General features: G+C 57.0%; 57 protein-coding genes (1 of these 57 only partly in view). 24 read left to right on the top strand and 33 right to left on the bottom strand.

The window, feature by feature from the left end:
* The 7 genes from D5270_RS13095 to D5270_RS13065 all read right to left on the bottom strand — a co-directional run.
* Window positions 1–164: the beginning of an NAD(P)/FAD-dependent oxidoreductase gene (locus tag D5270_RS13095; protein ID WP_330587533.1), read on the bottom strand. 1,060 nt of this gene lie to the left of the window's left edge; only the first 164 of its 1,224 coding nucleotides appear in the window; its start codon is at window positions 162–164; the stop codon falls past the left edge of the window.
* Window positions 165–175: 11 nt separating this feature from the next.
* A complete protein-coding gene (locus D5270_RS13090; protein ID WP_166544525.1) occupies window positions 176–1,048 on the bottom strand; it encodes a MurR/RpiR family transcriptional regulator in 873 nt (290 codons plus the stop codon).
* Between the two features lie 301 nt (window positions 1,049–1,349).
* Window positions 1,350–1,892: a hypothetical protein gene (locus D5270_RS13085; RefSeq protein ID WP_166544524.1), complete on the bottom strand. Its 543-nt coding sequence runs from the start codon at window positions 1,890–1,892 to the stop codon at window positions 1,350–1,352.
* Window positions 1,893–1,907: 15 nt separating this feature from the next.
* On the bottom strand, window positions 1,908–2,540 hold the full coding sequence (locus D5270_RS13080) for a J domain-containing protein (RefSeq protein ID WP_166544523.1): 633 nt from the start codon (window positions 2,538–2,540) through the stop codon (window positions 1,908–1,910).
* Window positions 2,541–2,622: 82 nt separating this feature from the next.
* Window positions 2,623–3,525 (bottom strand): DUF5685 family protein, encoded by a 903-nt coding sequence (locus D5270_RS13075; protein WP_166544522.1) that lies wholly within the window; start codon window positions 3,523–3,525, stop codon window positions 2,623–2,625.
* A 103-nt stretch (window positions 3,526–3,628) separates the two neighbouring features.
* Window positions 3,629–4,519, bottom strand: a complete 891-nt coding sequence (locus D5270_RS13070) for a diacylglycerol/lipid kinase family protein (protein WP_166544521.1) — start codon at window positions 4,517–4,519, stop codon at window positions 3,629–3,631.
* Between the two features lie 24 nt (window positions 4,520–4,543).
* Window positions 4,544–4,981, bottom strand: a complete 438-nt coding sequence (locus tag D5270_RS13065; RefSeq protein ID WP_166544520.1) for an NUDIX hydrolase — start codon at window positions 4,979–4,981, stop codon at window positions 4,544–4,546.
* Between the two features lie 199 nt (window positions 4,982–5,180).
* Here D5270_RS13065 and D5270_RS13060 point away from each other — a divergent pair, with 199 nt between their 5' ends.
* The 3 genes from D5270_RS13060 (at window position 5,181) to D5270_RS13050 (ending at window position 7,504) form a co-directional block, all read left to right on the top strand.
* Window positions 5,181–5,528 carry a cupin domain-containing protein gene (locus D5270_RS13060; protein WP_243150364.1) on the top strand — a complete coding sequence of 116 codons (348 nt, stop codon included), beginning with the start codon at window positions 5,181–5,183 and terminating at the stop codon, window positions 5,526–5,528.
* Window positions 5,529–5,969: 441 nt separating this feature from the next.
* Window positions 5,970–6,677 (top strand): DUF6062 family protein, encoded by a 708-nt coding sequence (locus tag D5270_RS13055; RefSeq protein ID WP_166544519.1) that lies wholly within the window; start codon window positions 5,970–5,972, stop codon window positions 6,675–6,677.
* Window positions 6,674–7,504, top strand: coding sequence for a DNA-3-methyladenine glycosylase family protein (locus D5270_RS13050; protein ID WP_166544518.1), 831 nt, complete (start codon window positions 6,674–6,676; stop codon window positions 7,502–7,504). The genes D5270_RS13055 and D5270_RS13050 overlap by 4 nt, the downstream gene beginning before the upstream one ends.
* Before the next feature lie 79 nt (window positions 7,505–7,583).
* Here the strand turns inward: D5270_RS13050 and D5270_RS13045 are convergent, their stop codons facing one another.
* From D5270_RS13045 to D5270_RS13025, 5 genes are all read right to left on the bottom strand, one after another.
* On the bottom strand, window positions 7,584–9,770 hold the full coding sequence (locus D5270_RS13045; RefSeq protein ID WP_166544517.1) for a polyribonucleotide nucleotidyltransferase: 2,187 nt from the start codon (window positions 9,768–9,770) through the stop codon (window positions 7,584–7,586).
* A gap of 213 nt (window positions 9,771–9,983) precedes the next feature.
* A complete protein-coding gene (gene rpsO, locus D5270_RS13040; protein WP_161474451.1) occupies window positions 9,984–10,247 on the bottom strand; it encodes a 30S ribosomal protein S15 in 264 nt (87 codons plus the stop codon).
* A 95-nt stretch (window positions 10,248–10,342) separates the two neighbouring features.
* A complete protein-coding gene (locus D5270_RS13035) occupies window positions 10,343–11,638 on the bottom strand; it encodes an alanine/glycine:cation symporter family protein (RefSeq protein ID WP_166544516.1) in 1,296 nt (431 codons plus the stop codon).
* Window positions 11,635–12,132: an N-acetylmuramoyl-L-alanine amidase gene (locus D5270_RS13030; RefSeq protein WP_166544515.1), complete on the bottom strand. Its 498-nt coding sequence runs from the start codon at window positions 12,130–12,132 to the stop codon at window positions 11,635–11,637. Before D5270_RS13030 ends, D5270_RS13035 begins: the two co-directional genes overlap by 4 nt.
* 21 nt (window positions 12,133–12,153) lie before the next feature.
* Window positions 12,154–13,038 carry a polysaccharide deacetylase family protein gene (locus tag D5270_RS13025; protein ID WP_166544514.1) on the bottom strand — a complete coding sequence of 295 codons (885 nt, stop codon included), beginning with the start codon at window positions 13,036–13,038 and terminating at the stop codon, window positions 12,154–12,156.
* A 181-nt stretch (window positions 13,039–13,219) separates the two neighbouring features.
* On the opposite strand from D5270_RS13025, the gene D5270_RS13020 reads away from it, so the two are divergent.
* From D5270_RS13020 to D5270_RS12990, 7 genes are read left to right on the top strand one after another with little or no spacing between them, the layout of a single operon-like run.
* Window positions 13,220–14,059 (top strand): HAD hydrolase family protein, encoded by an 840-nt coding sequence (locus D5270_RS13020; protein ID WP_166544513.1) that lies wholly within the window; start codon window positions 13,220–13,222, stop codon window positions 14,057–14,059.
* Window positions 14,056–14,589, top strand: coding sequence for a hypothetical protein (locus D5270_RS13015; RefSeq protein ID WP_166544512.1), 534 nt, complete (start codon window positions 14,056–14,058; stop codon window positions 14,587–14,589). The genes D5270_RS13020 and D5270_RS13015 overlap by 4 nt, the downstream gene beginning before the upstream one ends.
* A 14-nt stretch (window positions 14,590–14,603) precedes the next feature.
* Window positions 14,604–15,335, top strand: a complete 732-nt coding sequence (locus tag D5270_RS13010) for a TrmH family RNA methyltransferase (RefSeq protein WP_166544511.1) — start codon at window positions 14,604–14,606, stop codon at window positions 15,333–15,335.
* The gene (locus D5270_RS13005; RefSeq protein WP_166544510.1) at window positions 15,332–16,252 is read left to right on the top strand and encodes a metallophosphoesterase family protein; all 921 of its coding nucleotides are present in this window, start codon (window positions 15,332–15,334) and stop codon (window positions 16,250–16,252) included. Before D5270_RS13010 ends, D5270_RS13005 begins: the two co-directional genes overlap by 4 nt.
* Window positions 16,253–16,279: 27 nt before the next feature.
* Window positions 16,280–17,635 carry an MATE family efflux transporter gene (locus D5270_RS13000; protein ID WP_161474459.1) on the top strand — a complete coding sequence of 452 codons (1,356 nt, stop codon included), beginning with the start codon at window positions 16,280–16,282 and terminating at the stop codon, window positions 17,633–17,635.
* Window positions 17,636–17,692: 57 nt separating this feature from the next.
* Entirely contained in the window at window positions 17,693–18,181 is a 489-nt protein-coding gene (locus D5270_RS12995; protein WP_166544509.1) for an MGMT family protein, read from the top strand.
* A gap of 57 nt (window positions 18,182–18,238) precedes the next feature.
* A complete protein-coding gene (locus D5270_RS12990; RefSeq protein WP_166544508.1) occupies window positions 18,239–19,204 on the top strand; it encodes a helix-turn-helix domain-containing protein in 966 nt (321 codons plus the stop codon).
* Window positions 19,205–19,345: 141 nt separating this feature from the next.
* On the opposite strand, the gene D5270_RS12985 is transcribed toward D5270_RS12990, so the two are convergent.
* Window positions 19,346–20,122, bottom strand: coding sequence for a CPBP family intramembrane glutamic endopeptidase (locus D5270_RS12985; RefSeq protein WP_166544507.1), 777 nt, complete (start codon window positions 20,120–20,122; stop codon window positions 19,346–19,348).
* Window positions 20,115–21,599, bottom strand: a complete 1,485-nt coding sequence (locus D5270_RS12980; protein WP_166544506.1) for an L-fucose/L-arabinose isomerase family protein — start codon at window positions 21,597–21,599, stop codon at window positions 20,115–20,117. The genes D5270_RS12985 and D5270_RS12980 overlap by 8 nt, the downstream gene beginning before the upstream one ends.
* 176 nt (window positions 21,600–21,775) lie before the next feature.
* On the opposite strand from D5270_RS12980, the gene recA reads away from it, so the two are divergent.
* A complete protein-coding gene (gene recA, locus D5270_RS12975; RefSeq protein WP_166544505.1) occupies window positions 21,776–22,972 on the top strand; it encodes a recombinase RecA in 1,197 nt (398 codons plus the stop codon).
* Window positions 22,972–23,583: a regulatory protein RecX gene (locus tag D5270_RS12970; protein WP_166544504.1), complete on the top strand. Its 612-nt coding sequence runs from the start codon at window positions 22,972–22,974 to the stop codon at window positions 23,581–23,583. The genes recA and D5270_RS12970 overlap by 1 nt, the downstream gene beginning before the upstream one ends.
* On the opposite strand, the gene prmC is transcribed toward D5270_RS12970, so the two are convergent.
* From prmC to D5270_RS12930, 8 genes are all read right to left on the bottom strand, one after another.
* Window positions 23,575–24,420, bottom strand: coding sequence for a peptide chain release factor N(5)-glutamine methyltransferase (prmC, locus tag D5270_RS12965; RefSeq protein WP_166544503.1), 846 nt, complete (start codon window positions 24,418–24,420; stop codon window positions 23,575–23,577). The genes D5270_RS12970 and prmC overlap by 9 nt on opposite strands.
* On the bottom strand, window positions 24,417–25,352 hold the full coding sequence (locus D5270_RS12960) for a DUF1385 domain-containing protein (protein WP_166544502.1): 936 nt from the start codon (window positions 25,350–25,352) through the stop codon (window positions 24,417–24,419). The genes prmC and D5270_RS12960 overlap by 4 nt, the downstream gene beginning before the upstream one ends.
* Window positions 25,353–25,372: 20 nt before the next feature.
* Window positions 25,373–26,779, bottom strand: a complete 1,407-nt coding sequence (locus D5270_RS12955) for a sensor histidine kinase (protein WP_166544501.1) — start codon at window positions 26,777–26,779, stop codon at window positions 25,373–25,375.
* Between the two features lie 16 nt (window positions 26,780–26,795).
* Window positions 26,796–27,500: a response regulator transcription factor gene (locus tag D5270_RS12950; RefSeq protein ID WP_166544500.1), complete on the bottom strand. Its 705-nt coding sequence runs from the start codon at window positions 27,498–27,500 to the stop codon at window positions 26,796–26,798.
* Window positions 27,501–27,546: 46 nt separating this feature from the next.
* A complete protein-coding gene (locus D5270_RS12945; protein ID WP_166544499.1) occupies window positions 27,547–28,905 on the bottom strand; it encodes a hypothetical protein in 1,359 nt (452 codons plus the stop codon).
* Window positions 28,906–28,922: 17 nt separating this feature from the next.
* Window positions 28,923–30,167, bottom strand: coding sequence for a 2-hydroxyacyl-CoA dehydratase (locus D5270_RS12940; RefSeq protein WP_166544498.1), 1,245 nt, complete (start codon window positions 30,165–30,167; stop codon window positions 28,923–28,925).
* Window position 30,168: 1 nt separating this feature from the next.
* Window positions 30,169–33,075, bottom strand: a complete 2,907-nt coding sequence (locus tag D5270_RS12935) for an acyl-CoA dehydratase activase-related protein (protein WP_166544497.1) — start codon at window positions 33,073–33,075, stop codon at window positions 30,169–30,171.
* A 212-nt stretch (window positions 33,076–33,287) separates the two neighbouring features.
* Window positions 33,288–33,833 carry an AAA family ATPase gene (locus D5270_RS12930; protein WP_166544496.1) on the bottom strand — a complete coding sequence of 182 codons (546 nt, stop codon included), beginning with the start codon at window positions 33,831–33,833 and terminating at the stop codon, window positions 33,288–33,290.
* A gap of 42 nt (window positions 33,834–33,875) precedes the next feature.
* Here D5270_RS12930 and D5270_RS12925 point away from each other — a divergent pair, with 42 nt between their 5' ends.
* The gene (locus D5270_RS12925) at window positions 33,876–34,301 is read left to right on the top strand and encodes an acyl-CoA thioesterase (RefSeq protein WP_166544495.1); all 426 of its coding nucleotides are present in this window, start codon (window positions 33,876–33,878) and stop codon (window positions 34,299–34,301) included.
* Window positions 34,301–34,780, top strand: a complete 480-nt coding sequence (locus tag D5270_RS12920) for an AAA family ATPase (protein WP_166544494.1) — start codon at window positions 34,301–34,303, stop codon at window positions 34,778–34,780. The genes D5270_RS12925 and D5270_RS12920 overlap by 1 nt, the downstream gene beginning before the upstream one ends.
* Here the strand turns inward: D5270_RS12920 and ribF are convergent.
* The 11 genes from ribF to D5270_RS12865 form a co-directional block, all read right to left on the bottom strand.
* Entirely contained in the window at window positions 34,777–35,661 is an 885-nt protein-coding gene (gene ribF, locus D5270_RS12915; protein WP_166544493.1) for a riboflavin biosynthesis protein RibF, read from the bottom strand. The two genes, D5270_RS12920 and ribF, sit on opposite strands and share 4 nt — an antisense overlap.
* A 24-nt stretch (window positions 35,662–35,685) precedes the next feature.
* Window positions 35,686–36,597 carry a tRNA pseudouridine(55) synthase TruB gene (gene truB, locus D5270_RS12910; RefSeq protein ID WP_166544492.1) on the bottom strand — a complete coding sequence of 304 codons (912 nt, stop codon included), beginning with the start codon at window positions 36,595–36,597 and terminating at the stop codon, window positions 35,686–35,688.
* Window positions 36,598–36,603: 6 nt separating this feature from the next.
* The gene (locus D5270_RS12905) at window positions 36,604–37,566 is read right to left on the bottom strand and encodes a DHH family phosphoesterase (RefSeq protein ID WP_166544491.1); all 963 of its coding nucleotides are present in this window, start codon (window positions 37,564–37,566) and stop codon (window positions 36,604–36,606) included.
* Window positions 37,553–37,936 carry a 30S ribosome-binding factor RbfA gene (rbfA, locus tag D5270_RS12900; protein WP_161474883.1) on the bottom strand — a complete coding sequence of 128 codons (384 nt, stop codon included), beginning with the start codon at window positions 37,934–37,936 and terminating at the stop codon, window positions 37,553–37,555. Before rbfA ends, D5270_RS12905 begins: the two co-directional genes overlap by 14 nt.
* 138 nt (window positions 37,937–38,074) lie before the next feature.
* On the bottom strand, window positions 38,075–40,483 hold the full coding sequence (infB, locus tag D5270_RS12895) for a translation initiation factor IF-2 (protein ID WP_166544490.1): 2,409 nt from the start codon (window positions 40,481–40,483) through the stop codon (window positions 38,075–38,077).
* 4 nt (window positions 40,484–40,487) lie between these two features.
* Entirely contained in the window at window positions 40,488–40,820 is a 333-nt protein-coding gene (locus tag D5270_RS12890) for a L7Ae/L30e/S12e/Gadd45 family ribosomal protein (protein WP_166544489.1), read from the bottom strand.
* The gene (rnpM, locus tag D5270_RS12885; protein ID WP_166544488.1) at window positions 40,813–41,112 is read right to left on the bottom strand and encodes an RNase P modulator RnpM; all 300 of its coding nucleotides are present in this window, start codon (window positions 41,110–41,112) and stop codon (window positions 40,813–40,815) included. The genes D5270_RS12890 and rnpM overlap by 8 nt, the downstream gene beginning before the upstream one ends.
* Window positions 41,113–41,136: 24 nt before the next feature.
* On the bottom strand, window positions 41,137–42,222 hold the full coding sequence (nusA, locus tag D5270_RS12880; protein ID WP_166544487.1) for a transcription termination factor NusA: 1,086 nt from the start codon (window positions 42,220–42,222) through the stop codon (window positions 41,137–41,139).
* Between the two features lie 63 nt (window positions 42,223–42,285).
* A complete protein-coding gene (gene rimP, locus D5270_RS12875; protein WP_166544486.1) occupies window positions 42,286–42,774 on the bottom strand; it encodes a ribosome maturation factor RimP in 489 nt (162 codons plus the stop codon).
* A gap of 133 nt (window positions 42,775–42,907) precedes the next feature.
* Window positions 42,908–43,447 carry a stage V sporulation T C-terminal domain-containing protein gene (locus tag D5270_RS12870; protein ID WP_166544485.1) on the bottom strand — a complete coding sequence of 180 codons (540 nt, stop codon included), beginning with the start codon at window positions 43,445–43,447 and terminating at the stop codon, window positions 42,908–42,910.
* 146 nt (window positions 43,448–43,593) lie between these two features.
* On the bottom strand, window positions 43,594–45,405 hold the full coding sequence (locus D5270_RS12865; protein WP_166544484.1) for an S-layer homology domain-containing protein: 1,812 nt from the start codon (window positions 45,403–45,405) through the stop codon (window positions 43,594–43,596).
* 221 nt (window positions 45,406–45,626) lie between these two features.
* Between D5270_RS12865 and D5270_RS12860 the strand changes: the two genes are divergently transcribed.
* From D5270_RS12860 to D5270_RS12815, 10 genes are all read left to right on the top strand, one after another.
* Window positions 45,627–46,370, top strand: coding sequence for a JAB domain-containing protein (locus tag D5270_RS12860; protein WP_166544483.1), 744 nt, complete (start codon window positions 45,627–45,629; stop codon window positions 46,368–46,370).
* Between the two features lie 16 nt (window positions 46,371–46,386).
* Window positions 46,387–48,381, top strand: coding sequence for an excinuclease ABC subunit UvrB (gene uvrB, locus D5270_RS12855; protein ID WP_166544482.1), 1,995 nt, complete (start codon window positions 46,387–46,389; stop codon window positions 48,379–48,381).
* An 81-nt stretch (window positions 48,382–48,462) separates the two neighbouring features.
* Window positions 48,463–49,017: a phosphohydrolase gene (locus tag D5270_RS12850; RefSeq protein ID WP_166544481.1), complete on the top strand. Its 555-nt coding sequence runs from the start codon at window positions 48,463–48,465 to the stop codon at window positions 49,015–49,017.
* Window positions 49,018–49,039: 22 nt separating this feature from the next.
* Window positions 49,040–49,804, top strand: coding sequence for a GNAT family N-acetyltransferase (locus D5270_RS12845; protein WP_166544480.1), 765 nt, complete (start codon window positions 49,040–49,042; stop codon window positions 49,802–49,804).
* Window positions 49,805–49,806: 2 nt separating this feature from the next.
* On the top strand, window positions 49,807–50,859 hold the full coding sequence (locus D5270_RS12840; RefSeq protein ID WP_166544479.1) for a GrpB family protein: 1,053 nt from the start codon (window positions 49,807–49,809) through the stop codon (window positions 50,857–50,859).
* Window positions 50,860–50,861: 2 nt separating this feature from the next.
* The gene (locus D5270_RS12835) at window positions 50,862–51,395 is read left to right on the top strand and encodes a nitroreductase family protein (RefSeq protein ID WP_166544478.1); all 534 of its coding nucleotides are present in this window, start codon (window positions 50,862–50,864) and stop codon (window positions 51,393–51,395) included.
* Between the two features lie 25 nt (window positions 51,396–51,420).
* Window positions 51,421–54,249 carry an excinuclease ABC subunit UvrA gene (gene uvrA / locus D5270_RS12830; RefSeq protein ID WP_166544477.1) on the top strand — a complete coding sequence of 943 codons (2,829 nt, stop codon included), beginning with the start codon at window positions 51,421–51,423 and terminating at the stop codon, window positions 54,247–54,249.
* Window position 54,250: 1 nt separating this feature from the next.
* Complete coding sequence (locus D5270_RS12825) at window positions 54,251–54,763, top strand: methyltransferase family protein (RefSeq protein WP_166544476.1); 513 nt, start codon at window positions 54,251–54,253, stop codon at window positions 54,761–54,763.
* Window positions 54,764–54,782: 19 nt separating this feature from the next.
* A complete protein-coding gene (locus D5270_RS12820; RefSeq protein ID WP_166544475.1) occupies window positions 54,783–55,421 on the top strand; it encodes a GyrI-like domain-containing protein in 639 nt (212 codons plus the stop codon).
* Between the two features lie 56 nt (window positions 55,422–55,477).
* Window positions 55,478–56,260, top strand: coding sequence for a hypothetical protein (locus tag D5270_RS12815; protein WP_166544474.1), 783 nt, complete (start codon window positions 55,478–55,480; stop codon window positions 56,258–56,260).
* The last annotated feature ends 140 nt before the right edge of the window (window positions 56,261–56,400 follow it).

Raw genomic sequence — 56,400 nt, 5'->3', positions numbered from 1 at the left:
ATGACCTCCTCCGGCGGGCAGTTGTTCGTCACATTGCAGCGCCCCTTGCCTGTAATCCTCAGCTTGCGCCCGGGCAGCTCATTTTTGTCAAGCACCAGGGTGTCAAGCCCCCGCCCGGCGCAGTGGCCCGCAGCCATAAGCCCCGCAGCCCCGGCCCCGACTATAATAACGTCTCTCAGCTGTTCCTCTCCTCCACCTTCTCATATACTCCGTACTCGTCCCAAATGCCCTCTATCCTCTCCAGCACATTTATGACCTCCTTCTTCCTCCGGATAGCCGCCGTGACAATCAGGGCGTTTATCACGCTGAGCGGCCCCACCAGGGAGTCCACAAAGGACACCATATCGCTCCTTGCCAGCAGCACATGTGAGGCGCTCTGTGCCAGGGGGGAGGCGGTGCTGTCGGTTATGGCTATAGCCGTCATGCCCTGCCTTGAGGCATACTGCAAAGCCCTTGCAGCCTTCTTGGAGTACCGGGGGAAGCTGATGGCGATTATCGCGTCCTCCCTGTCCACATGGACCATCTGCTGAAGTATCTGCGCCTCGCTTGTAGCCTCTATGAGCTGCACGCTGTCGAAAACCAGCTGCATATAGTGGGCCAGGAAGGTCGCCAGGGCCAGGGAGCTCCCCGCCCCCAAGACAAAGACCCTCCTGGCGTTCACCAGGGCGTCCACCGCCCTATAGAACTCCTCCCTGTCCACGCCCTCCCTTGTGCGGCGCAGTATGTCTATATCCTGCCCCAGCACGGCGTCCAGGAGCTTATCCGGCGGTATGTTCCTGGAGGTCATCTCCAGGCGCTGGAAGCTGGTCATTTTGTTGCGTATCATCTCCTGCACGGCCTGCTGCATCGCCGGATACCCGGAGTAGCCTATCTCCGTGGCGAAGCGCACCACCGTGGACTCGCTGACCCCCACCGTGGAGCCCAGGCGGGAGGCTGTCATAAAGGCAACTTCTTCGGGGTGCTCCTGCAAATATCTGGCGATGGCCCGCTGGCTCTTTGAGAAGCCCCGGCGGTTCTCCTGTATCTTTTCGGAAAGCTGATCGTTCATAGGTCGCTTTATTCCTCCAAAAAAACGTATTTAACATGATTTTACGTCCTTTTCAGGCAAAAATCAAGTCCTATTCAAATAAATTCTCTCCGGCTAAAGCACAAAAACCGGGCAGTCCCCTTTTTGGGATAACTGCCCGATAAACTGAAAGCTGCATTTTTCACCAGCGCAGCTCGCATTTTCCCCTTGCGCCCTTAAACTCCCAGCGTAAAAAGTACCGGTTTCCGGCCTCCAATTCTATCCTGCCCGCTGACGGCTGCCGGTCCGGCTTCATTATCCAACCCTCCACGGCATATAACCGTCAGTTTTTAAAATATCCCGCCAGCTTCCCGTGGAGCCTCCTGAAGTACTCCCTTATCAGCCCCTGCAGGGTTTTATCATAGAGCACGAACACCAGGTTTGCCAATACAGCCAGCGCTATAAGGCCCCAGGGCATTGGCAAAAACGGTATGTCCTCCCAGGGTATCCCCAGCACATAGACCGTGAGGGCCGCCTCAAGGGCTGCGGCTGTATTAAACACCCCCAGCTTTGCCAGCCAGCAGAGCACAGGGCTCTTTATCTTGCTCAGCCACGCGAACAGCACCGGGTAATACCCGAAGAACAGCAGGTATATCAGCACCGCCTCCCTGTCGGGGGCTATGAACATACATAATGTGGCCGTGGCCCCATAGGAGCCCAGGGCCCAGCCTGCGCCGGCCTCGGCTACAATGGGTATCAGCAGGCACCCGGCTATGGCCGGTATGGCGATGGAGGCCACCTGCACCAGCCCCTCAAACATCATCAGCACCACCGAGAGGGCCGATACCACCCCGCATACGGCGATTTTAGCTGTATTGCCTCTCATATCTCCCGGCCCCTCTTAGCAGCAGGGTATCAGGTCGCCGCCCATGCACTCACAGCAGCAGTCCGCCATCAGGAGCCCCGAGCACATGTCGCAGGTGTTGCACTCGCCGCCGGTGCTCCTGCCCGGGTTATAGCCGCCGTACATGCCGCCCCTTTGGTTCATGGCCTGGTTTAAAGCCGCGCTGTACTCCGGGTTCCCCGGGTCCATCTGGCAGGCCCTGGAGAAGTGGTCCTTCGCCTCCTCCAGCCAGCCCCGGCGGTACAGCACGGAGCCCTTGAGGAAATACCACTCGGCGTTCCGCCTGTCAGCCGGGACGCCGTTTAGTATCTGCTCGGCGTCCGCGAAGCGCCCGGACATAATAAGGCTGCGCACGTCGCCAAAGCCCGAGGGTCCGTAGGCTCCCGCGCCGGTGTTATAGCCTGAGCCGTAGCCCGCGCTGTATCCGCCCTTACTGCCGCTGCGCCGCTGGGCCGTTATAGTGTCATAGGCCTCGTTTATCTCCTTCATCTTCTCGTCGGCAAGCTCCTTCAAGGGGCTCTCGGCGTACTGGTCAGGATGGTATTTCTTGGCAAGCTTGCGGTATGCGTCCTTAATCTCCTCGTCTGTGGCGGTGCGGGATACCCCCAGCGCCTTGTACGGATCACTCATTGATTAAACCCTTCCCTTTATTGTTTTGAGTATGTTTATGGCCTTTTGTCCCTGCCGCCCTTTCTAAAGGCGGATAAAGCTTTTACTTTAGCTCGCGTTTGGGCTTCTCCCTTATGTGCAGGAACAGGATTTCCCGCTGGACCTCCGCCAGGCCCTTTTGGGCCACATTCTCGATAATGGGGCCGAACTGCCCCAGCTCGATTAGGTTTGCCGCCAGCACCAGCCTTGCCGCCGTTGCGTTCAGTGCTTCGTTGCAGGCCTCGTCCGCGGCCCTGCGCTCCTCCTGGGTGAGCTCCTTCTTTCCCTCAAGGCCCAGGCGCTTTATGAACGGGTTAAAGCTCCCCGAGCGCATATCCTCCGCCAGGTCGTCCGCCGCATCCATCAGGTACACCCACCTGCCAAGGAAGTACCCAAAGCTCTCCAGCGCCGGGCGCTGCTTGCTATCGCAGCCTGCCAGCTCCCCGAAAAGCTCCCCAAGAAGATTCGCCGTGGGCTCCGCACAGCGGTCTACCCCCGCGCCCTCCTCCTCGGCCTGCCGCTGGCTCTCCATGGCCTTCTCCACTATGCCTGCCATGCCGGGATACTGCCTTGCCGCCCTCCCGGCCTTTGGTGAGACTACCGGCAGCAGCAGCCTGCTTCCAAGGGAGGCGAAAAAGCCCTCGTCCTCACAGTCGTCCCGGAGCTTATGATACGTCAGCAGCACACAGAGGGCTGCCGCCTTTTTATATGCCTCCCCGGGGCTTGGGAGATATGTGCAGGCCTTTAAGGGATTGCACACACAGCGCCGCTTCTGCTCCTCCACCCGGCTGCCTGTCACCGACAGGGCCAGCATGGCGTAGAACGCGCAGTCATAGCTCAGGGCAAAGCGGGCCAGCACGCCGTATTCGTCCCCAAGCACCCGGCAGAGCTGGCAGTATATTGCCTTATACTGCCCGTACTCCTTTACCAGCAGCTCGGGCTTATATGGGCGCACATATCCGAACATGGCACACTCCCCTTATCTACCGCTTATTTTACCCGATTTTCCCTCTAAGGTGTTGAACATATTGTAAACAAAGCCATTCAAAATCTTTACATATTCCCGCCTATTATCTGAATAGCTTCAATGCCCCCGGTAAGACCTCGGCCCTGACGTCCGTGCCGCCGCTTACATACTCTCCGTCCAGGGACCAGGGCATGGGCTCCGCACAGGCGAAGGCGGCCCCGGCGGTGTGCACGAAGGTGATAAGCTCCTCGTCCACCTGCCCGCCCATCAGTGCCAGCAGTATGCGGTTGAGCTCGTACAGGCTCTTCGGCTTCTTTACCAGCGCCAGCTCAAAGAGGCCGTCGGCAGGGTCCACCTTTTCTGCGGACATCTTGATTATCCCCCCAAGGGAGGTGGAGTTGCTCAGGGCCCCGAAAAGGTACTCGCCCTCATACACGCCGCCCTCAGCGGTCTCAGCCCGCACCGCGTAGGATTTCAGCTGGGGCAGCTCCTTTATGCCCTCAATAATATAGGCCAAATGCCCCAATGAATTCTTCAGGTTCTGAGTGGTGGCATAGGAGGTCTGGGTGAAGGCCCCGAAGGAGGCCACATATATAAAGTGCCTCTCCCCAAAGCGCCCTGCGTCTATGGGCCTGGCCTCACCGTCCACAATAAGGTCCGCGGCCTCGGCGGGCTCCTTGGGCAGCCCCAGGAAATTTGCAAAGTCGTTTGTGCTTCCGGCGGGGATATATCCGAGCTTAATCTCCTCGCCGCTCTTCAGCAGCCTGTCCACCGTGGCACTTAAAGTGCCGTCGCCGCCGCAGCATACAAGGGTGTCGGGCCTTGACCCTATAGCCCTGTCCAGGGCTTCAGCCGCATGGGCGGAGTTGACTGTCAGCTCCATCACCACCTCGTTTTTGTTCTCCTCCCCGGCGAAGGCCCGGTAAATGCTGTGCAGCTCCCTGAGCACCACCTGCCTTCCGGCGTTGGGGTTTACCAGTATCCTGAATTTCATATACGTCCCCTTTCCCCAGTTATATCAAAACCTGTCCCTAACCCGTTCGTACAGATGGGGCGTGATATACGGATAGGTGACCTCCTCAGGAAGCGTGTCGAACTGCCTTGTCTCAGCCATCTCGCTCTCGGGCATGGGCCCCAGCTCCTCTATGTCCGCAAAGAATATAGCTCCCCACGCGCCGCTCTCAGTCTTGCCTCCTACCCTGTCCTCGGCCCAGTACATGCACATAGGCTCCAATGTGAATTTAAGGGCGCCGCTCTCCTCCCAGAGCTCCCGCTTTGCCGCGTCCTCCGGGGATTCCCCCTGCTCTATATGCCCGCCCTGGGTCTCCCAGGTGTCCCGGCCCTTATGCCTGCTCAAAAGCAGTTTGCCCTGATAGCGGGAAAAAATCACCACGTACTTATTTGATATAGACTCGTCCCAGTCAACTATTTTTGCGCAAATCGAGCCTCTCGGCATTCCGCATCGCCCCTTCTTGTATTATTATGTTAATTATAGCAGAAAGGCCGGAGATTGTAAAGCGCTGGAAATTAAGGCCCCTTTTGAAATAAGTGTTGTTGGAATATAACTTCGGCGATTTCTACAGAGGGACATTGATATGACAGATGCCTTGTGCTATAATCAGTTCGATAAATCGGGATTTGAACAGGAGAAGTATATGATACAAAAAGTAAATTTGAAAGAGAATGTAAATGCGATTGATGGTCTGTTCCTCTATAAAAGAGTAGGTACATTGAATAACCATATGTTAAATGTGTTGCAAGCGGAACATAGAACTTTAGATTTTCATATACACAAAAATTCTGATGAACTTTTCTACTGTATTGAGGGAGAATTTGATATTGAGTTTGAGGACGGATTAACACATTTATGTGAGGGAGATTTTATAATAATTCCTAAAGGAACAAAACATCGTCCAATATGTAACGAATTGGTCAAATGCCTGTTGATTGAAGTTGAGGGAACTCTCAATCAAGAAAATACGGGTGGAACATACACAGAGTAGGCAGATATAGTAGCGGCAACTTAAAATTGCAGTTTACTATAACTTCCAGTTTATCGGGTAGTCATCCATTAGTGGATGACTACCCACTTTGAATATCTTGACGAATGGTTTAGCAAATCCGCGTTCGGCAACACCAATCTGAAAAGGGAGAAATTAAGTCCGGAAGCCGGCCCCAAGCTGCCCCATAATGTTTTATGTCGGTAGCGGAATGTTGAAAACTCGGTGGAAAGTGTTGATAACCCCTTATTTTACTGGCCTTTCTCAAGTTGAAAAGTGTTTTGTGTCCAGAATATTATGTAAATATGATGAATATATTTCCGTGATATGAACGCTTCGCCTTCAATCTTCGACCCTTTCAGGCCCTTTGAAAGTTTCTCTTTATTTTTTCGTCCAGCTATGCTAAAATATATTTATTATGTGAATTGTCAGGAGGCTGGCCCCATGAGAGAGGACATCTGCTCAATACCCGTAAACGAAGTATTTGAACCCAAAGACGGCTGCCCCTTCTGCCGTATGCGCGATATGCTGGAGGACCGCATGGCGACCTATATCACAGGCGCCGCCATGATGGAGCCCGACGTGCGCATAGAGACGAACCGCCTTGGCTTCTGCTCTGAGCATTTCAACCAGATACTCGCCCGGGGCAGCAGGCTCTCGGTGGCCCTTATTCTGGAGAGCCTTTTAGCCGAGGTGAAGGACCAGGTCTTCCCTGAGGGCAAAGCCGCGCCCAAGAAGATAGCCGCGGCCGTACACAGCCGGGAGGACAACTGCTTTATCTGCACGAATATTAAAGACAGCATGAGGCACCTTTTGGAGAGCACTATAGCTCTCTGGCAGAACGAGCAGGAGTTCAGGGATTTGTACTCCGCCCAGCAGTTCATCTGCCTGCCCCACTACGGGATGGCTGTGGAGGCCGCGGCTAAAATGCCTAAGAAAAATTTCGCGCTCTTTGAAGCAGAGACCACCCGCCTTGCAAAGGCCTATCTTGAGGCGCTCAGCGGCGATGTGACCCACTTCTGCCGCATGTTCGACTACCGCAACGCCGGTGGGGACTGGGGCAGCTCCAAGGACTCCATCGAGCGCGCCATGACCTGGCTCACCTCCCGCGCGCCCACGGCCCGGCAGGACTCCGGGGAGAAAAACCGTTGAGCGGGCCGGTGTTTGCGGCAAAGCTGCCGCCCCTCTTTGACCTTTCCCAGACCCTCGACTGCGGCCAGGCCTTCCGGTGGAAGCAGTCGGAGGAGGACCCGGGCATATGGTACGGCGCGGCCTACGGCAGGGTATTATACCTTCGGGCCGCTGAAGACAGCCTTGAGCTAAGCTGCTCTCCCGAGGACTTGGCGTCCGTCTGGCAGGACTACTTTGATTTGGATGAAGATTACGCCCGTATCAGGCAGGAGCTCTCCGGCCTGAGCCCGGTGCTCAAGGAGGCCGCCGCCTTTGCCCCCGGAATACGTATTCTCCGCCAGGAGCCCTGGGAGGCCCTCTGCTCCTTTATTATGTCCCAGAACAATAATATCAGCCGCATTAAGGGGCTGGTCGGCAACTTCTGCCGTATGTTTGGGGAGCCCATCGCCGGCACCGGCATATACTCCTTCCCAACGCCCCAGGCGGTCGCCTCCCTTTCAGAAGAGGACCTGGCCCCCCTGCGCTCCGGCTACCGCGCACCCTACATACTGGACGCCGCCAGGAAGGTCGCTAGCGGTGAAATTGACCTTCGCCGCGTCATGGACGAGCCCCCGGGCTTCGGGCGGGAGGAGCTGCGTAAAATCAAAGGGGTCGGCCCCAAGGTAGCCGAGTGCGCCCTGCTCTACGGCTTTCACAAAACCGAGTGCTTCCCCCTCGACGTCTGGATGAAGCGGGCTATGGCCCGGCTGCTCCCCGGCATGACCCCTGAGGACTTTGGCCCTAACGCGGGCCTTGCCCAGCAGTATATCTTTCACTACAGCCGGATGCACCCGGAGCTTTTTGAGTAAAAGAAATAACCTCCAGGTTGCATTGGAGGTTATTTTTTGTTATATTACGGCCTTACGGCTATTGGGCCAGTCTTTCCCCTTACCGCCTGTCGTGGTCCCTGCGCGGGGGCCTGCGGTCATGGTCCCTTCTGGGGGGCCGGTCCGCGCTGATATCATTCTCCGGCACAGCGCCGTCCAGGTCAATAAGCGCGTCCCTCCTTGAGAGGTTCAGGCGGCCCTTATCGTCAATTTCCAGCACCTTCACCTTTACTACGTCACCCACGTTCACCACGTCCGTGACCTTCTCCGTGCGCCGGATATCCAGCCTTGATATATGCACCAGGCCTTCCTTGCCCGGGGCAATCTCCACAAAGGCGCCGAAGTCCATCAGCCTTGTCACCCTGCCGTTATAATAGCTGCCCGGCTCCGGGTCGTTGACGATGGTATCCACAATGTCCATAGCCCTGCGGCACTTCTCAATGTCAATGCCGGTAATGAACACGTGGCCGTCCTCCTCCACGTCCATGGTAATCTCGCACTCGGCGCAGATTTTCTGTATGACCTTGCCGCCCGTGCCGATAACCTCGCGTATCTTGTCCACAGGTATCTGCATAGAGAGCATCTTCGGCGCATAGGGCGACAGCTCGGGCCGCACCTCGGGTATGGCCTTGAGCATGATTTCGTCTATAATATAGTTGCGGGCCTTATGGGTCTTCTCCAGGGCCTCCTTCACCATCTCGGGCAGCAGGCCGGATATCTTCAGGTCCATCTGTATGGCGGTGATACCCTTCTTGGTGCCGCCCACCTTAAAGTCCATATCCCCGAAGAAGTCCTCAACGCCCTGGATATCCACCATGGTCATCCAGCGCTCTCCCTCGGTAATAAGCCCGCAGGAGATTCCCGCCACAGGGGCCTTGATGGGCACGCCGGCGTCCATCAGCGCCAGGGTTGAGCCGCAGATAGAGGCCTGTGAGGTCGAGCCGTTGGAGCTCAGCACCTCGGATACCAGGCGTATGGTGTAGGGGAACTCCTCCATTCCCGGCACCACCGGCACCAGTGCCCGCTCCGCCAGAGCCCCGTGGCCTATCTCACGCCTGCCCGGGCCGCGGCTGGGCCGGGTCTCTCCCACAGAATATGAGGGGAAATTGTAGTGGTGGATATACCTCTTGCTCTCCTCCTCGTCAATGCCGTCCAGCAGCTGGTTGTCCCTTATAGAGCCAAGGGTCGCCACAGTGAGCACCTGGGTCTGCCCGCGGGTGAACATGCCGGAGCCATGGGTCCTTGGAAGCAGCCCCACCTCGGCGGCCAGGGGGCGCATTTCATCCATGCCGCGCCCGTCCACACGCTTCTGCTCGTCCAGAAGCCAACGGCGCACCACATACTTCTGGGTCTTATACATACACTCGTCTATCTTCGCTTCCTGCTCCGGGTACTCCGGGTCGAAGCGCTCGTGGACCTTTTCATAGACCGGGCGCAGCCTGGCGTCCCTTACGGTCTTATCGTCAGTGTCCATGGCCTCCCGCACGTCGTCCTCGGCAAATGCCTTTATAGCCTCGAACATCTCCGGCTCCGGCTCGTTGCTGGGGTACTCGAACTTTTCCTTGCCAATCTCGGCCTGTATGCCCTTGATAAACTCGATAATATGCTGGTTTGCCTCATGCCCGGCCATAATGCCGTTATACATATCCTCGTCGGAGACCTCGTTTGCCCCTGCCTCTATCATGGCTATACGCTGGGATGTGGAGGCAACCGTCACCGCCATCTCGCTCACCTTGCGCTGCTCGGCATTGGGGTTTATAACAAACTCACCGTCTATAAGCCCCACGGACACGCCGGAAATAGGCCCGCTCCAGGGGATATCGGAAATAGTCAGGGCAATGGAGGTGCCCACCATTGCGGCAATCTCGGGGGAGCAGTCCTGGTCCACGGACATAACCGTGCACACAATAGCCACATCGTTCCTCATGTCCTTGGGGAACAGCGGGCGGATGGGCCTGTCTATCATGCGGCAGACCAGGGTGGCCTTCTCGCTGGGCCGGCCCTCCCTCTTTAAAAAGGAGCCGGGGATTTTGCCCACGGAATACAGCTTCTCCTCAAAGTCCACGGAGAGCGGGAAGAAGTCTATGCCGTCCCGGGGCTTCGCCGAGGCTGTGGCAGCCACGTGCACAACGGTGTCTCCGTAGCGCACCAGGCACTCGCCGTTTGCCAGCTGAGCCATCTTGCCGGTCTCTATCACTAAGGGGCGCCCGGCAAAGTCGGTCTCATAGCGTTTAAAATTCTCAAACATAATTTACCCTTTCCCCCTCCCGAAAGCGGGAGGGCATTTTTTCACGCCGCCGCCCTGTTTGACAAACAGGCCCTCCGGCAGTCCGGGGAGTCTGTTTGTAAAACAGGTGCTTGGCGGCACTTTTCCATCCTGAAATATGAACGAACAGCGGCGGCAAGCCCGAGAGCCTGCCGCCGCCCCCGCTCAAGTTACTATAGGACAGATGTTAGGTTCTTATTTACGGATGCCCAGCTCAGCGATAATGCTGCGGTAGCGCTCGATGTCTATCTTAATGAGATAGTTCAGAAGGCTCCTGCGCTGGCCGACCATCTTCAGCAGGCCCCTGCGGGAGTGGTGGTCCTTCTTGTTTGTGCGCAGGTGCTCGGTAAGGTCGTTAATGCGCTTTGTGAGAACGGCAATCTGCACCTCGGGGGAGCCGGTGTCGCCCTCATGGCGGGCATACTTCTGGATAATTTCGGTCTTCTCAACTTTTGTCATTTCTATCACCTTTTCTATTATATTCGCCCGTCCCGCAGCCTATGGCCGGTGGAGCCGGTATCCGGGGGATGGGTACTTTAGCTATTTTAACATACTCAGCCCGGTTTGTAAAGCCCGACTTTTTCCATATTACCCGCCCTCATAAGCCAAAACAGCGCCAGCACATTCGGCAGGGCCATCAGGCCGTTCATGGCGTCCCCGATAATAAATACCTGGGACAGGGGCATTAGGCACCCGAAAAACGCCGCAATACCCGCCGCCACAGGGTACACGGCCCCTCCCCTGCCCCGGGTCAGATACAAAAGCCCCTCCCTGCCGTAGCAGCACCAGGCGATAACCGTCGCCAGGGCAAAGAGCGCCGTACACAAGGACACCGCAGTACCGCCCAGCTCTCCTAAGGCCGAGCGGTAGGCATAGAAGGTGAGCTCCGCCCCGTCAAGGGACTCCGGCGGGCAGCTGCATAAAATACAGAGGCCTGTGACCGTGCACATAATAATGGTGTCCGCGAACACCTGGAATATCCCCATGCACCCTATCTCCTCAGGGGTATGGCCCTTCACATCCGTGTATGCAAAGGCCGAGCTGCCAAGGCCGGCCTCGTTTGTAAATACCCCTCTTGAGACCCCGGCCTTCATAGCTATAAGCATACCGGCAGTCCCGCCGGCCCCGGCCCGAAGGGTAAACGCGCCGTCAAAAATACTGGATACCGCACCGGGCAGGTTCTCCCTGTGCACCCAGAGCACAGCTATTGACGCCGCGAAAAACAGCAGGGTCATTATGGGCACGAGCTTTTCCGTAAGCCTCCCCGCCGCTTTCAGCCCGCCCCTTGCCACAAAGAACACCAGAACGCCCACGGCTGCCGCCACCCACTTTACCGGCAGGCCCAAATCCCCGCAGGCCGAGGCCAGGGCGTTTACCTGAACCATATTGCCCATGGCAAGGGAGGAGAGCGCGCAGCCCAGGGCGTATACTCCCCCCAGGGCGCCGCCTATTTTGCCCGCCCGCTCTATGTACGAAAGGGGACCGGAGGCTCTGCTGCCACCCTCCCTAAGCTTTGCCGCAAAGTAATTCTCGGCAAAGACAGTCATCATGCCCAGCACCGCCGAGGCGCACATCCAGAATACGGCCCCCGGCCCGCCCACTGTTATTGCCGCCGCCACCCCCACTATGTTCCCTGTGCCGATGGACCCGGCCAGAGCCGTGGTGATGGCCCTCAGCCTACCGCTCCCCCGCTCCTTCCCGGAGCCAAGGGCGGCTCTCAGCCAGCGGATTGGGTGGAAAAGCTGGAAGAAACAGCTCTCATATGAAAAATACATCCCGGCGGCCAAAATGAGCAGCAGTACAGGCCAGCCCCATAATATATCCCGCAGGGCCTCAAGCACACCCGTCATGGCTCTGCCTCCAGGAAATCCGCCGCCGCTGCCGCCAGCCCCGCCGATATCTGCTCCGCGCTGTTCACAAGCCAGGCCTCATCCTGGGGGTTATCGTGATAGCCAAGGTGTATCAGCAGGGCCGGGACCTTGGATTCGCTCAGCTCAGCCCTTGCCACGGCGGGCACCGCCTCCACCAGGTCCGGCTGGGGATAGACCTCCCTGATGTATTTTGTGAATATCTCCGCCGCCCTCCTGCCCGCCGGGCTGTACTCATAGTAGGACACCTGCGCGCCCTTTATCCTGGCCTCGACCTCCCGGGGGGCCGCGTGGCTGCAAATATACAGCAGCAGCCCCCAGCCTGCCTCGTCCCCCTCCTCCCGGCACTTAATGCCCCTGGCCCCCAAATCCGCCCTGAGCATATGGGCTATCCGGGCCGTCCAGTAGGCCTCGTCCCCGCCGTTGGGGTATTTATCCGGCCTCTGTGAGGAAATGATACAGACGCTCTCCCTCATACTCCTGCCTCCTATATAGATTTACGGTGAAAGCTTCATCCGCTTTTCAAAAAACTCCTTTGAGCTCATCCCCGACTCCCTTAAAAACCTGCCCAGGCCGTAAAGTGACTCCGGGTCCCTTGTGACCGCGCTTATCTTCTCTCGGCAGATAAGGCTTGCCGAGAAGCCGAGCTCCTTTATTATCCCCGGCGTAGACTTGCTCATGGCCCCAAAGGGGTAGGTGAATGTACTGGGCGCCTTGCCCAGGTTTTCCCTGAACGCCTCCTGTGCCTTGCTAATATCCGACGTCAGCCGCTCCCTATAGTCCTTATCTGGCTCCCCGGGCCGCTGCTTCGCCCCCTGAGCTCCCTCCTGCTGCCGGTGCATATCATAGCTATGGTTCTGCACCTCCACAAGGCCCGAGCCGGTCATTTCCCGCAGCTGTTCCCAGGTGGCGTGGGTGTAGTAGGCGTTGGTCTCGCCGCTCTCACTGTACTGGTCGGCATAGCGCCCAATGGGGGATATCACAAACTTGACCTTATATCTCTTGGCAAGCTCAAAGGCGTAGAGATAGTTATTATAATAGCCGTCGTCGAAGGTCAGCAGTATGGGCTTCTCCGGTAGCTCCCCGCCATTGGTATAATTTATAAGGTCTTCCATTAGAATGGTGGTATAGCCGTGCTCTTTAAGGTACAGAATGTCGTTCTCAAACTCCGCAGGGGATATCACATACTTTCCGTGGTAGGCCCTGTCCTTGAGGACAGAGTGGTACATCACTATAGGTATGTCCACGCTCCCGGCCCCTGCCATGGCCCTTGCCGTTATCACCGCCGCCGTCCCCAGCAGTACGGTGAGCAGCCCCATGAGCAGCAGCCTTAGGTCCAGCCTGACAAGGGCATAGAGCCGCCCCTTTTGTCCTGATTTCATTCGCCCCTCCCCTTCCCTTTTTCTATTTATAAGCCTGCCCGGGGGAAATTATTCAAATAAATCTGGAAATATGCCCCAAGGCGTGATAGAATAGGCATTATAGTAAGCACACTTGAAAATCGGTATCCTACCTATTTTGAACTGTGCTAACTATAGCAGCTATACTGGGAGGTATCGTAAAATGCCCAAGACCCTCTATGTCAGCGACCTGGACGGCACGCTTTTAGACCGGCGCGACCGCCTGCCCGGCTACACCGTAAGGACCCTCAACGCCTTTCTCCAGAAGGGTATGCTCTTCACCTTCGCCACTGCCCGCTCCTGGCACTCGGCCCATGTCGTCACCGAGGGGCTCTCGCCGGAGCTCCCCTGGATAGTCCATAACGGCTCCATGCTCTGCGACGGCAGGACCGGCTCGTGCACGGACCAGGTATCCTTCACCGATGCCGAGCGCCGGGAGATACTGTCCCACTGTGAGGAGCTCGGCCTCTGGCCCCTGTGCTACGGCATGTTGAACGGTGAGGAGAAGGTGTTCTACCGGGCCGGCCTTCCCCGCCACCATGGAATGGAGCGCTATATAAACAACCGCAGAGGGGACCCCCGCCTCACACCCGTAAACTCCAGGGAGGAGCTCCTGCAGGGCGGGACATACTACTTCACCTTTATACATGACAGGGAATCCCTTGCGCCCCTCTGGGAGCGGGTGAGGGGCCTGCCCTATGTGAACCTCACCTTCCAGCAGGAGCTCTACAGGGAGGAATACTGGCTGGAGATAACCTCCCGGGAGGCTACCAAGGCCAAAGCCGCCCTGCGGCTCAAGGAGCGGCTGGGCTGTGATAAACTCATAGCCTTCGGGGACGCCATGAACGACCTGCCGCTTTTTCACGTTGCCGACGAGAGCTACGCCGTGGAGAATGCCATGCCGGAGGTTATAGCCGCTGCCACAGGCATAATCGGAAGCAATGAAGACGGCGGCGTGGCCCGGTTTCTGCTGGAGAAATTTCACAGGGAGGGTGCAATATGAAAGCGCTTATAAGAATTATACAGGTACTGCTGACAATAGTATGGCTCGGCCTTTTGACCCTATGCCTGCTGCTGTTCCGAAGCACCCACAGCAATGGCCTGACTGGGATAGGCGACTGGCGCGGTTATATAGTCGCGGACAATAATATGTCCCCGGAGCTCTCCCCCGGGGACCTGGCGGTGATACATATGGGCGAGGCCCCGAAGGCCGGTGACGCGGTGCTCTGTGCCTCCAGCGCCAGCACCAGTATGCCGGAGCTTACCCGGATAATCGGCACCAGCGAGGGACAGCTTATACTAAAGCCCGACGGCGCAGATGAGAGCAGGCTCGCCTCTATGGAGGAAATAGAGGGCGTCTTCTCCGGGTATATTCCGGGCTTCGGGGAGCCGTTCAGGTTTCTCTCCAGCATTACCGGCGCTATAGTTATATTCATCGCAGGGCTTATACTCATAGTCCTGCCTGGATTTTTACTCCGCGCGCCAAAAGCCCCCAGGCCTGAGAGACAAAGCGCCTATACCCCCCGCCACTGAGAAAGGAGCGCTTTATGGAACTGCCAAAGAGATACAAGCACGAGTTCCCGTACTCCTACGCCCTCGGGCCGTTCCCCGCCTTCGAGCTGCTGAACTGCCGCCCCGAGAGTGCAAGGGCCGTATACTACCGGGAGGACTTCACCCAGCAGGACAAGCTCACAGCTCTATGCAAAAAACTGGGCGTACCCTGCTACTGCTCCCAAAAGGCTCTTGAGCGCATATCCCAAAAGGAGGCCTGCTACGCTGCCGGGGAGTTTGCAAAGTACGGCGAAAAGCTCTGCCCTGGCCTGCCCCATGTCGCCCTGGTGCACCCCGGGGACATGGGCAACCTGGGGACCATTGAGCGCACTGTTTTAGGCTTCGGCATAAGGGACCTTGCCCTAATCGGAGGCGGGGCCGACCGCTGGCACCCCAAGGCCGTGCGGGCCTCTATGGGGGCCCTGTTCCGGCTGAGGGTGCAGGAATTTGAGAGCTTTGACGAGTACCTTAGGGAGTTTGGGGATAATAGGGACGTCTTCCCCTTTATGCTGGACGGGGGCAGGGTGCTGACGCCTGATACCTGCCCAAAAAGCCCCCTCTATACCCTGGTATTCGGCAACGAGTCCACCGGGCTCCCGCCGGAGTTTCAGCACTATGGGCAGAGCCTGTTCATTGCCCAGACAGCCGAGGTGGACTCCCTAAACCTGGCAGTAGCCGTGAGCATAGGCACATACCTATTTGCCAATCAAAACGGAGGTGCACAATGAGAGAGCTTACAGTGGCTGTGCTGGCGGATGTGCACGGCAATTACCCGGCCCTGAAGGCCTGCCTTGACTGGGCCCGGAAAAAGAAAATAGAGAAGTACATCTTCCTTGGCGACTATATAACCGACCACGCCTACCCCCAGCGGGTGATGGAGCTGCTGTATGGGGCGGCGGGCCGGTACGACTGCCGGTTTATCCGGGGCAACCGCGAGGAGTACATGATAAGCTACAGGGCAAACGGCGGCAGAAACGCCGACGGCTCAGTATGGAGGGACAGCTCCTGCCAGGGGGCGCTCCTCTACTGCTACGAGAACCTGACGGACAGGGACATCGACTGGTTTGAGAGCCTGCCCGTCTCCTGCTCCTGGCAGATAGGGGACGCCCCGCCCATAGCCTGCTGCCACGGCTCGCCGGAGCGCACCAAGGCCCAGATTTTCAGTCCCGGCACCCTCGAGTCCCTTGAGAGCGTCCCCGAACGCATACTCTTAAAGGGCCATAACCACCGAAACTTCAGCTTCTGGCACAGGGGGCTGCGGGTGATATGCGCGGGCTCCGTGGGCAACCCCATCTACTGCCGCACCCGGCCCGGAGCCATAGAGGTAACAGAGCTTGCCGAGGTCTCGCAAATGCTCCTCATGCACTATAGGAAAGGCCGCTGGGTCCCTGAGTATGTGTCCGTGCCCTACGACTGGGAGCAGGCAGTCAAAAACCTGGAGACCTCCGGGCTCGCTGAGCGCGCGCCGGTATGGTCCGCAATGCTCAGGCACAATGTGCTCACCGGCACCGACCCCTTCGGCAGGGTGCCCGCCCGGGCGGTGGAGCTCTATAAGAATGACTCCGGCATAGAGGCCAGCTGGGCGGATGTGCCGGAAAAATACTGGCGGGACGCCGCCATGGAGTACAATATAGAACTGTTTTAGTTTAGCTTGTTTTGGGAAGGAGAACATATGTCAAACCGTATCAGAAGCATGACCGAGGGCAGCCCCACCAGGCTGCTCATAACCTTTGCCCTGCCCCTTATGCTGGGCAACGTCTTCCAGCAGCTCTACACCGTGGTGGACACCGCCGTGGTGGGCCAGGGGGTGGGGGTTACGGCCCTTGCCGCCATAGGCGCGGCGGACTGGCTCAACTGGCTGGTGCTCAGCGTAGTGCAGGGCTTTGCCCAGGGCTTTTCCATACTTATGGCCCAGCACTTCGGGGCAAAGGACTATAGGGAGCTCTCAAGGACCATTGGTGCCTCCGCCACCCTCTGCGGTATCGCCGCCGTGGGAATGCTTGTCCTCAGCCAGGTGTTTGCCCAGCCGGTGCTAAGGCTGCTGAACACCCCCGACGACATTATCGGCAGCTCCCTCTTATACCTGCGCATAGTCTTTGCGGGCATACCTATAATTACCGCCTATAACCTTTTGGCGTCTATTCTTCGGGCCCTGGGGGACAGCAAGACGCCCCTCTATGCGGTGGTGGTAGCCACTATAGTAAATATATGCCTGGACCTACTGTTCGTGCTGGTGTTCCACTGGGGGATAGCCGGGGCGGCGGGCGCAACCATCATTGCCCAGGCCGTGTCAACAGTGTACTGCTATATAAACGTGCGCCGTGTGAGCATAATCCAGCTTCATCCCGGCGACTTTAAGCTCACCCGCGCCCTCTCTGGGGCGCTCCTGAAGCTGGGCTCTCCAGTGGCCCTGCAGAACGCCATAATCTCCGCCGGGGGCATGGCGGTCCAGTCCGTTGTGAACCGGTACGGCATGCTCTTTATCGCCGGGTTTACCGCCACAAACAAGCTCTACGGCCTTTTGGAGATAGCCGCCACCTCATATGGCTACGCCGTCACCTCCTTCGTGGGCCAGAACCTTGGGGGCGGGCTGTTCAGCCGTATCAGAAAGGGCATGCGCTCGGCGGCAGTAATCGCCCTTATCACCTCCGCTGTGATAACCGTGTCCATGCTGCTTTTGGGCAAGCTCTTCCTGGGGCTGTTTATCTCCGGCACGCCCGAGGAGGTCTCGGCTTCAATGGACATTGCCTATAAATACCTCGCCATAATGAGCCTCTGCCTGCCGGTGCTGTATATGCTGCATATCTACCGCTCGGCGCTGATGGGCCTTGGGGACACTGTTGTGCCCATGATATCCGGCTTTGTTGAGATGGTCATGAGAGTAGGGATAGCCATGCTGCTGCCCCTTGTGCTTGCGGACGGCATATACTACGCCGAGGTAGGTGCCTGGACCGGCGCCGCCCTGCTGCTCACGCTGGCATATTTTGTGCGCATGAGAAAATACCCTTCGGGGGACAGAAAAGTTTAAACCGTCTCATTGCACGGGAAAATAAACTGTGCTATGCTCTTGTCAGGAGGCGATACCATGGCTAATGAGGACAAGAAGGATTTCAACGCTATGCTAAACGACAGTAAGGATATGCCCAAAATACAGATAGTTGCGGACCCGGGCACCATCAAAAAGTACGGCGGGGACAGGATGTACTTTGCCCCGCCCATTGACTACGACAGGGCCATGAGGCTGGTGCCAAAGGGTAAGCTCACCACCGTAACGGACATCCGCTCCTATTTTGCAAGGGAAAACGGCGCGGACTTCACCGAGCCTATCACAGCGGGGATATTCGTGTCCATCGCCGCCTGGGCCAGCTTTCAGCGGGGCGAAGACGAGACCCCCTACTGGCGCACGCTGAAGGCTGGGGGAGAGCTAAACCCAAAGTACCCTGGGGGAATAAAGGCCCAGAGGGAGAGGCTTGAGACAGAGGGGCATGTAGTGGTGCAAAGGGGCAGGAGGAATATCAGGTACTATGTGAAGGATTATGATGGGGCGCTGTACTCCTTTGAAGACCGCAACTGATATCAAGCAATCTGCCCACGCCTTTTGCTATACTAATCTCAGCTAAGAGGTGATAACATGTACCGGAGCAACGAGACAGTGCAGAGGATGATAGAGTGGCTTGAACAGAACCTTTCGGGGGAACCGGGTCTTCTCCCTCTGTCGAAGTACGTAGGGTATTCTCCCTGGTACTGCTCGGCGCTGTTCCATCAGATTTGCGGCATAACCCTGCGAAGCTACGTGGCAAAAAGACGGCTGACCATGGCGGCGCTGGCCCTTAGAGACGAAAATTCCCGCATACTGGACATAGCCCTCGACTCCGGGTTTTCCTCTCAGGAGGCCATGTCCCGGGCCTTCAAGGAGGCTTTTGGGTGCACTCCCCGGGAATACCGGTTAAATCCCCGGCCTCTGCCGCTGTTTCTCTGCAAGGACGTATTCCACCCCTGGCAGTACGCGGAACAAAGGAACGAGACAAAGCATGGCGAAGGAGGCAATGAAATGAGTACAAAAGACCTGAGAGACGCACGGATGAGAGTTGAGTATATCCCCGCCCACAAGTACCTGGGCATATGGGACAACGAGGCCGTCTGCTACGGCACCTTCTGGGAGCGCCACAGCTGTGACCAGGTATGCGGCACAGTGGAGAGCATGAGGCACCTGTCCCACCCTGTGGTGACCCCTCATACGGCGGGCTGGCACTATGTGAACGGCGAACGGCACTACTTCTACGGCATGGGAGTGCCCGCGGATTATGACGGGCCTGTGCCTGAGGGCTTTGAGCTGAGGGAGTTCCCGGGGAGCTACTATCTTGTGTTCTACCACCCGCCCTTCGACTATATGGAGGATAACGGCGAGGTTATGGGCCGGGTGGAGGCGCTTGCCTGGAGCTATGACCTTTGCAAGGAACAAGTAGACCCCAGCGGGCTCAGTACGGCGGCCGGCGCGGGACGATTTGAGTGGAACGAGAATGTTTGCCAGTGTTATCAGCGGCATTACCCGGAGGGTATCGGGTATGAGGTGCTGAGGCCGGTGAAGCTGCGGTGACATAGGGTAAAAGTTTCGTCAACCTTTTCAAGAGGTGGGAGAGTTATGCAAAGCATAACTCTGGGTTTGGGGCAGAGCCCCAAGGTCTTGGGTGCGCGGCAGCGCAAAAAAAATTGGCAGACCGTTAAGGTCTGCCTTAATTTATGCTTTCTTCATCTGTACAAAGCTATACACTCCCAGCGCTATATAGACAGGCACCAAGATGTACAGCGTCAAATTCGCATATCCTCTCATGCTTGAAAAGCAGTACGGCAGAGCACAGACATCCACAAGGAAATGAATGATGACTGGTATCCAAAGATTGCCGGTTTTCTTATACACCATCCCGAAGAACATGCCCATGCCTACAGTCCAGAGGACCTTGCTTACTATAACAAGGGGATGCTGGCCCAGCGTGCCGAAGATATGCCCCGCCCCGAATATCACGGATGAGATTATTACCGCAAGCAGGGCGCTGTCCCTTCTTTTTGCGAGCAGTCTTTCAATCAGGTTCAGGAGCAGGCCGCGCACATAAAGCTCCTCGACCAGAGCCACGCCGGCATAGTATATGACTCCCTCAACCAGCACCTTTGCGGCAGAGGGCTGGCGGTCGAAGGGGTACAGGCCTATGCAGAAGGCTATCAGGCCTATGAGCGCCACTGCCCCGCCGAGGATGCCGTAGCCTTTGAGTCCTGCCGCGAGGCCGCTCTTTGTAAAGCCCAGCCTCCACTGGGGACAGAAAAATCTCAGAATGAGAAAGGCTACAACACCTATAATCAGGAAATTCGCCATCAGCGCGAAGTAGAAAGGCTCTATGTCTGCAATCTGTATATTGACAAAGAACACACTCGGTACGCCTGTGATTTCCATGACCGCAATCAGCAGGGTCAGGGCGGCTATGATGGTAAGCTCCCGCCTGTCTGCCGTGCTCTTATGCAAAGGGATTCTCGCCAGGGTACATCATGCCCTTAGGCTGATTGAACCCTATATCCGTCACACCCAGATACTTGAACACCTCAAAGAGCGCCTTGCCGTGGTGCCCGAAGGCCACCGCGCCGTGGTGGGGATAGTTTTTCCCAATAAGCACATGGCGGTAGAAACGGCCCATCTCGTTTATCGCAAACACGCCTATGCCGCCAAAGGAGCGTGTAGCGACGGGAAGCACCTCGCCCTGTGCCACATAGGCGCGGAGCTCACAGTCGGCTGTAGACTGGAGCCGGAAGAAAGTGATATCTCCGGGGACAATATCCCCCTCCAGTGTGCCCTGGGTCACCTCCTCGGGAAGGCTGCGGGCCATAATCATCTGGTACTTCATGGTGGGGCTGCAGAGCTTGGAGGAGCAGGTGTTGCCGCAGTGGAAGCCCATAAAGGTATCGCTGAACTGATAGGGGAACTTGCCCTCAATCTCGGATTTATACATATCCTTGGGCACCGTATTGTTGATGTCCAGCAGGGTGACAATATCCCCGGAGACACAGGTGCCGATAAATTCAGAGAGGGTTCCGTATATATCCACCTCGCAGGACACCGGTATGCCGCGTCCTGTAAGCCTGGAGTTCACATAGCAGGGCACAAACCCAAACTGAGTCTGGAAGGCGGGCCAGCACTTGCTGGTGAGGGTGACATACTGGCGGTAGCCCCGGTGCTCCTCAATCCAGTCCAGAAGGGTTATCTCATACTGGGCCAGCTTCTCAAGTATTTCGGGCTTCTTATTGCCCTCGCCCAGCTCCTTCTCCATGTCGGCCTTGACCTCGGCTATACGGGGGTCCCCGGCGTGCTTATGGAAAGCCTCGAAAAGGTCCAACTCGGAGTTCTCCTCAATCTCAACACCCAAGTCGTAGAGTCGCTTAATGGGGGCGTTGCAGGCCAGGAAGTTGAGGGGGCGCGGGCCAAAGCTGATGATTTTTAGGGACTTCAGGCCCACCAGGGCCCTTGCAATGGGGATAAACTCATGTATGCGGTCGGCACAGTCCCCGGCGTCGCCAACCGGCTCCTCCGGGATATAGGCCTTTATCTCCCTGAGCTTTAGGTTATAGCTGGCGTTCAGCATACCGCAGTACGCGTCGCCGCGGCCGCCGATAAGGTTGTCGCCGGACTCCTCGGCGGCGGCAATGAACATGCAGGGGCCGTCGAAATGCTTGGCAAGAAGGGTCTCGGAAATCTCGGGGCCGAAGTTGCCAAGGTACACCACAAGGGCGTTGCAGCCATTCTTTTTGATGTCCTCAAGGGCCTCTGTCATATGTATCTCAGACTCGACAATGCAGATGGGGCACTCGTAGACGCTCTTTGCTTCAGCGCCGTATTTTGACCCAAAAGCGTCCATCAGGGCCTTGCGGCGGTCAACAGACAGTGACTCGGGGAAGCAGTCGCGAGAAACAGCCACTACGCCAATCTTGACCTCGGGGATGTTGTTCATAGGAAATTCCTCCGTATATTCATAGTTGCAGAGCTTTATCTTTTACTATCATAGCGCAAATTATTGGAAAAAGCAACTGAAACATACGTTTGTAAACACTTCGGAAAAAGCTTGCTTTTGAGGGGGTTTTCATATATAATAGGTACATGTCTCAGGATACAGGAGGAAATGAAAATATGGCGGAAAAGAAACAGGCGGCAAGCGCCAATAAAGGTGACGAACGGCAGAAGGCCCTGGATACAGCTCTGGCCCAGATAAAGAAATCCTTTGGCGAGGGCGCGGTGATGAAGCTGGGGCAGAACTCCGCCCTAAACATCGAGTCCATCTCCACAGGCTCCCTATCTTTAGACCTAGCCCTGGGCGTGGGCGGGCTGCCCAGGGGAAGGATAGTCGAGATATACGGCCCGGAGTCCTCGGGCAAGACTACCCTTGCCCTGCACTGTGTAGCCGAGGGGCAGAAGATAGGCGGCAACGCGGCCTTTATAGACGTGGAGCACGCCCTGGACCCGGTATACGCCGCGGCCCTGGGCGTCAAGGTCGACGACCTTCTGGTCTCCCAGCCGGACACAGGCGAGCAGGCCCTGGAGATTGCCGAGGCCCTGATACGCTCCAACGCCATCGACGTGATAGTGGTGGACTCAGTGGCGGCCCTTGTGCCCAAGCAGGAGATAGAGGGAGAGATGGGCGACTCCCACGTGGGGCTCCAAGCAAGGCTTATGAGCCAGGCCTTAAGGAAGCTGGCGGGAGCCATCTCAAAGTCCAACTGCGTTGCCATATTCATAAACCAGCTGCGCGAGAAGGTGGGCGTTATGTACGGCAGCCCGGAGGTCACCCCTGGCGGGCGGGCCATGAAGTTCTATTCCTCTGTGCGCATAGACGTGCGTAAGGGTGAGGTTATAAAGAACGGCACGGAGCTTATTGGGTCACACACAAAGGCGAAGGTTGTAAAGAATAAGGTCGCCCCTCCCTTTAGGACGGCTGAATTTGACGTGCTCTACGGCAAGGGTATCTCCAGAATGGGCGAGCTGGTGGATATAGGCGTACAGCTGGAAATCATACAGAAAAGCGGCTCATGGTTCTCCTACAACGGCGAGCGCATAGGACAGGGCCGGGAGAAGGTGAAGGACTTCCTTTCCGCACACCCGGAGGTAGCCGAGAGCATTGAGGCCGCTGTGCGGGAGAATGTAGGCAAGCTCTATTCCCAGAAGGCGGGCAAGGGGGCGGACAAGGACAATAAAGACGATAAGGATGAGACCGCTCCCGCCGAAGTCGTGGACAAGGCTCCTGCCGAGCCCGCCCCAGAGGATAAGAAGGCTCCGGCCAAGAAGCCCGCTGTGTCTGATACCAGCCTTGACATTACGGTGGACGACTGATGGAGCTGACCGCTGTTGAACCCAGGCGCAGGGGCCTTGTACAGCTATACATAGACGGCGAGCCCGCCGTTAAGATAGACCGGGAGGTGTTCATTAAGTCCCGGCTTTCCCCCGGTGACGAGATAAGCGATGAAGAGCTGCATAGGCTCATACTTGACTCCGACAACAGGCGGGCCACTGAAAAGGCCCTGTACCTTCTGGAATACCGGGACCATACCAGCAAGGAGCTGCGGGAAAAGATAGCCCGGACAGCCGCTTCCCGGGAGGCTGCTGAGGCCGCCGTAGAGAAGATGGAGGAGCTCGGCCTTGTAAACGACGACGACTATGGGCGGCGGTACGCAAGGGAGCTTTTCGAGCACAAACGCTTCGGGCCCATGAGGGCCCGCCAGGAGCTGCGGCAGAAGGGGATACGCCCGGAGCTTATTGACGAGCTTCTCAGCGAATATGAGGACCCTGAGGCTTTTTCCATGCGTATAGGGGAGATATTGGAAAAAAAATACTCCGGCTGGCAGGAGGACGAAAAAATAAAGCGCCGGGCGTACGCGGCGCTCCAGCGCATGGGCTATAGCTATGAACACATCCGCGAGGGAATGCGCAATCTGTCAGACTGAGGCTTTAACCCCTGTGACGGCCCTGTTGAGCCCGGCAAGGTCCCTGTGCACGGCGACGTCCTCAAAGCCATGCTGGGCAAACAGCGCTGAAACATCCCCTGCCTGAGTCTCGCCTATCTCCACTCCCAGCAGTCCCCCCTCACACAGCAGTCCGGCCCAGTTTTTCAGAATAGCGCGGTAGAATATCAAGCCGTCCCGGCCCCCATCCAGGGCAAGGGACGGCTCTTTCTGTACCTCAGGCTGCAGGGCAGAGAGCTCATCCGAAGCTATATACGGCGGGTTTGAGGCAATGAAGTCAAGCCCATTTTGAAAGCCCTTAGGGGCACTTAATACATCCGCGGTGACGGCGGTACAGCTATAGCCCGGATATCTCTCTATATTCTTCCAAAGATACCCCATAGCCGTACCGTCCAGCTCCACACATGTCACCCTGGCCCCCGGCGCCAATGAGCATATCCCCAGCCCAACGGCTCCTGTGCCGGCGCACAAATCCAACCCCCGGGCTCCCCTGTCCAGCCGCGCGGCAAGGGCCTCCACCAGTACGGCGGTGTCCTCCCTGGGGACCAGCACCCCCTCGCCTACTTTAAGGGTCAGGGACATAAAGGGCCACTCCCCCAGGATATACTGCAGCGGCCTGCGGCCGGCCCGCTGGCCCACGGCCTCTATAAACGCCTGCCGTTTCTCCTCTGGCGGTACGGTATCTCCGTGCAACGCCAGACCAGGCCTGTCCAGGCCCAGGAAATGCTCTGTAAGCAGCAAGGCGTCAAATCCCGGTGAGTCTATTCCCGCCTCCGAGAGCCGGGCCCTGGCGTATAAGTACAGTTCCCGGGCGGTCACTTCACCAAATCCTCGCCGTTTTCCGGTATTACCGCCTGCATGGCAGCTATTGCCGCCTCTATCATCTTATCATCCGGCTCCTTTACAGTGATTCGCTGCATCCAGAGCCCCGGGGCAGTAACTATCCTGCAGAGCAGATTGTTGTGCCGCGCGCAGGCCTTCTGTACCTCGTAGCCGATATTCACAATAATAGGTATGCACAGAAGCTTCACTATGGTGCGGATTATGGGGTTGGCGAACGGGATAAAGAAGCCGGCAATAATCCCTAAAAGGAGCATAAGTATCATGAAGCTGGTGCCGCAGCGCGGGTGGAAGCGCTTTTGGGGCTGGACGTTCTCAACTGTCAGCGGCAGGTCCTCCTCGTAGCAGAAGATGGTCTTATGCTCGGCTCCGTGGTACTGGAACACTCTCTTTATGTCCGGCACCAGTGAGACGCACAGCACATACCCCAGGAAGATGGCTATTCTCAGCGCCCCCTCGAATACGGAGCGCCACCCGGCTATCCCCTCACCCACAGCCCCTTCTAAAAGGTTAAACAGGAATGTGGGCAGCATAAAAAACAGAAGCACCGCCAGCGCCACCCCCAGCACAGAGCCTAGCCCCATAACTATGCCGGTAATCTTGTCCCCAAAATGGTCCTCAAGCCACTTGTCAAAGCCGGTCAGCTCCTCCTCCCCCATGTCCGTAAGCTTGTCCGCCGAAAGGGAGAGGGCCTTATAGCCCAGCCTGAATGTGTCCACAAGGGCAAATATCCCCCTTATAAATGGCTTGCCAAGGATTGGGTATTTCTTGGTGAGCCGGTCAACATGCAGGTCCTCGGTGGTAATGTTTCCCTCACTGTCGCAGAAGGCGGCAGTGGTGCGCTTCGGGCCCACCATCATGATGCCCTCCATCAGCGCCTGCCCCCCTATAGTGGTGATTTTCTTTGGCATAAGTCAATGTCCTTTCCCGGTCAAGTTTTACATAACGGTATGCTTATGGTCACGGTCGTGCCCTTCCCCTCAGTGCTCTCAAGCTCCAGCGTCCCCTCGTGCATGGCTACTATCTCGTCCGCTACAGCCAGCCCTATCCCCGAGCCCCGGACCAGCTGATTTGCCTTATAGAACTTTTTCTTCACATTTGCCAGGTGCTCCTCGGGTATCCCGCAGCCGGTGTCCACTATTATCACCTTCACCTGCTCGCCGGTAAGCTCCGAGGACACCGTAACTGACCCGCCCTCACCGGTATACTTCAGGGCATTGTCTATGATGTTTACAAACACCTGCTTTAACCTGTTCCTGTCCCCATACACCGGCGCGAGGATTATATTCTCCTCGTATTTCAATTCCTTCTCTTCGGTGCGGGCCCGCTCGGTAAAAAGATAGACTGCCTCGTCCAGCTCAGCCAGAATGTCCATCCTCTCCCTCAAAAGCTGCATACGCCCGTTCTGAAGCCTTGAAAAGTCCAGAAGCTCCTCCACTAAGCCCGACAACCTCTCGGACTCCCGGATTATCACGTCCATGCCCTTCTCCTCCGTAGCCGGGTCCGCGCCGCCCCTAAGGGTCTCTGCCCAGCCTTTTATGGCCGTTAAGGGCGTTCTCAGCTCGTGGGACACCGAGGAAATGAACTCATTTTTCATCCGTTCCGCAGCCCCCAGCTCCCCGGCCATGTCGTTTATGGTGTCGCATAGCTGGCCTATTTCGTCATCCCTGGCCTTCTCTATGCGCACCTCAAAGTCTCCCTGGGCTATCTTCCTGGCGCTCTGGCTCACCTGGCGCACCGGCACCAGGATGGACCGTATGAAATACACCCCCGAGAGAGTGAGCAGCAGCATGATAAATAGCGCGGCTATGGCTAAAAACACCACTATAGTCAGCGTCTGCTGGTCCGCCCGCTCCATTGATACCATATAGCGCACCGACCCCACAAGGCTGCCGTTCTCGTTTCTGACTACCCTGGTAATAGCCATTACCTTCTCCCCGGTGTTCAGCTCCCCTACCCACTTCCCGGAGCCGTCGGGGCTTGCCAGCGCCATATGGTAGTCGGGCATGGGCTGCTCGTAGTCGGGCTCAAAGCCGGTGGAGGTGATAAATACCCTGCCGTCGCGGTTCAGGGCCATTATTTCCATCTTGGCCTTGTCCTGGAAGGTCTCGATATAGTCTCTGGTAACGGCGGTGAACTCCGAGGTCTGGTAGTCCAGCGAGCGGCTGGAGAGCCAGTTCAGCAGCTCGTCCATGCGCCCCCTCAAAGTGCTCTCTATGCCGTTATAGGTGGAGCTCTGCACCATAAAGGACAGTGCCGACACAAATACCACCAGTATCACCAGCACTGCGCCCACAGTGTTTATGAACCATCGCCTTGAAATGCTTCTGGCAAACATTCGGCTCCCCCTCCACTCAGTTCTTCCAGCGGTACCCAAGCCCCCATACTGTGGTGATATGCTGGGGGTTAGAGGGCTCGTCCTCCACCTTCATGCGAAGCCTTCTGATGTTCACATCCACTATTTTTTCCTCCCCCACATAGCTCGGGCCCCATACATGCCGGAGGATATCCCCTCTGGCCAAGGCTATGCCGGGGTTTTCAAGGAAGTACTCCATTATCTGGAACTCCACCTGGGTCAGCTCAACGGGCGCGCCGCCCTTTGTAAAGGAGCGGTCCCGAAGGTTAAGGGTGAACTCCCCTGCCGCCAGCTGGTCCTGCCGCACGGACTCATACCTCTCGGCAGCCAGAGCCACCCTCCTGTATACGGCGTCCACTCTCGCCACCAGCTCCGAGGGGGAGAAGGGCTTTGTTACATAGTCGTCCGCACCCATCATCAGGCCGCTCACCTTGTCCATCTCCTGGGTCTTGGCTGTAAGCAGGATTATCCCCAGGGTGGGGTTCTGGCTCCGAAGCTCCCGGCAGACAGCAAGGCCGTCGCGGGCCCCGGGCATCATGATGTCCAGTATCACCACGTGGAAGTCCCCGCCTCCGCGCCTGTAGAGCTCCAGGGCCTGGTCCCCGCTCTCGGCCTCGGTTATCTCGTAACCGGCCCGCTCCAGGTTGATGACTACGAACTCGCGTATATTCTGCTCGTCCTCCGCAACCAGCACCTTCTTCATGGGTGCACCTCCTTTGAGTGTGTACACTTATTTTATATTATAATTTCTACTCTTCAATAAGCGAAAAGCTCTTTATAATATCGTCTGTGGACCTTTTGACCTGCTCGTCCCGGCTGTAAACCTGTATGCCGTACACCGAGTCGTTCTGCTCCGCGACCATTGTGTAGCCGCTGGACTCCCCCCGGCTCTCCCAGGCCGAGCGGGTAAATACTCTCACAGAGAACAGGTTCCCTCCAAGCAGCAGCTCCCCGTCCTCCGTGGACTTCACCTCTGTATAGGTGACCGTCCGGCGCTCCACATCGTTGCCGGCGTAGACCTTGCCCTGGAGATAATACGGCAGCCTGAACCAGTAGTTCTCCCGCACATTCATCAGCGTCCTCATAACCACCCTGCTGGGGCCTCCCGGCGCCTGGGAGCGCCATTCCACCATATATCCAGTAGAATCCGGCACGGCGTCCTCCGGTGCTGCCGGTAAGGGCGCGGCCGCCGGTATCTCTATGCAGCCGTCCCCGTTTATGTCCCTGGAGGTGACAGCCGCGGCAGCGGGCCGGGTAAACTCATTTACATAGTCCTCGGTGTTCACCCCCACAGGATAGTTTGTGAGCCTGCCCTCCTCCATAAAGAACACCTGGGTGCTCATGCTTCCGTCGGCGGTTGTGCCGTCCACTACAACGCCCAGGTCTCCGGTGCCGAGTTTGCTGAAGATCATGCCCGAGTAGCTGGATATGCTGTTGTCCGCCTCGGCTGACGCCGCCTCATAGGGCTTGTCCCTGTCAAAGGCCACAAGGCTGGCCCTTGCCGCGGCAGTCTCCTCCCCCTCCTTCTCGGTGGGCACGGACTTGTCAATTTTAAACAGCTCATCAACTCCGTCGCCGTCGAAGTCCGTAACAGCCATCTCACCATAGTTGCCAAGAAGGTGCTCTACCATCCCGCCGCTTGGCTGGTAAATATACGCGTATGCCGCAGCCAGGCGCCCGGTGGTGCCCGCGGTGCTGCCCCAGCCGATGAACACAGCTCTGCCGCCCTCCGGCAAATTCCCGAAGCAGACCCTGTCCACCTGGCTGGCGGAGTTTTTGAAGAAGGCCGCAACGTCCCACTGGCCCCCGGCCTTTGTGAGGAACTGGACCTGGGAGCCGCCGTCCTCGGTGGCGTGGAACCCGATGGCGTCCTCAACGCCGTCGCCGGTGAAGTCACACATGATTATGGCGGAGCGGTATTCTCCGTTTTTGGGGTATATAAACGTGAGCTCGCTTTGGGAGCCCAGAAGCAGGCTGTAAATGCTCTGCTGGTCGGCGTTGGCCTTTGGGGGTGATATCAGGTTCGGGGCGGAAATGCCGGTGAATGAGCAGGAGGGGAGCTCAGTAAGGAGGAAAAACAGTGCGAAAAGCACAGCGATTCGTTTCATAAATCACACCTAAAGCTTTAAGTGTTGGCAACTGCCAGCATAAGTTTAATGCGGTTCTCTTGGTTGACCCTGGTCGCGCTGGGGTCGTAGTCTATGGGGACTATATTGGCCTTGGGATACACCTTCTTCACCTTGCGTATCATCCCCTTGCCCACAATATGATTGGGCAGGCAGCCAAATGGCTGGGTACAGACAACATTCTCGAAGCCGCTCTCAATAAGCTCCATCATCTCGGCTGTGAGCAGCCACCCCTCGCCCATTTTGCAGCCATAGCCGATAACCTGGCCCGCAAGCTCCTTTAAGTGGCTGTACGGCGAGGGGGCAATAAACTGCGGGTACTTTTTTACAGACTCTATTAAGTCCCGCTCAAACTTGGTAAAATACCACTTGAGCATGGTGCAGAGCTGTTTCTTTGCAGCGCTTCCCCCATAGAGCTCGATATCCTCAAGCCTGTTGTCCACCTTGAAAATCATGAATCCCACTATGCCGGGCACCATGACCTCACAGCCCTGGTTAAAAAGGAAGTCCTCGAGGCCGTTATTGGCAAGGGCCGAGTACTTCACGTAAATCTCGCCCACCACGCCCACCCGGGTCTTCTCCGTGCGCTCAACCTTTATATTGGCAAAGGACTCTGTAATCCTGTCGAAGTACGCGCGGACCTCCCTCTGGGTGAAGGCCTTGTTCTCCTCAAACAGCTCCGTGAGCTTTTTTATCCATTCTGAAACAAGCCTGTCGCTCTCGCCGTAGTTGAGCTCATAGGGCTTCACCTGGTTTTTCAGAAGCATAAGCAGGTCCCCGTAGGTAAGGGCGGCTATGGCCCTGCGCAGGAGAGGCAGGGTTATCTTGAAGCCGCTGTTGGACTCGAGGCCGGAGAGGTTCAGGGATATGACCGGGATATAGTCGAGCCCGTCCTTTTTCAGAGCCTTGCGGAGCAGGTGGATATAGTTTGAGGCCCGGCACCCGCCGCCGGTCTGGGTCATTACAAGGGCCACCTTATGAAGGTCGTATTTGCCGCTGTGGAGGGCGTGCATCATCTGCCCTATAGAGAGAAGGGCCGGGTAGCAGGTGTCGTTATGGACGTACTTTAAGCCCTCGTCCACTATCTCCCGCCCTGTGGTGGTGAGCAGGTCTATCTTATAGCCGAAGCTTATAAGCACGTCCTTTATTAGCTCGAAATGTATCGGGGCCATATTGGGCGTGATGATAGTATAGTCTTTCTTCATTTCCCGGGTAAATTCAACCCGGCCGGTGTTTTCGGTCATATTATTCCCCCAGTCCAAGGGCGGCGAATAAGCTGCGCAGGCGAATGCGCACCGCCCCCAGGTTAGTTATCTCGTCTATCTTTATCTGCGTGTAGATACGCCCGCCCTCCTCAAGGATGGAGCGCACCTCGTCGCCGGTTATGGCGTCTACCCCGCAGCCGAAGGACACCAGCTGTACCAAATTCACCCGGGGGTCTTTGCTCTCTGCAACAAACCTTGCCGCGGCATAGAGCCTCGAGTGGTAGGTCCACTGGTTCAATACAGTGGTGGGGAATTTCTCCACCTGGTCGCTGACGGAATCCTCCGTCACCAGGACCGCCCCGCATTCGCAGATAAGTTTATCAATCCCATGGTTTATCTCCGGGTCCAAATGGTATGGCCTTCCGGAGAGAATCACTACAGGCAGGCTGTTCTCCCTGGCATATGACAGGTACTCCCGGCCCTTTTCACGTATGCGGGACATATACCTTCCGTACTCCCCATAGGCCGCGGCGGCAGCCTCTTTTACCTCCCGCTCAGGGATAGGCGGGAAGTATTTGGCTAAGATGGCGGTCATCTTCTTTGGAAAGTCCTTGGGCCTGTGAAGGCCTACATAGTCGTAGATAAACCGGTGGTCCTCAAGGGCTGTAATGTTGGCGTCCAAAACCTCGGGGTAATAGGCTACTACCGGGCAGTTATAGTGGTTATCACCCTTGTGCTCGTCCACGTTATAGCTCATACACGGATAGAAAATTGCGTCGGGCTTCATGTCCATAAGGGCCTCAATATGGCCGTGCATAAGCTTGGCGGGATAGCAGACCGTGTCTGAGGGTATAGTGTGCTGGCCCCTGAAATAGAGCTGCCGGTCGGAATGGGGGGAAGCAATAACCCCAAAGTTAAGCTTCGTGAAGAATGTGTGCCAGAATGGGTAGAGCTCGAACATGTTAAGGCCCATAGGTATGGCAATAGTGCCGCGCCCGCCCTTTGCAGGCCCGTATTCTGCCAGTAGTTGTTTTTTGTAGTCATAAAGGTTATATTTTGCGGTAGGGCTGTGCTTCTGCAGGGGCTTATCGCAGCGGTTCCCGGCTATGTACCTGGCCCCGTTTGCAAAGGTATTTACCGTCAGGCGGCAGTGGTTCTGGCAGCCGCTGCAGGTGACGGCCTTGACCTCATGGGTGAAGCTCTCCAGCTCCTTGGGGGAGAGAATGCTGCTCTCACCCTTTGAGCGCTCCATGGCGTAGAGGGCCGCGCCGAAGGCCCCCATGAGCCCCGCTACTGATGGGCGGGTCACCCCCTGGCCTATCTCCCTTTCAAAGGCCCGGAGTACAGCGTCGTTTAGGAACGTGCCCCCCTGAACCACGATATGCCTGCCAAGGCTCCTGGCGTCCGTCACACGTATCACCTTATACAGGGCGTTCTTAACTACGCTCATAGACAGGCCCGCCGAAATATTCCCAAGTGTAGCGCCGTCCTTCTGGGCCTGCTTCACTGAAGAATTCATGAACACCGTGCACCTGGAGCCCAAGTCGACCGGGCTTCCAGCGAAAAGGCCCTCCCTGGCGAAGTCGTTCATTTCATAGCCGAGGGCGCCTGCAAAGGTCTGTAAGAATGAGCCACAGCCGGAGGAACAGGCCTCGTTGAGGAAGATATTATCGATAACGCCGTCCTTTATCCTGAAGCACTTGATATCCTGGCCCCCAATGTCTATGATGAAATCCACCTCAGGCTGGAACTTCTTCGCCGCGGTGAAATGGGCAATGGTCTCAACAACTCCTAAATCCAGGCCGAAGGCATTCTTAATTATCTCCTCGCCGTAGCCTGTGGAAGCCGCGCCCTTTATGTGTATATCGGGAAAATCCCTGTAGAGGTCCCGAAGGAAATCCCTCACCAGTGGGACCGGGTTGCCGTTATTGGGGAGATACCTTGAGCAGACTATATCCCCGGCTGAGTTTATTGCCACGGCCTTCACCGTGGTGGACCCGGCGTCTATACCCACATAGGCTGTGCCGTCTTCGGAGAGCTTGCCGTCAGTGGGCACACTGTCCATTTTATGGCGCTCCACAAACTCCTTATACTCGTCTTCGTCTGCAAACAGCGCCTCGCTGCTCTGGTAGCTGTGGCTGGAGCTGTAGTTCCCTATGCGCCCGGTTATCTCCGCCAGGTCGAACTCCTCTGAGTCATCAGACAGCGCCGCGCCTGCCGCCACGTAATACAGGGAGTCCTCAGGGCATATGCCCCTGACCCCCAGTATCTCATCAAAAGCCTTTCTCAGCTGGGGCAGGAAGGTGAGCGGCCCTCCAAGATACACTATGTTCCCCTCTATCTCCCGGCCCTGGGCCAGCCCTGCTACAGTCTGGTTTACAACCGCTGTTAAAATGCTTGCGGCTATGTCGTCCTTCTGGGCGCCCTGGTTTAACAGGGCCTGGATATCGGATTTGGCGAAGACGCCGCAGCGGGAGGCTATGCTGTATGTGCGCTCGGCTTTGCCGGCTATCTCGTCCAGCTCGCCTGGAGTTATGTCCAATAGCGTGGCCATCTGGTCGATAAAGGCCCCGGTGCCTCCGGCGCAGGAGCCGTTCATACGCACCTCCATGGAGCCCGAGAGGAAAAGAATCTTCGCGTCCTCGCCTCCAAGCTCAATGACAACGTCAGCGTCCGGCATGTATTTCACCACCGCCGTGCGGGTGGCGTAGACCTCCTGGACAAAGGGGATACCTAAGTCCTCCGCAAGGCCCATGCCTGCCGAGCCGGACACGCACAGCCCCGCTCTATCGAGCCCGGGCAGCTGCTCCCCGATAAGCCTTAGCATGGCTGAGGCCTTCTCTGCTATCTGGGAGTAGTGGCGCTCATATCTCTTAAATACCGGCTTATCTCCGTCATATACAACACATTTCAGCGTGGTGGAGCCAACATCCAAACCTATTCTCATACTTTGCGGCAGCTTCCTTTCCCTGGTTTCTCCTGTCCTGATTTATGGGTTTATAGAAATGATAACATTTTTCGACCAAAAAATCAACAGGCTGGGCATTAACAATATATGGTGTATTTATTGTGAAAATATAGCTAAATCATACTATTTGTGTGATTTCTGGCCCTAACTCCAGGCCATATTTCCCCACTGGCTTTTTTTTGCCCTATATGCTATAATATCCTGTACAGGCCTGCGTCCAGAGCCCTGCCGACTAAAGCCGCGGTCTCATAAGGTGACTGCCCTGCGGTGTTGACAGCGTGGTGCTCATACTCCCCAAGGTCCGCGAACATATCCCACATAAAGGCGACGTTTTCCGGCTGCAGAGAGGACTCCTCGCGCTGTTCTCGCTCCGCAGCCCGGGTCATAGTCTCCCCCTTATCCGGCCTAAGGACTATATAGCGCAGGTCCAGCCCCCTTTTTGCCAGCGCCCGCCAGGGGGCCAGGAACCATGGGCCTATAACCCCGTCCACATAGACCATATAGCCTCCCTGGACGTATTCCCTGGCACAGGCGCATATGGCGTTCATCACCGTCTCGTTCTGGTCCCCGGAATCCTCCCGCCATGGAGGGATATAGCCCTTGCGTATGTACTCATAGAAATCATCTGTGTGCATATGTACTGAGGGGAGTCTGCTGCCGTCGGCCAGCAGCCGGGAAACCGTAGTCTTCCCCGAGCCGCAGGGACCGGATATCAATATCAGCACCCCATTGCCCATAAATATCACCTACTATATTATATTAAAGAAAGCTGGGTTATCATGACCGTATACACCCGACCTGTCCACTATTATGAGACCGACCGCATGGACTGTGTGCACCACTCCAACTATATCCGCTGGTTTGAGGAGGCCCGGGTCCATTTCATGAAGGAGAGCGGCTTCCCCTATGAGGGCCTTGAGGCGGCGGGCATTGTCAGCCCGGTGCTCAGCGTGGAGGCGGATTACCACTCCATGTGCCGCTTTGGGGATACCGTGGATATAGCCGTAGAGCTTTCGGACTATTCCCGCACACGCATCTCCTTTTACTACCAGGTGACAGACAAGAAGACCGGTGAGTGCCGCTGCGAGGGCAGAACACACCACTGCTTCATAAACAGTTCAGGCCGCCCGGTCTCCCTGAAAAAGGCAATGCCTGAGTATGACCGCACCGCTTTGGCGCTGCTTTCCGGGAAGGAGGTGGAGTGATGGCAAAGGTTATGCTGATATGCGGCAAGCTGTGCAGCGGAAAAAGCTGGTACTGCCGGGAGCTTATGAAAAATTCTCCGGCCCTGCTGCTGTCTGTGGACGAAGTAACCGAGCGGGTCTTCGACAAAAGCTTAGGCGAGAGCCACGATATTGTCTCAGCCAAAATACAGTCATATCTGCTGGATAAGGCTGCCGAGGCCCTTTCAGCCGGGGCCGACGTGATACTGGACTGGGGCTTCTGGACAAGGTCCGCGCGCCTTGAGGCAAGTGAATTTTTCCGGGAGCGCGGCGCTGCATATGAGTGGCACTATATTGACGTGCCAGATGAGGTCTGGCAGGAGAATATCGTCCGCAGGAATAAAGCTGTCCTTGCCGGTGAGGACGACAGCTATTATGTGGACGAGGGCCTCCTAGGGAAGTTCAAAGACCTCTTCCAGCCGCCGGAGTCCGGCGAGATGGATATTATATTCAGGCGTTAGCCTGCCGTCATAGCCTTCGCTGTTTTGGCGTTGCGCTTTATCTCCTCCTTGAGCTCATCCAGGGAGGAGAATTTCTTTTCGGGACGTATAAAATCCACCAGCTCTACCCGGACCCTCTGGCCGTACAGGTCCCCGGTAAACTCCGGCATCCAGGTCTCTGCCAGCACTCTGTCTGAGCCCACGGTGGGCTTCACGCCTATATTGCACACGCCATAGTACCTGCCGCTGTCTGTCCGGCACCAGGCGGCATATACTCCGAACCGGGGCAATGCCAAATCCTCGGGCAGGGCCTGGTTTATAGTCGGCGTTCCCAGCCCGCGGCCTATATGGTTTCCGTGTATTACCTCAAGGGAGAAGCCGAAGGCCCTGCCAAGCAGACGGTTTGCTGTGGAGATATCCCCTTCGGCAACCGCCTTTCTTATGCGCGTTGAGCTCACCTTCCCTCCGCCGTCCAGCACCGGCGGGACAACTATAAGCTGTGTCCCGGACGCCTCACACATTCTCAGAAGCAGCTCAGTATCCCCCGCCGCCCCCCTTCCGAAGCGGAAGTCCCCGCCGCAGCAGAGGCGCTTTGCATTGAGCCGGCCCAGCAGGATGTCCGCTGCGAACCTCTCAGCCTCCATGTCCCGGAGCTCTGCAAAATCCATAGAGTACACGCGCTCTATGCCCATGGACTCAAGCGCCGCCGCCTTGTCCTCTGGGGTCATAAGCGCCGGGTCTCCTGAGGGGCTCTTTTTGAATGTGAACACCTGCGGGCTGTACTCCGAGCCCAGCGCCGCCTCAATCACCGCCCTATGCCCCAGGTGCAGGCCGTCGAAGGTCCCCAGCGCCAGGGACGCAGGGGGATTGTCTTTTATGTCCAGGGTCTCCAGTATCTCCATGGAGTCCTCCCCTCCCTTATACTCTCACTTTTCCTCTGCAAACAGCTTTAAAAAGCCCAGCTGGTTTATCTCCGGCTGGGCTTTTGCCAGCCCTAAAAAGCGCCCCTCGGGGCCGTAGACACAAAAGCGCTGGCCCTCCCTCAGGGCTATTCTGGGCATACGCAGCCGCCCTATGTCAAGCCCGCCGCCGTTGCAGAACCTTACGGCCTGGGCCGGGCTCACCTGCACCGGCGGGTAGTCTCTGAACAGGGTCTCCACAGGCCGCAGGACTGTTTCCAGCTTACCTTCCGCTGCCATAGCCCGCAGGCCGTCCAGGGTAACGGCCTCTTTTTCCGTAAACCCGCAGGCTTTTACCCGCCGCAGGGAGGTCATGGTCCCAAGAGTGCCGGCAGCTTTTGCAATGTCTTCAATAAGCGCCCTGATATATGTGCCCTTTGAGCAGGATACCCTTAATACGCCTTTCTGTCCATCCACGTCAAAGCTTCTCAGCTCCAAAGCCTCTATGTGTATGGGCCTTGCCTCCCGCTCTATCTCTATGCCCTGCCTTGCCAGCTTATAGAGCCTCTGTCCGTTTACCGACACAGCGGAATACATTGGCGGCACCTGCATGATATCTCCGCAAAACTCCGGGATTACCTGCACTATGGCCTCTCCCGGCACTCTGGCGGCGCAGGTCTCTGTAACCTTACCGGTCACGTCCCCTGTGTCATAGCGCTCACCAAGGCTAAACCCTGCCTCGTACTCCTTATCCGTGTCCGGCAGTAAATCGGCGGCCTTTGCCGCCCTCCCTATAAGCAAAGGAAGCACCCCGGTGGCCATAGGGTCCAGGGTGCCGGTGTGGCCAATTTTCTTTTCCTTTGCAAGCCCTCGCATGACTGCCACTGCGTCAAAGGAGGTGAAGCCGACAGGCTTGTCCAGTATAATAACTCCGTTCATTGGGGTTTAGATACTTCCTATCTCCTGTAAGTATTCCCGGCAGACAGTAAGCATCCTCTGCCTGGCCTCGTCCATAGTTATCCCCTCAAAGCTGCATCCCGCCGCCCCGGGATGGCCTCCGCCCCCGAAACGCCCGCAGATGTCCGCGGCATTGACCGGAGGGTTTGAGCGCAGGGATATCTTTATCTTACCCTCCGGGCGCTCCTTCACGGTGACGCCGATAAGCACACCCTCTATCTGCCTTGGCAGGCTCTCTACGCCGTCCAGCTCATTTTCGCTGGCCCCTGTGCTCTCGTAGACCGACTGGGGAAGCCGGATAATTGCCAGCCTGCCCCCGCAGTGGAACTCCAGGGTGTCAGTTATAAGCTTCTCGGCCTCCATAGAGGCCCGGGTGCGGGTCTCGAAGTTCCTCTGGTTTATGTCCCCTGCCGGAGCTCCGGCCTCCAGGGCGTCAGCTGCCGCCCGTAGGGTGCGGGGGGTCACGTTCCTGTACCGAAAGCAGCCGGTGTCGGTGGCCATGCCGGTATATAAACACCCGGCGGCAGCTTCATCCGGCTCTGCCCCCAGCTCCTTCAAAAGCAGCCAGACCATCTCTGCTGCGGCGGCGCTTCCCGGCTCCACCCAGCGCTCCTTTGCGAAGGGCACATGGGTGCCGTGGTGGTCTATGGCCAGCTCTATCCTGTCCCCGAACTTATCCCAGGCGTCCCCTAAGAGCTTGCTGTCAGCCACGTCCACCGTGACTATATGCTCCGGCGCGAAGTCAATTTCCTCAAGTCCTTGGAAAAGATACGCAAACTTCTCGGGCAGGGGGCTGGCGCAGTACCAGCCCGCCCTCTTTCCCAGAGAGCGCAGCCCCCGCACCAACCCGGACATGGAGCCCAGCGCGTCCCCGTCCGGGTTCTCGTGGCATATTACCAGTATATCGTCCCAGCCGCCTATAAGCGCGGCAGCCTCCTTACAGGTCAGCATTTTCATCCTCCTCCGGGGGAGCCTCCGGGATGTCCAAATCGTTTATTATCTTCGAGATACTTGCCCCATACTCAATGGAGTCTGTGGGCTTGAATATAAGCTGCGGCACATGCCTGAGCTTCAGCCTATGGCCCAGCTCCCGGCGTATAAATCCTGCCGCCGACTTCAGGCCCTCAGCCGCCTGCTTTGAGCGCTCCAGGCCCTCTACTGTGCTGACGTATGCCGTGCAGTATGACAGGTCGTTGGTGACCTCTACCCGCACTACGCTCAATAAGCAGCCGGTTACCCGGGGGTCCTTCAGCTCCCGCAGGATAGCGGAGAGCTCCCGGCTGATGTCTCCGGCGGTGCGGGCCTGTTTGTTTGTGGGCATGGTGTTCACTCCTTTTTTATTGCCATTTTAGTATAAAATGGCAATATTTTTCTTTTTTGCTTTTTGGCCTGGCGGCAAGGCCGTGGGGCGCTGCCCCACACCCTGCCACCTTTGAAAAGGTGGACGAAGCTTTTGCTATTAGTCTCTGTATTCCTCCATTTCGTAGGCCTCCAGTACGTCTCCCTGCTTGATATCTATAAACTTCTCCAGGGTGATGCCGCAGTCGTAGCCGTCCGCGACCTCCTTTACGTCGTCCTTGAAACGGCGCAGGGAGGCGATTTTGTCGTCGGCAACTATAATGCCGTCGCGGACCACCCGGACAAGGGCGTTGCGGGTTATCTTGCCGCCGGTGACATGTCCGCCGATGACGATGCCCACATTGGATATCTTGTAGGTCTCCCGGCACTCGGCCCGGCCCAGTGCCACCTCCCGGAACTTTGGCGCGAGCATACCCTTCATGGCGCTTTCTATTTCCTCAATGCAGTCGTAGATTATCCTGTACAGCCGCATATCTACGCCGTCCCGCTTGGCGTTCTCCTCGGCCACGGGGTCGGGGCGCACGTTGAAGCCTACTATAATGGCATTTGACGCGTTTGCCAGCATAACGTCGCTCTCGCTCACAGCGCCCACAGCGCCGTGTATGATATGCACACGCACCTCGTCGTTTGTGAGCTTCTCCAGCGACTGGCGCACGGCCTCCACCGAGCCCTGCACGTCCGCCTTGACGATTATCTTCAGCTCTTTCATCTCACCCTCTCTCATCTGCTCAAAGAGGTTGTCGAGAGTTACCTTCGTCTGGGCCCGGAAGGCCTCCTCCTTCTGGTCGTTCAGGCGCTGCTCCACCAGCTCCCTGGCAAGGCGCTCGTCGGAAACGGCGTCAAAGACGTCGCCGCCTACTGGCACATCCCCAAGGCCGGTTATCTCCACAGGCACCGAGGGCCCTGCCTCTGTGACCCTGCGGCCCTTATCGTCCATCATAGAGCGCACCCGGCCCACTGTGGCTCCGGCAACTATAGTATCCCCGGCGCGAAGCGTACCATTCTGCACAAGCACCGTTGCGATGGGGCCCATGCCCTTGTCAAGCCTTGCCTCTATTACAGTACCCTTGGCGGCGCGGTCGGGATTCGCCTTGAGCTCCATCATGTCGGCGGTAAGCGTTATCATCTCAAGCAGGTCATTTATGCCCTCTTTTGTGTGTGCGGAAACCGGGATACAGGGGGTATCGCCGCCCCACTCCTCAGGCACCAGCTCGTACTCCGTCAGCTGTTCCTTGACCCTGTCCGGGTTGGCGCCCAGCTTATCCATCTTGTTTATAGCCACTATAATGCTGACCCCTGCCGCTTTGGCGTGGTTTATAGCCTCAACGGTCTGGGGCATAATGCCGTCGTCCGCAGCTACGACCAGTACGGCTATATCAGTAACCTGCGCCCCCCTGGCCCGCATGGTGGTAAACGCCGCATGGCCCGGGGTGTCCAGGAAGGTAAGGTCCCTGTCGCCCGCCTTGACTCTATAAGCACCGATATGCTGGGTAATGCCTCCGGCCTCGCCCTCTGTGACGTTGGAGTGGCGTATCACATCCAGTATCGATGTCTTGCCGTGGTCCACGTGGCCCATGACTACCACCACCGGGGCTCTGGTCACAAGGTTGGCCTCGTCGTCCTCGCTGTCGTCTATAATACGCTCCTCAATAGTTACAACAACCTCTTTTTCCACCTTGGCGTGGAACTCGTCGGCAATGAGCACGGCGGTGTCGAAGTCGATGGTATCATTTATGGCGGCAAATACCCCCAGGCCCATAAGCTTCTTTATCACCTCGGGCGCTGCTACTTTAAGGCGCAGGGCAAATTCCCCAACGCTTATCTCGTCGGGCACCTCGATGGTGATATGCTTTGCCTTGCGCTCCATGGCTATGCGGCGCAGGCGCTCTGCCTCGGTCTCCCGCTTGCCTCTCCGCTGCTGGCCCCTTCTCTGCTGGTTCCTGTTTGTGAACTTCTGCTTGGTAACGGCGTTGTCCTGCCTTGCGCTCACCTTCTGGTCCGCCAGGCGGTCATACTTCTCGTTATACTTGTCAATATTCACATTGCTTGAGCGGGTATCCACCACCCGGCGTGTGGGCGCCTTGGGCTCGCGCACCGGCTGGGCAGGCTTCTGCTGGGATTTCTGCCCCGCCTGCTGCTCTGCGGCGGGCTTTGCTGCCGCCGGGGCCGGCTGGCCCTTGGGGGCTTCCTTGTCCTTAGGCTGAGCCTGCTTCTTTCCGCCCTCCTTAGCCGGCGCGGGCTTCGGCTCCGCCGGCTTTTTCCCGGAGGCCTCGGGCTCCTGTTCCCCCTTGGGCTCAGGGCCCAGCTCCCTCTGGGCGAAATATTCATCCAGGCTGGCCAGATTCCTCTCCTGGGTGAATGTCTCAAAGACGATGTCCAGCTCCTTTTCCTCCAGGGCCGTCATATATTTCTTCGGCTCCGGGAAGTATTTCGCCAGCGTATCTATTACGTCCTTATTGGTGAGGTTCAGGTCCTTTGCTACCTCCCGCACCCTGTACTTTATCATCATAGGCTTATTCCTCCTTCTCTCGCTGTTGGCTCTCGGGTAGTTCCCCGTATTCCTTCAAAAGCGCGCCTGCAAACCCCTCGTCGGTCACAGCCACCACTCCGGCCTTTATCCCACAGGCTTTACTAAGCTCTGCCATACCGGCCTGGATTCGGACGGCCTGTATCCCCGCCCGCCCGGCCTCATACCGTAAGTTCTTATAGGTCTTCTCCGACACGTCCCCGGCTGCTATGAGCAGCGCGGCCTTCTTTGCCCTGGCTGTTTCCCTGCATACGTCAAAGCCCGCCTGGAGCCTTCCCGCCCTTCGGCACAGCCCCAGCAGTGACAGCACCTTATCCATTCTCCGCCATCTCCCCCTCCAGCCGCTCATAGACCTCGTCCGGTATCTTGCAGGAGAAGGCCCGCTCCAGCCGCCTTGCTTTCCTGGCCTTTACAAGGCACTCCGGGTCCCGGCAGATATACGCTCCCCGCCCGGGCTTTTTGCCGGTCATGTCCAGCTCTATGGGCCGTGGCAGGGGTTCGCCGTTTTCGTCCGTCTTTTCCGGGGCTCTTACAATGCGCATAAGCTCCCGCTTTGGCTTCATCTGGCCGCACCCGGCGCACATGCGCATGGGGGTCTTCCTTTGGTGCATGGGGCTCACTTCCTTATCTATGCTTTACTCGTCTTCTCCATAGAAGCCGCTCTCGGGCTTAATATCTATCTTCCAGCCGGTAAGCTTTGCCGCAAGCCGGGCGTTCTGCCCCTTATTGCCTATGGCAAGGGAAAGCTGGCTGTCCGGCACGGTGACCCTGCAGGCCCGCAAATCCCCCTCCGAGAGCTCCACCGCCAGCACATTTGCCGGGGACAGGGCCGCCGCAATGAACTTGCCGGGGTCCTCGCTGTACTCCACTATGTCTATCTTCTCGCCGCCCAGCTCCTCAACTATCTCGTTGACCCTGGCGCCCCTTGTACCTATACATGCGCCCACTGCGTCAACATCAGGGTTATGGCTCAGGACGGCTAGCTTCGTGCGGGAGCCTGCCTCCCTGGCTACGGCCTTTATCTCCACCGTGCCGTCATATATCTCCGGCACCTCGGTCTCAAACATGCGCTTCACCAGCTCCGGGCGTGTGCGGGAAATTATGGCCTTCGGACCCTTGAGCCCCTCCAGCACATCGACTACATAGACCTTTATGTAGTCTCCCTCGTGCACGCTCTCCCCGCCTATCTGCTCGGTCTTCGGAAGCACCGCCTCGGCCTTGCCTATGCGCAGGGTCAGGGCCCCGGTCCTGGGGTCTACCCTCTCAATAAGGGCACTGACAAGCTCCTGGTGCTTGCTCTGGAACTCCTGCATCATCTGGCCCCGCTCGCTGTCACGGATACCCTGCCGGATTATATTCCTGGCTGTCTGGGCCGCGACCCGGCCAAACTGCTTGGTGTCGAGCTTTATGCCCACGGTGCCGCCCACCATGGCCATGGGGGATATCCGCCTCGCCTCCTCCAGGAGCAGCTCCTTATCTGGGTCCTCTATCTCCTCTACAACGGTTTTCAGCAGGTATACCTCAAAGCGCCCGGTGCCCGGGTCCACCTTCATGTCCACATCTTCATTATTATAGGTATTCTTGCAGGCAGTTCCGATGGCCTTCTTTATCTTATCCAGCATAAAGTCCATGGGAATGCCCTTTTCCTTCTCCAGCATGCCCAGCGCCAAAAACAGCTCCTCATTGCCCTGGGGCTCTGCGGCCTTCTTCTTGCGTACCATTTTTCCAAACCACTCCTTACAGTTTCTTCCGTGCTTATCTGTCGCACTATATTTTATTATATATTATTCCGTATCTTCCGTCTCAATATCATCCAGCGCGCAGACCCAGGCAAGCTCCTTCTTCTCCAAGGTCACGCTGGTCTCCTCATCCAGCTGAAGCTCCACCCTGCCGTCCTCATAGCCTATAAGCAGACCCTCAAGCTCCTTTGTGCCGTCCTCCAGGGGGCGTATGAGCCGGGCCCTCACTGGCTCCTCCATATAGGCTTCAAAGTGCTCAGGCCTTGTCAGCTTCCTGTTGAGGCCTGAGGAGGACACCTCCAGCACATACTCCTGGGGCACCGGGTCGGTCTCGTCCAGCACCGGGTCAATGGCGCGGCTCATATTCACGCAGTCGTCTATGCCCACGCCGCCCTCTTTGTCAATATATATGCGCAGCACCCACTCCGCGCCCTCCTTCTGATACTGCACGTCCCAGACCTTCAGCCCCAGTTCCAGGGCTATGGGCTCGCAGAGCTCATACACGCGCCCCGCCACTCCGACCTTACCGCTCATATCCGCCCGCCTTTCCGTTATAACAAACGAAAGAGCGGGTCGCCCCACTCTCTCAGTCTACTTACACTATACCATGATTATAGCACCCAATCCCGGGAAAATCAAGGGTTTTTTCAAGGTTTTGCACAAGTTTTTACGACTCAAGCTGCCTTGAAAGGAACATTGCCGCCGCTTTGGCGCTCTCCACGGCCTCGCCGCCTATTTTGGGCGAGCTCTTTTCCCCTTTAATGAGCATTACCGCGCCCATCGGGTCCCCGGAGGACACCACCGGGAACACCGTCAGTGCCGCCGCCGGAAAGCCCTGTGCCGCAAGCACTGTGCTCTCGCCGTTGGTGACAAAGCTCCTTCGCCCCTGCACCAGCTCCTCCATCTGCACAGACACCTGCTTATGCAGCAGGTCCTTCTTCACCGGCCCTGCCACGGCTATCACCTGCTCCGTATCGCAGACCGCGGCGCCAAGCCCCGTCAGGTTTACAAGGGCCTCGGCATACGACTGGGCCAGCTGGGACATCTCCCCCACCGGGGAGTACTTCTTGAGTATGACCTCTCCCGACACGTCGGTGAAGATTTCCATGGGCATACCCTCACGAATCTTCAGGGTGCGGCGAATCTCCTTGGGGATGACTACCCGCCCGAGGTCGTCGATACGCCGGACTATACCAGTAGCTTTCATATAAAAACTTCCTTTCGCGCAAAATTTTCCAGGCCGTGCCAATTGGCCACTTCCCATTCCCCGCGACCCTTTTTGGACGGCTTTCACGGGGATATTATTTGCGCGGATTTTCCTTTTATCCCGCTCTTTGTCTTTTCACTTTGCGTTCAATGGCAGCCGTTCCGTTTGCAAAGATATTTTGCCGTGGGGTCAGTTGGGTCCCAGGTGTGCCAGGAGGGAATCTTCAGCCCGGCGGGCTTCTTTAAGGGGCCGGAGGTCTCGCTGGGGGAGATGTATACATGGGTGCCCAGCGCGCAGTTGTCGTATATCCATTTAGCGTCCTCGCAGTTGAGGCGGATGCAGCCAAGGGACCTGGTGGTGCCCAGGTTGTTGAACTCGCCGGACCACATGGTATAATTATTCCTCAGGTCGTTGGGCACCGAGTGGAACAGGTAATTGCCCATAATCTGGGTGCACCACTGGGCCCAGCTGCCCCCCACCATCTCCAGCCAGCGGTAGCGGTCCGGGGTATAGAAGTTGCCGGTGGGCGTAGGATTGCCGCAGGAGACCAGCATGGAGCGTACAGGTATCGTATAGTTTCCCGCGCTGTCCTTTGCGAAAATAATCAGATAATTCGCGGGCTTATAGACCTTGATATAGTATGGCCCCTTGACGACGCCCAGATTCGAGATGTCCTCAACTATCAGGCCGTTTTTATAATACCGCGTCCAGCTGCCGTCCTTGAAGAAGCCGGTAGCCGCAGCCCCGGTGGAGTCAAAGCGGTATTTTACCCCGCCGATAGTCTGCACTCCCCTAAGGCACTTTCCGTCTGAACCGATATAATATTTTGTTCCGTTCAGGCTAAGCCACCCGCGCTTATCTGTGGACTCATAGCGGGTATAGTCTGTCCACTGCTCGCCGCCCTCCTCGGTGCCGGTAAACTCATGGTCCGTAGAGGCCTCGATAATATTGCCATAGGCCCAGTTTCCCGGGAACACATCGCAGAACTCCCTGGTGCCCTCCAGCTCCTCGATGTTTTCGTCAGGCTGGCGGCCCAGCATACTGTTGAGTATGGTAACGGCCTGAGCTCTTGAGATATTATCATTGGGGTGGAACATGCCGTCGGCGCCGCCGTGTATCCAGCCCTTAGCGTATGCGGACACTATATAGGGCCTGGCCCAGTTCTTTTCAGACACATCCGTAAACGGACAGTCCCCCTCCTCCAGGCTGTCGCATGACGCCGCCATGCGCACAAATTCCGCCCGGGTTATCTTGGCGTTGGGGCGGAAGCCGCTCTCTGCAGAGCCGGTGGCAATACCCAGAGCGTTCACCCTTCCCACAGAGTCCGCAAACCAGTCGGTGGGCTTCACGTCCTTAAAGCTGGCGCTATGCTCAAAGTCCTTTATCCGCAGAAGGTTGCTGAACAGCGTAGCCGCCTCTGCCCGGGTCAGACTTCCCTGGGGATTAAAAATCTCAGGGGAGCAGCCGTTTATATAGGCCTTATGCTCGTCCGTGTTAAGCAGGGCAGCCACACTGCGCTCAAGACACGCGGTATACACGGTATCATCGGAAACAGCCGTCTCAGCAGGCTCTGCCGGCTCGCCGACCTCATTGAGCCAGCCGGTAATAACATATCCCTGCCAGGCGTGTTCCTCAGGAATGCCGGGAACGCTCTCAGGCTTCTCACCGGGGAGCACGGACTGGATTTCCATGCCAAAATCCCCAAAGTCAAAAGTCACCGAAACAAGACCGCACTCCGGCGGTTCTTCAGTGTCGTCCACAGCGGGCTCGTTATCAGCCGTATACATGTCCGGCTCCGCTTCTTCCGTATTCCCAGCGGCGGTCTCTGTCTCTGCTTCTGGCCGGGCAGGGGTCTCGTCCGCAACGGCAGTAAGGCCCATACAGCCTGTTACCAGCAGGCAGCACAGAAGCACGGATATCAGCTGCCGAAGGGTCATATGGGGGCTTGAGGTATTCATAGGTACATTGCTCCTTTTACATATAGTACATGATTATAGACAATTATACTCTATACCGATAAAAAATGGAAGATGTGAACGCAATATTTCTCCCAAAATTTTTTGAGGAAATATTGCGTTGCTTTTCCCTTTATATTTGATTATAATACAGAAGATATAGGGCTTGACAAAGAAACATACGTTTGATATGATATTGTTACTACAGAGAGGAGGCCTACCCCATGGCCGCAAGGAAGAAGAGGCCCGGCCCAAGAGAAACCCGAAGGATACAGCTGCTCAGGGAGGTCCTGGAAGGCAGGATGCCCGGTGACCAGGCTGAAAAGGCCGCACAGTTTATGTGGAACACCTGGGGGAGCCTCAAAAATATACTATCTGCTCCCGAAGAAGCCATAGCCTCCGCACCTGGCATGGATCCGGATACTGCCAGGCACCTGCGCCTGACTTTGGAGCTGGCCCGGGCCTGCCTTGACGAGGAGACAGACAGTGTAAAGAGGGTTGGGGACAGGCGCACGGCAGTGGAGCTGTTCCAGCCGCTTTTCCTCGGCCAGAGGGTTGAGGCCGTAGGCGCTGTCCTGCTGGATACCGGCAGCAGGGTCATCTACAGGGGTATCGTCTGCGAAGGGGCGGTAAACGCGGTGCCCCTCTATGTGCGCAGGCTGGTGCGCCTATGTATAGACTACGACGCCGACAGCTTCATATTGGCTCATAACCACATAAGCGGTAGCGCCGAGCCCTCAAAGCAGGATATCCTGACCACCAAGCACCTGGTGCTGGCCCTGGACTGCATACAGGTCCGGCTTAAAGACCATATAATACTGACAGACGGCGGGTATTTCTCTTTCTCCGAGAGCGGAATACTCCATGCCATGGCTGACGACGCCCTGGCCCAGTGGCGCAGCGGGATAGCTGGAACCAGGGAGTTGACAGACTACTTGGCAAAAGCCGGCCTGGGCGCCGGAAACTAAAAGGAGGGCACTGAAAATGGACTTCAAGCTTTCATCCAAATTCCAGCCTACCGGAGACCAGCCGGAGGCCATAGACCAGCTTGTGCGGGGAGTCAGCTCGGGAATGAAGGAGCAGACCCTGCTGGGCGTCACCGGCTCGGGCAAGACATTTACTATGGCGAACGTGATAGCGCGGCTCAACCGCCCCACGCTGATACTGGCCCATAACAAGACCCTGGCGGCGCAGCTCTGCTCGGAGTTCCGTGAGTTCTTTCCCGAAAACGCAGTGGAATATTTCGTCTCCTACTACGACTACTATCAGCCGGAGGCGTATATTGTACAGACGGACACCTATATTGAGAAGGACAGTGCAATAAATGACGAGATAGACAAGCTCCGTCACAGCGCCACCTGCGCCCTTTCCGAGCGCAGGGACGTTATAATCGTGGCCTCTGTCTCGTGCATATACAGCCTCGGCGACCCTATCGACTACAGAACTATGGTCATATCCCTGCGCCCGGGCATGGAGAAAAACCGGGACGACCTTTTAAGAAAGCTGGTTGAGCTCCAGTATGAGCGCAACGACGTAAACTTTATACGCAACAAGTTCCGGGTCCGCGGGGACGTAGTTGAGATATTCCCCGCCGAGTCCAGCGAGAAGGCCGTGCGGGTAGAGTTCTTTGGGGATGAGATAGAGCGGATAAGGGAGTTCCTGCCGCTGACCGGAGAGGTCACCGGCGAGCTGAAGCACGTGGGGATTTACCCGGCCTCCCACTATATCGTGCCGGGAGACAAGATGAAGACCGCCATCGCCAGCATCTATGATGAGATGGAGAAGCAGGCCGCCATGTTTAAGGAGCAGGGCAAGCTCATAGAGGCCCAGCGTATCAGCGAGCGCACGCGCCACGACATAGAGATGCTCTCGGAGATAGGCTTCTGCAAGGGTATAGAGAACTATTCCAGGGTGCTCTCTGGCAGGGAGGCGGGCAGCGCCCCCTTCACCCTGCTGGACTATTTCCCTGACGACTACCTTATGTTCGTAGACGAGAGCCATGTTACCCTGCCCCAGGTGCGGGGCATGTTCGGCGGCGACCACGCCAGGAAACAGATGCTGGTGGACTACGGCTTCCGCCTGCCCTCTGCCTATGACAACCGGCCCCTGAACTTTGATGAGTTCTATGGGCATATAAACCAGGCCATATTTGTCAGCGCCACTCCGGGAGACCTTGAGCTGGACAAGTCCACCCAGGTTGTGGAGCAGGTCATAAGGCCCACAGGGCTCCTGGACCCCAAGGTAACTGTAAAGCCCACCGAAGGGCAGATAGACGACCTTATCTCAGAGATAAACCTGCGGGTGGAGAAGCAGGAGAGGGTACTTGTCACCACGCTGACAAAGAAGATGGCTGAGGACCTTACAAGTTATCTTGAGAATTACGGCATAAAAGTGAGGTATATGCACCACGATATAGACACCGTGGAGCGCATGGAGATAATAAGGGATTTGCGCCTTGGGGAGTTCGATGTGCTGGTGGGCATAAACCTTTTGAGGGAGGGCCTGGATTTGCCCGAGGTCACCCTGGTCGCCATACTGGACGCGGACAAAGAAGGCTTCCTGAGAAGCGGCAGGAGCCTGATACAGACCATCGGACGCGCCGCCCGCAACGCCGAAGGCCAGGTGATAATGTACGCCGACAGCGTCACGCCCTCCATGGAGTACGCCATAACTGAGACCGAGCGCAGGCGGGCCATACAGGAGAAATATAACCTTGACCACGGCGTCGTGCCCAAGACCATCAAGAAAGACGTGGCTGAGATTCTTGAGATTTCCACCCATAAGGACGACGGCAAAAAGAAAAAGAAGCACTATACCCCCGCCGAGCGCAGGGAGCTGATAGAGCGTTATCAGAAGGAGATGAAGGCGGCGGCGAAGCTCTTGGAGTTCGAGCACGCGGCCTACCTCAGGGACAAGATAAAGGAACTTGAGACCGGGAGCGCGGGGCACGCGCCCCTGCCAAGGAGGAGGAAGGGGTAGTGGAAAGGGCAGAAGGAAGAAGCGTATGGGAAGTCATCCCGGAGCTGCAGGAGTATATTGAGCAGAACATCCTGCCCCTTTATGAGGCCCATGACTCCGGCCCACGGGCCCGAACATGTGCGGATAGTTTTAGAAAACAGCCTTGCCCTGCTGGACGGGCTGGATGTTGACTCCAACATGGTCTATACTGTGGCTGCCTATCATGACGTGGGTATCCGGGTCAGCCGGGAGCACCATGAAGCCGTCTCCGGGCAATGGCTGTGGGAGGATAGGGAGCTGGAGCGCTGGTTTACCCCCGAGCAGCGGCTTGTCATGCGCCAGGCCGTGGAGGACCACCGGGCTTCCCGCCAGGAGCCTCCCCGGAATATCTATGGGCGCATTGTCAGCGAGGCCGACCGTGACCTGGACCCAGAGCGGGTTGTGCGCCGCATGATAGAGTACAGCAAAGCCCATTGGCCCCAGTGGAGCGACGAGGAGCATATCCTTCGGACAATCGAACATGTAAAGGATAAGTACAGCGAGAGCGGCTATCTGCACCTATGGCTGCCCTGTCCCCGCAATGAGCGTGGGCTTGTCATCCTTAGGGAGTGGCTAAAGTCCGGGGAGCTGGCTGAGAGGTGCAGGAAATATCTGTGAGTCGGGAAAGGGGATAAAATACATGAATAAAAGAGAGGCTTTGTCCTTAGGTATCAAACAGCTTGCCACAGACTATAACGCAAGGCTGGAGGACTTTATAAGGCCCGGCATTACCTTTACCTCTCCGGCACTGAACCCGGGACGGCGGGTCTACTCGGACGAAATGCCCTTCTTTGAGCTGGCGGCTGTGGGCCACGCGGCGGTCATTATGGCTGATGAAGTCCTGCGCCCGGAGCTGGATGAGTGGATAAAAGACGTGGAGCACCCACACTGGCTGCTGGAATTCCCGCGGCTCTTGACGCTGTCAAAAATACTTGGGCCTTACGGCTGGCAGCTTACCCAAACCTTCCACTGCTATCTGCCGGCCGGTAGCTTCGGCCCTGTGAGCCCGCCGGAGGGCCTTGAGTTCCGGCTGCTTGAGCGCGGCGGGATTGTGGAGCTATACCCCAACTCCGACTGGCCCAACGCCCTGCAGGATGATTACAACCCCAAAAGGCTGGATGTTTTGGCGCTTGCCGCCGTGGACGGCGGGAAAATTGTTGGGATGGCAGGAGCTTCTGCCGACGCGCCCGGGATGTGGCAGGCCGGCATAGACGTGCTGCCGGAGTACCGGGGGCGCGGGCTGGGGACGCTGCTGGTGCGGGGGCTCTGCCATGATGTCCAGAAGCGTGGGGCCGTGCCTTTTTACGGGACAAGCCTTAGCAATATACATTCGCAGAACATAGCCTGCCAATGTGGCTTCGCCCCGGCGTGGGTGGCGGTATCCGCCAGAAAAAGAGGGGATTAACTATGGGAAAACCGCTTAGTGAGATGCCCCTGGAGGAGCTGTGGGAGCTGTTCCCCATATTCTTGACTGAGCATCAGGACTGCTGGGCAGACTGGTACAAGGATAAAATGCGGGTGCTGCGTGGCATACTCCCTCCCGGCACCCTGCTGCACCATGTGGGCAGCACTGCCATTAAGGGCATATGGGCAAAGCCCATTATTGACATTCTGATAGAGACCCCGAATATGGCGGCGCTGGACAACGCGGCAGGTGCGCTGAAAGCGGAGGGGTATATCTGCACGTCTCAGGGCGGAAGTCGTGTTGACTTCAACAAGGGCTACACGCCCGAGGGATTTGCCCAGCGGGTGTTCCACCTGCACCTGCGGCTCATGGGGGACCATGACGAGCTGTATTTTAGAGACTATCTCAATGAGCACCCGGATATAGCAAAGGAGTATGAGGGGCTGAAGCTGGAGCTATGGAAGCAATATGAGCATGACAGGGACGAATATACCCGGCAGAAGACAGCGTTTGTACTGGAGCATACCCAGACGGCGAAAAAGGAGTACCGGGGACGCTATATTTCCCCGGAAACGCTTGTCAGTGAGACCTTTTCTGAGGAGGCCCGGGAGAGAGTGCTGCAATTTCTGGCTTTCCTGCGCATGGAAGGAGCCGCTTTCGAGAGGGCTGGCGGCTATTGGGCTGGGCAGTATTACTGGGCGGCACTCTACTTCGGAGAGCCTGTATTTTATCTGCTTATCAATGGAACAGGGGACGAGGCAGCGCTTGCCCCAATAACAGTCTGGACCGACGACAGCGGCTCCACATGGTATGAGGATGCGCCCTTATCCCAGGGAGAAAAGGAGCTCTGCTGGAAACACGTGGATGTCTGCGGACATTGCGGCTCCTGCCCCGGTGGTACAGAAAAAACTGTGTTTTGCAGGAAGTTTGATGATGTGTGCCGCACTGCCCTGCGGTTCATAGCTCCCGGTACGGTTGAGATGGCGCTGCTGCAAAGATTGGCAGAGCTCCGATTTGCGGACATCAGAGGTAGAATAAGGGAAAGGAAGATATAAAAATGGACATTCTTGAGCTGATACAGAGCCGCAGAAGCTACCGCGGCCCCTACGAGAACACTCCCGTCCCCCGGGAGGATTTGCGAAGTATAATGGAGGCGGGGCTGGCAGCGCCCTCGGGGTGCAACAAACAGACCACAAGCCTTATCGCTGTGGACGACCCGGAGCTGCTCCGAAAGCTCAAGGCGGCCATAAATCCGCCTATAGCCGAGACCGCCCCTGCCGCCATATTGGTGCTCGCCCGGGAGATAATTGCCTATAGGGACCGGTGCTACAGCGTGCAGGACTACTCGGCGGCTATCGAGAACATGCTGCTGGCAATAAAAGCCCTGGGATATGAGAGCTGCTGGTATGAGGGGCATATCACGGACCTGGACAGGATAGACTTAAAGCTCGCTGAGATTCTGGACGTGCCGGAGGAGTACCGCATAGTGTGCCTGCTGCCTGTGGGAAAGGCTGCCCGGGAACCGGGAGCAGGGCCGAAGAAGCTGGCCTTTGAGAAACGGGCGTGGTTTAATGGATTCGGGAACGACTAATAGATGAATTGGAGGAAGAAAAAAGATGAGCCTTGACAAAATAGAAGTTTTCGGCGCCCGGGAGCACAACCTGAAAAACATAGACGTAACTATCCCCCGGGACAAGCTGGTGGTCCTCACAGGCCTGTCCGGGTCGGGAAAGTCCTCCCTGGCCTTTGACACCATTTACGCTGAGGGCCAGCGGCGGTACGTGGAGAGCCTCTCGTCCTACGCGAGAATGTTCTTAGGGCAGATGGAGAAGCCGGATGTGGACAAGATAGACGGCCTGTCCCCGGCCATTTCCATCGACCAGAAGACCACCTCCAAAAACCCCCGCTCCACTGTGGGCACGGTGACGGAGATATACGACTACCTGCGGCTTTTGTACGCCAGAATAGGCATCCCCCACTGCCCCATCTGCGGCAGGGAGATTAAGCAGCAGACCATCGACCAGATTGTGGACCAGGTGCTGGCGTTGCCTGAGAAGACAAAGCTGCAGGTGCTGGCCCCGGTGGTGCGCGGGCGAAAGGGCGAGCATGTGAAGGAGTTCGACGCCGCCAGAAGGGGCGGCTTCGTGCGTGCAAGGGTGGACGGCCTTCTCTATGACCTGGGCGAGCCCATGCAGCTTAACAAGAATCAAAAGCACAATATCGAGATAGTGGTGGACCGCCTGGTTGTCCATGAGGATATCCGCTCCCGCCTTGCGGACTCCATTGAAGTGGCCTCAGGGCTTACCGGGGGAATGGTGATAGTGAACGTAATAGACGGCGAGGATATCACCTTCTCCCAGAACTACGCCTGCCCTGAGCACGGCGTCAGCGTGGACGAGCTCACCCCCAGGATGTTTTCCTTCAATAATCCCTTCGGGGCCTGTAAAAAATGTACCGGCCTTGGAGTTTTCATGCGAATCGACCCGGCGCTGATAATCCCCGACAAAAAGCTCTCCATACGCAAGGGCGGGCTCAAGGCCAGCGGCTGGGCCATGGAGGGCAGCACTATCGCCACCATGTACATGCAGGGCCTTTCCGAGCACTACAAATTTTCCCTTGACACCCCTATTGGGGAGCTGCCAAAGGAGATAGTGGATATACTTCTGTACGGCACAAAGGGTGAGCAGATAAAGCTGACCCGCATGGGCGAGTACGGCAAGGGGAGTTCTTATAAAGCGGCCTTTGAGGGGGTTATCAACAACCTGGAGCGCCGGTATAAGGAGACCTCCTCCAACTGGATAAAGGCCGAGATAGAGACCTATATGAATGCCGTCCCCTGCGACGAGTGCCACGGCAAGCGCCTTTCCCCGGAGAGCCTAGCGGTAACTGTGGGCGGGGTCAATATTGCCGACTTCTGCGACAAGTCCGTTACGGAGGCCCTGGAGTTTGTGCAGGCTCTGGAGCTTACCCAGCGTGAGAAGCTTATAGCCGCCCCCATTGTAAAGGAGATAAAATCCCGGCTGGGATTTTTGCAGAGCGTCGGCCTTGAGTACCTTACCCTCTCCCGGTCCTCCGGCACCCTCTCCGGCGGCGAGAGCCAGCGCATACGCCTTGCCACGCAGATAGGCTCCTCCCTGATGGGTGTCCTGTATATTCTGGACGAGCCCAGCATTGGACTGCACCAGCGGGACAACAGCAAGCTCCTCGGCACCTTAAAGCGCCTTCGGGACCTTGGCAACACGGTGATAGTTGTGGAGCACGACGAGGAGACCATGCGCGAGGCCGACTATATTGTTGACATCGGCCCGGGGGCAGGAGTACACGGCGGCAATGTAATATATTCCGGGCCGGTGAAGGGGATTATGAGGTGCAAGGAATCCGTTACCGGCCAGTATCTCAGCGGAAAGAAAAAGGTTGAGATACCCGGTACCCGGCGCCAGGGCAACGGAAAATTCCTTGAGATAGTCGGTGCCAGCCAGAACAATCTCAGGGATGTGACAGTGAGCCTGCCCCTTGGCGAGCTGGTGTGCATTACAGGAGTGTCCGGGTCGGGTAAATCCTCGCTTATAAATGAGATACTTTTCAAAAAGCTTGCTTCAGAGCTAAACCGCGCCCATACGTTCCCCGGGGCCCACAAAGAGATAAATGGCCTTGAGCACCTGGACAAGGTGATACAGATAGACCAATCGCCTATAGGCCGCACCCCCCGCTCAAACCCCGCCACCTATACCGGGCTCTTTAACGACATAAGGGACCTGTATGCCAGCACCCAGGAGGCCAAGCTGCGGGGCTTCGGGCCTGGGCGGTTCAGCTTTAACGTGAAGGGTGGGCGCTGCGAGGCCTGCCAGGGCGATGGCATAATCCGCATAGAGATGCACTTCCTGCCGGATGTGTACGTGCCCTGTGAGGTATGTAAGGGCCACAGGTACAACCGCGAGACCTTAGAGGTAAAATATAAGGGCAAGAGCATATACGACGTGCTGGAGATGACCGTTGAGGAGGGAGTGGACTTCTTCAGGGACCTGCCGCGGCTTGCCCGGAAGCTGCAGACTCTCCACGACGTAGGGCTGGGCTATGTGAAGATAGGCCAGCCTGCAACCACCCTCTCAGGAGGCGAGGCACAGCGTGTAAAGCTTGCGACAGAGCTCTCCCGCCGCCCAACCGGCAAGACCATCTATATCCTGGATGAGCCCACCACCGGCCTGCACATTGCAGACGTGCACAAGCTCATAGAGGTCCTCCAGCAGCTGGTGGACAAGGGCAACTCTGTGGTCGTCATTGAGCATAACCTTGATTTGATAAAGACCGCCGACCATATTATCGACCTGGGCCCGGAGGGGGGCAACCGCGGCGGCACCATAGTGGCTGAGGGTACGCCGGAGGAGGTCTCGCTGGTAGACGGGAGCTATACCGGGCAATATTTAAGGCCCCTTTTGGGCGTTTAAAATGGCGGCGATGCTTCTCATACCCTTCTTTCTGCTGCGCTTCGGGCTGATGGCCCTGCTGAGCAGGCCAGCCCTGGCCCGAGCGGCGGCTTTTGCGCCAGTTACGGGCGCAGAAATACCGGCCTATTGGGTGTACCAACTATCCAATGCCGCGCTTATCATAGCCCTATTCTTTCTGCAATTCACAGGCGGGCCGCTGCTCCTTGGCGGCACCGCGCTGTATGGCGCCGGAAGCGTACTGCTTGCGGCCTCAGTGGCCGGCTTCTGCACCCCGGACGAAAACGGCATTAACCTCCGGGGAGCGTACCGCTATTCCCGCAACCCTATGTACATGTCCTACTTCCTGGTGTTCCTGGGCTGTGCGGCTATGACTGCTTCCCTGCTCCTGCTGGCGCTGCTCCTGTGCTTTCAGATATCAGCACACTGGATAATCCGGGCTGAGGAGCGCAGCTGCATACAGCGTTTCGGTCAGGATTATCTGGACTATATGAAGCAGGTCCGAAGGTATTTTTAGAAATTTAAGGAGGAAAACCATGGCTTTTGACTTCAAAAAGGAACAGAAGGAACTTTATGCACCCAAAGCCTCTCCCCAAATCGTGACCGTCCCTCAAATGAATTTTATAGCCATAGACGGTTGTGGCGACCCCAATACAGAGGGCGGCGAATATCAGCGCGCACTGAATGTGCTGTATGCTGTTGCGTATACCGTTAAAATGAGCTATAAATCAGACTACAAAATACCTGGATTTTATGAATACGTTGTCCCCCCGCTGGAGGGATTTTGGTATCAGCCAGGCATTAAGGGTGTAGATTATTCAAATAAGTCCTCCTTCTCCTGGACTTCGGTGATACGCCTGCCGGACTTTGTGGGGGAGAACGATTTCGCCTGGGCTGTTTCTGCCGCAGAGAAAAAGAAAAAGCTCGACTGCTCCCAGGCATATCTCCTTGCGCTGGACGAGGGACTGTGTGTGCAAATGCTCCATGTTGGGCCATATGACAGCGAGCCTGAGACTGTGGCGCTTATGGACGCATATATCGTTAAAAACGGCTATGAGAATGACCTAAACGATACCAGGCGGCACCATGAGATATATTTGAGCGACCCCCGTAAAGCTTCGCCGGAGAGGTGGAAGACGGTTATACGGCACCCCATAAAGAGGCGTGAATGTTAAAAAGAGTTGGACTAACTTGTCGAATATAATTTAGTTTGTTTATGGAGGTGTAACTTATGGAAAAGAAAAGCATTTACAGGCTCACAGTGGAAACCGACTACAGGCTGATAAAGGGAGAATCGATTTCAAGTGGGGAGAAAGCGGCTATCGCTGCAGAGCTACTGTCTGCGGCTCCTACTAAAGCTGTAACCCCAGCCGGCAGGAGAGCACTGTACCCGCTATTTTACATACCGCCCCAGGAGGTGAAGCTCCGCAGCCTGATGGGACAGACCCCCAAGACAAAAATTTTTTCCGGCAACATGTACGAGCTGGAGATACTGCGCCTGCTCTGCCTGCTGGCCCCCAGCAACCCTCAGGTTATGCTCATGCGCGACGCGACTCTGCGCCGCCTGAAAACCACCTGCTTCGGCTGGGATGACGACGGTGTAGGCGAATGTTTCGACACCTCGCTTATAGTGCTGAGATTTTTATGCACCGCCTCCCCTGAGGACACAGAATGGATAAGGAGCCGAATCGAGAACTATAATCGTCATACAAACGAGAAAAGGAGACCCTGGTTTCCCCTCTGGTATTTCTGGCTCTGCCTATCGGAAATGCCAATGGAGCTGGCCCTGCCGGAGATAGCTCAGCACCGCGTTGCGCTCGAGAAGAAGCTCCGGCGCAGCTACGTGATGCACAGCGAGCAGGACCGAGCGCTGCACCCTATGCTGGTGTGTATGCTTCGGAACTTGATGTCGCGCCTGCCGGAGTATTCATGGCTGGCGGGATGTGAGCCCTGTGTCAGCGGAACGGACGGAAGGGTGGGGCTCCCTTTGCATTTTGCTGTAAGACCGGCTTAAATTTTATATAAGCTTCTTTGCTGCCGCTTCAGGTAATCGCCTGGAGCGGTCTTTTTATGCCCGCGTTCTCGGTATTACAGTATATAAATAACTTCCACTCGGCGGCAAAAGAGAGCCGTACGAGAATCTAAAATTTAAGA

Source organism: Acutalibacter sp. 1XD8-36, assembly GCF_009917525.1.
Classification (GTDB): Bacteria; Bacillota; Clostridia; order Oscillospirales; family Acutalibacteraceae; genus Acutalibacter.
This window is presented reverse-complemented; position numbering and strand designations above follow the sequence as displayed.

Excerpts from the sequence above, each read along its gene's own strand:
- D5270_RS13080 (WP_166544523.1), bottom strand. The coding sequence starts at position 2,540 with ATGAGTGATCCGTACAAGGCGCTGGGGGTATCCCGCACCGCCACAGAC.
- D5270_RS12940 (WP_166544498.1), bottom strand. The coding sequence starts at position 30,167 with ATGACCGAAAACACCGGCCGGGTTGAATTTACCCGGGAAATGAAGAAA.
- D5270_RS12825 (WP_166544476.1), top strand. The coding sequence starts at position 54,251 with ATGGCGGCGATGCTTCTCATACCCTTCTTTCTGCTGCGCTTCGGGCTG.
- D5270_RS12920 (WP_166544494.1), top strand. The coding sequence starts at position 34,301 with ATGGCAAAGGTTATGCTGATATGCGGCAAGCTGTGCAGCGGAAAAAGC.
- D5270_RS13055 (WP_166544519.1), top strand. The coding sequence starts at position 5,970 with ATGAGAGAGGACATCTGCTCAATACCCGTAAACGAAGTATTTGAACCC.
- infB (WP_166544490.1), bottom strand. The coding sequence starts at position 40,483 with ATGATGATAAAGTACAGGGTGCGGGAGGTAGCAAAGGACCTGAACCTC.
- D5270_RS13010 (WP_166544511.1), top strand. The coding sequence starts at position 14,604 with ATGGAACTGCCAAAGAGATACAAGCACGAGTTCCCGTACTCCTACGCC.
- D5270_RS12820 (WP_166544475.1), top strand. The coding sequence starts at position 54,783 with ATGGCTTTTGACTTCAAAAAGGAACAGAAGGAACTTTATGCACCCAAA.
- D5270_RS12970 (WP_166544504.1), top strand. The coding sequence starts at position 22,972 with ATGGAGCTGACCGCTGTTGAACCCAGGCGCAGGGGCCTTGTACAGCTA.
- ribF (WP_166544493.1), bottom strand. The coding sequence starts at position 35,661 with ATGGAGATACTGGAGACCCTGGACATAAAAGACAATCCCCCTGCGTCC.
- D5270_RS13065 (WP_166544520.1), bottom strand. The coding sequence starts at position 4,981 with ATGCCGAGAGGCTCGATTTGCGCAAAAATAGTTGACTGGGACGAGTCT.
- D5270_RS12860 (WP_166544483.1), top strand. The coding sequence starts at position 45,627 with ATGGCCGCAAGGAAGAAGAGGCCCGGCCCAAGAGAAACCCGAAGGATA.
- uvrB (WP_166544482.1), top strand. The coding sequence starts at position 46,387 with ATGGACTTCAAGCTTTCATCCAAATTCCAGCCTACCGGAGACCAGCCG.
- D5270_RS13090 (WP_166544525.1), bottom strand. The coding sequence starts at position 1,048 with ATGAACGATCAGCTTTCCGAAAAGATACAGGAGAACCGCCGGGGCTTC.
- D5270_RS12870 (WP_166544485.1), bottom strand. The coding sequence starts at position 43,447 with ATGAAAGCTACTGGTATAGTCCGGCGTATCGACGACCTCGGGCGGGTA.
- D5270_RS13045 (WP_166544517.1), bottom strand. The coding sequence starts at position 9,770 with ATGTTTGAGAATTTTAAACGCTATGAGACCGACTTTGCCGGGCGCCCC.
- rimP (WP_166544486.1), bottom strand. The coding sequence starts at position 42,774 with ATGAGCGGTAAGGTCGGAGTGGCGGGGCGCGTGTATGAGCTCTGCGAG.
- D5270_RS12905 (WP_166544491.1), bottom strand. The coding sequence starts at position 37,566 with ATGCTGACCTGTAAGGAGGCTGCCGCGCTTATAGGCGGCTGGGACGAT.
- D5270_RS13060 (WP_243150364.1), top strand. The coding sequence starts at position 5,181 with ATGATACAAAAAGTAAATTTGAAAGAGAATGTAAATGCGATTGATGGT.
- D5270_RS12865 (WP_166544484.1), bottom strand. The coding sequence starts at position 45,405 with ATGAATACCTCAAGCCCCCATATGACCCTTCGGCAGCTGATATCCGTG.
- rpsO (WP_161474451.1), bottom strand. The coding sequence starts at position 10,247 with ATGACAAAAGTTGAGAAGACCGAAATTATCCAGAAGTATGCCCGCCAT.
- D5270_RS13015 (WP_166544512.1), top strand. The coding sequence starts at position 14,056 with ATGAAAGCGCTTATAAGAATTATACAGGTACTGCTGACAATAGTATGG.
- D5270_RS12925 (WP_166544495.1), top strand. The coding sequence starts at position 33,876 with ATGACCGTATACACCCGACCTGTCCACTATTATGAGACCGACCGCATG.
- rnpM (WP_166544488.1), bottom strand. The coding sequence starts at position 41,112 with ATGCACCAAAGGAAGACCCCCATGCGCATGTGCGCCGGGTGCGGCCAG.
- D5270_RS12955 (WP_166544501.1), bottom strand. The coding sequence starts at position 26,779 with ATGTTTGCCAGAAGCATTTCAAGGCGATGGTTCATAAACACTGTGGGC.
- D5270_RS12945 (WP_166544499.1), bottom strand. The coding sequence starts at position 28,905 with ATGAAACGAATCGCTGTGCTTTTCGCACTGTTTTTCCTCCTTACTGAG.
- uvrA (WP_166544477.1), top strand. The coding sequence starts at position 51,421 with ATGAGCCTTGACAAAATAGAAGTTTTCGGCGCCCGGGAGCACAACCTG.
- D5270_RS13075 (WP_166544522.1), bottom strand. The coding sequence starts at position 3,525 with ATGTTCGGATATGTGCGCCCATATAAGCCCGAGCTGCTGGTAAAGGAG.
- D5270_RS12995 (WP_166544509.1), top strand. The coding sequence starts at position 17,693 with ATGGCTAATGAGGACAAGAAGGATTTCAACGCTATGCTAAACGACAGT.
- D5270_RS12815 (WP_166544474.1), top strand. The coding sequence starts at position 55,478 with ATGGAAAAGAAAAGCATTTACAGGCTCACAGTGGAAACCGACTACAGG.
- D5270_RS13030 (WP_166544515.1), bottom strand. The coding sequence starts at position 12,132 with ATGAGGGAGAGCGTCTGTATCATTTCCTCACAGAGGCCGGATAAATAC.
- D5270_RS12950 (WP_166544500.1), bottom strand. The coding sequence starts at position 27,500 with ATGAAGAAGGTGCTGGTTGCGGAGGACGAGCAGAATATACGCGAGTTC.
- D5270_RS12850 (WP_166544481.1), top strand. The coding sequence starts at position 48,463 with ATGAGGCCCATGACTCCGGCCCACGGGCCCGAACATGTGCGGATAGTT.
- D5270_RS13020 (WP_166544513.1), top strand. The coding sequence starts at position 13,220 with ATGCCCAAGACCCTCTATGTCAGCGACCTGGACGGCACGCTTTTAGAC.
- D5270_RS12990 (WP_166544508.1), top strand. The coding sequence starts at position 18,239 with ATGTACCGGAGCAACGAGACAGTGCAGAGGATGATAGAGTGGCTTGAA.
- D5270_RS12840 (WP_166544479.1), top strand. The coding sequence starts at position 49,807 with ATGGGAAAACCGCTTAGTGAGATGCCCCTGGAGGAGCTGTGGGAGCTG.
- recA (WP_166544505.1), top strand. The coding sequence starts at position 21,776 with ATGGCGGAAAAGAAACAGGCGGCAAGCGCCAATAAAGGTGACGAACGG.
- D5270_RS13085 (WP_166544524.1), bottom strand. The coding sequence starts at position 1,892 with ATGAGAGGCAATACAGCTAAAATCGCCGTATGCGGGGTGGTATCGGCC.
- D5270_RS13070 (WP_166544521.1), bottom strand. The coding sequence starts at position 4,519 with ATGAAATTCAGGATACTGGTAAACCCCAACGCCGGAAGGCAGGTGGTG.
- D5270_RS13035 (WP_166544516.1), bottom strand. The coding sequence starts at position 11,638 with ATGACGGGTGTGCTTGAGGCCCTGCGGGATATATTATGGGGCTGGCCT.
- D5270_RS13005 (WP_166544510.1), top strand. The coding sequence starts at position 15,332 with ATGAGAGAGCTTACAGTGGCTGTGCTGGCGGATGTGCACGGCAATTAC.
- D5270_RS12930 (WP_166544496.1), bottom strand. The coding sequence starts at position 33,833 with ATGGGCAATGGGGTGCTGATATTGATATCCGGTCCCTGCGGCTCGGGG.
- nusA (WP_166544487.1), bottom strand. The coding sequence starts at position 42,222 with ATGGTACGCAAGAAGAAGGCCGCAGAGCCCCAGGGCAATGAGGAGCTG.
- D5270_RS12845 (WP_166544480.1), top strand. The coding sequence starts at position 49,040 with ATGAATAAAAGAGAGGCTTTGTCCTTAGGTATCAAACAGCTTGCCACA.
- D5270_RS12935 (WP_166544497.1), bottom strand. The coding sequence starts at position 33,075 with ATGAGAATAGGTTTGGATGTTGGCTCCACCACGCTGAAATGTGTTGTA.
- D5270_RS12960 (WP_166544502.1), bottom strand. The coding sequence starts at position 25,352 with ATGCCAAAGAAAATCACCACTATAGGGGGGCAGGCGCTGATGGAGGGC.
- D5270_RS12980 (WP_166544506.1), bottom strand. The coding sequence starts at position 21,599 with ATGAACAACATCCCCGAGGTCAAGATTGGCGTAGTGGCTGTTTCTCGC.
- D5270_RS12835 (WP_166544478.1), top strand. The coding sequence starts at position 50,862 with ATGGACATTCTTGAGCTGATACAGAGCCGCAGAAGCTACCGCGGCCCC.
- D5270_RS13025 (WP_166544514.1), bottom strand. The coding sequence starts at position 13,038 with ATGAAATCAGGACAAAAGGGGCGGCTCTATGCCCTTGTCAGGCTGGAC.
- truB (WP_166544492.1), bottom strand. The coding sequence starts at position 36,597 with ATGAACGGAGTTATTATACTGGACAAGCCTGTCGGCTTCACCTCCTTT.
- D5270_RS13000 (WP_161474459.1), top strand. The coding sequence starts at position 16,280 with ATGTCAAACCGTATCAGAAGCATGACCGAGGGCAGCCCCACCAGGCTG.
- D5270_RS12890 (WP_166544489.1), bottom strand. The coding sequence starts at position 40,820 with ATGGATAAGGTGCTGTCACTGCTGGGGCTGTGCCGAAGGGCGGGAAGG.
- rbfA (WP_161474883.1), bottom strand. The coding sequence starts at position 37,936 with ATGCCCACAAACAAACAGGCCCGCACCGCCGGAGACATCAGCCGGGAG.